General features: G+C 66.7%; 48 protein-coding genes (1 of these 48 running past the window's edge). 22 read left to right on the top strand and 26 right to left on the bottom strand.

Annotated features, from left to right (window positions below):
* Window positions 1-632: the 5' portion of a sulfatase family protein gene (locus BMW90_RS17450; RefSeq protein WP_074837680.1), read on the bottom strand. Its footprint begins 586 nt before the window's first position; the window shows 632 of its 1,218 coding nt (coding positions 1-632); the start codon lies at window positions 630-632; the stop codon falls past the left edge of the window.
* 173 nt (window positions 633-805) lie between these two features.
* Window positions 806-2,260, bottom strand: a complete 1,455-nt coding sequence (locus BMW90_RS17445; RefSeq protein ID WP_170850578.1) for an ABC transporter substrate-binding protein — start codon at window positions 2,258-2,260, stop codon at window positions 806-808.
* A 196-nt stretch (window positions 2,261-2,456) separates the two neighbouring features.
* Here BMW90_RS17445 and BMW90_RS17440 point away from each other — a divergent pair, with 196 nt between their 5' ends.
* The 13 genes from BMW90_RS17440 to BMW90_RS17385 all read left to right on the top strand — a co-directional run bounded on the left by BMW90_RS17440 (window position 2,457) and on the right by BMW90_RS17385 (window position 19,996).
* The gene (locus BMW90_RS17440) at window positions 2,457-3,398 is read left to right on the top strand and encodes a LysR family transcriptional regulator (protein WP_048535173.1); all 942 of its coding nucleotides are present in this window, start codon (window positions 2,457-2,459) and stop codon (window positions 3,396-3,398) included.
* 5 nt (window positions 3,399-3,403) lie between these two features.
* Window positions 3,404-4,348, top strand: a complete 945-nt coding sequence (locus BMW90_RS17435; protein ID WP_074837678.1) for an ABC transporter permease — start codon at window positions 3,404-3,406, stop codon at window positions 4,346-4,348.
* Complete coding sequence (locus BMW90_RS17430; RefSeq protein ID WP_048535168.1) at window positions 4,341-5,207, top strand: ABC transporter permease; 867 nt, start codon at window positions 4,341-4,343, stop codon at window positions 5,205-5,207. Before BMW90_RS17435 ends, BMW90_RS17430 begins: the two co-directional genes overlap by 8 nt.
* A gap of 3 nt (window positions 5,208-5,210) precedes the next feature.
* Window positions 5,211-6,203, top strand: coding sequence for an ABC transporter ATP-binding protein (locus BMW90_RS17425; protein ID WP_074837677.1), 993 nt, complete (start codon window positions 5,211-5,213; stop codon window positions 6,201-6,203).
* Complete coding sequence (locus tag BMW90_RS27035) at window positions 6,200-6,727, top strand: ATP-binding cassette domain-containing protein (RefSeq protein ID WP_244526541.1); 528 nt, start codon at window positions 6,200-6,202, stop codon at window positions 6,725-6,727. The genes BMW90_RS17425 and BMW90_RS27035 overlap by 4 nt, the downstream gene beginning before the upstream one ends.
* A 65-nt stretch (window positions 6,728-6,792) precedes the next feature.
* Window positions 6,793-7,185 (top strand): oligopeptide/dipeptide ABC transporter ATP-binding protein, encoded by a 393-nt coding sequence (locus BMW90_RS27030; RefSeq protein WP_244526540.1) that lies wholly within the window; start codon window positions 6,793-6,795, stop codon window positions 7,183-7,185.
* Between the two features lie 401 nt (window positions 7,186-7,586).
* Entirely contained in the window at window positions 7,587-7,826 is a 240-nt protein-coding gene (locus tag BMW90_RS17415; RefSeq protein ID WP_074837676.1) for a hypothetical protein, read from the top strand.
* A gap of 76 nt (window positions 7,827-7,902) precedes the next feature.
* Window positions 7,903-13,770, top strand: coding sequence for a DUF11 domain-containing protein (locus tag BMW90_RS17410; RefSeq protein ID WP_074837675.1), 5,868 nt, complete (start codon window positions 7,903-7,905; stop codon window positions 13,768-13,770).
* 80 nt (window positions 13,771-13,850) lie between these two features.
* Window positions 13,851-14,762: a LysR family transcriptional regulator gene (locus BMW90_RS17405; protein WP_074837674.1), complete on the top strand. Its 912-nt coding sequence runs from the start codon at window positions 13,851-13,853 to the stop codon at window positions 14,760-14,762.
* A gap of 107 nt (window positions 14,763-14,869) precedes the next feature.
* On the top strand, window positions 14,870-16,549 hold the full coding sequence (locus tag BMW90_RS17400; protein ID WP_074837673.1) for a sulfatase-like hydrolase/transferase: 1,680 nt from the start codon (window positions 14,870-14,872) through the stop codon (window positions 16,547-16,549).
* The gene (locus BMW90_RS17395) at window positions 16,533-18,641 is read left to right on the top strand and encodes a TRAP transporter permease (RefSeq protein ID WP_074837672.1); all 2,109 of its coding nucleotides are present in this window, start codon (window positions 16,533-16,535) and stop codon (window positions 18,639-18,641) included. The genes BMW90_RS17400 and BMW90_RS17395 overlap by 17 nt, the downstream gene beginning before the upstream one ends.
* Window positions 18,642-18,675: 34 nt before the next feature.
* Window positions 18,676-19,650, top strand: coding sequence for a TAXI family TRAP transporter solute-binding subunit (locus tag BMW90_RS17390; protein ID WP_048535152.1), 975 nt, complete (start codon window positions 18,676-18,678; stop codon window positions 19,648-19,650).
* A gap of 58 nt (window positions 19,651-19,708) precedes the next feature.
* Window positions 19,709-19,996: a hypothetical protein gene (locus tag BMW90_RS17385; protein WP_074837671.1), complete on the top strand. Its 288-nt coding sequence runs from the start codon at window positions 19,709-19,711 to the stop codon at window positions 19,994-19,996.
* 382 nt (window positions 19,997-20,378) lie between these two features.
* Here the strand turns inward: BMW90_RS17385 and BMW90_RS17380 are convergent, their stop codons facing one another.
* Entirely contained in the window at window positions 20,379-21,461 is a 1,083-nt protein-coding gene (locus tag BMW90_RS17380; protein ID WP_074837670.1) for a ParB/RepB/Spo0J family partition protein, read from the bottom strand.
* Window positions 21,458-22,798, bottom strand: coding sequence for an AAA family ATPase (locus tag BMW90_RS17375; protein WP_074837669.1), 1,341 nt, complete (start codon window positions 22,796-22,798; stop codon window positions 21,458-21,460). Before BMW90_RS17375 ends, BMW90_RS17380 begins: the two co-directional genes overlap by 4 nt.
* A 462-nt stretch (window positions 22,799-23,260) precedes the next feature.
* Between BMW90_RS17375 and BMW90_RS17370 the strand changes: the two genes are divergently transcribed.
* On the top strand, window positions 23,261-23,968 hold the full coding sequence (locus BMW90_RS17370; RefSeq protein ID WP_074837668.1) for a DnaA N-terminal domain-containing protein: 708 nt from the start codon (window positions 23,261-23,263) through the stop codon (window positions 23,966-23,968).
* Between the two features lie 15 nt (window positions 23,969-23,983).
* Here the strand turns inward: BMW90_RS17370 and BMW90_RS17365 are convergent, their stop codons facing one another.
* The 3 genes from BMW90_RS17365 to BMW90_RS17355 are packed head-to-tail and all read right to left on the bottom strand — an operon-like array spanning window position 23,984 to window position 26,819.
* Entirely contained in the window at window positions 23,984-24,808 is an 825-nt protein-coding gene (locus BMW90_RS17365) for an NAD-dependent epimerase/dehydratase family protein (RefSeq protein ID WP_074837667.1), read from the bottom strand.
* The gene (locus BMW90_RS17360) at window positions 24,805-25,605 is read right to left on the bottom strand and encodes a glycosyltransferase (RefSeq protein WP_074837666.1); all 801 of its coding nucleotides are present in this window, start codon (window positions 25,603-25,605) and stop codon (window positions 24,805-24,807) included. The genes BMW90_RS17365 and BMW90_RS17360 overlap by 4 nt, the downstream gene beginning before the upstream one ends.
* Window positions 25,602-26,819 carry an NAD-dependent epimerase/dehydratase family protein gene (locus BMW90_RS17355; RefSeq protein ID WP_074837665.1) on the bottom strand — a complete coding sequence of 406 codons (1,218 nt, stop codon included), beginning with the start codon at window positions 26,817-26,819 and terminating at the stop codon, window positions 25,602-25,604. Before BMW90_RS17355 ends, BMW90_RS17360 begins: the two co-directional genes overlap by 4 nt.
* Before the next feature lie 247 nt (window positions 26,820-27,066).
* Here BMW90_RS17355 and BMW90_RS17350 point away from each other — a divergent pair, with 247 nt between their 5' ends.
* Window positions 27,067-27,462 (top strand): VOC family protein, encoded by a 396-nt coding sequence (locus BMW90_RS17350; RefSeq protein ID WP_074837664.1) that lies wholly within the window; start codon window positions 27,067-27,069, stop codon window positions 27,460-27,462.
* Between the two features lie 48 nt (window positions 27,463-27,510).
* Here the strand turns inward: BMW90_RS17350 and lpdA are convergent, their stop codons facing one another.
* The 7 genes from lpdA to BMW90_RS17315 are packed head-to-tail and all read right to left on the bottom strand — an operon-like array spanning window position 27,511 to window position 35,526.
* On the bottom strand, window positions 27,511-28,893 hold the full coding sequence (lpdA, locus tag BMW90_RS17345) for a dihydrolipoyl dehydrogenase (RefSeq protein WP_074837663.1): 1,383 nt from the start codon (window positions 28,891-28,893) through the stop codon (window positions 27,511-27,513).
* Between the two features lie 3 nt (window positions 28,894-28,896).
* On the bottom strand, window positions 28,897-30,183 hold the full coding sequence (locus BMW90_RS17340; RefSeq protein ID WP_074837662.1) for a dihydrolipoamide acetyltransferase family protein: 1,287 nt from the start codon (window positions 30,181-30,183) through the stop codon (window positions 28,897-28,899).
* Complete coding sequence (locus BMW90_RS17335) at window positions 30,184-31,197, bottom strand: alpha-ketoacid dehydrogenase subunit beta (RefSeq protein WP_074837661.1); 1,014 nt, start codon at window positions 31,195-31,197, stop codon at window positions 30,184-30,186.
* 1 nt (window position 31,198) lies between these two features.
* Complete coding sequence (locus BMW90_RS17330; protein WP_074837660.1) at window positions 31,199-32,434, bottom strand: thiamine pyrophosphate-dependent dehydrogenase E1 component subunit alpha; 1,236 nt, start codon at window positions 32,432-32,434, stop codon at window positions 31,199-31,201.
* Window positions 32,431-33,198 carry an SDR family NAD(P)-dependent oxidoreductase gene (locus BMW90_RS17325; RefSeq protein WP_074837659.1) on the bottom strand — a complete coding sequence of 256 codons (768 nt, stop codon included), beginning with the start codon at window positions 33,196-33,198 and terminating at the stop codon, window positions 32,431-32,433. The genes BMW90_RS17330 and BMW90_RS17325 overlap by 4 nt, the downstream gene beginning before the upstream one ends.
* On the bottom strand, window positions 33,195-34,346 hold the full coding sequence (locus BMW90_RS17320) for an acyl-CoA dehydrogenase family protein (protein ID WP_074837658.1): 1,152 nt from the start codon (window positions 34,344-34,346) through the stop codon (window positions 33,195-33,197). Before BMW90_RS17320 ends, BMW90_RS17325 begins: the two co-directional genes overlap by 4 nt.
* Before the next feature lie 4 nt (window positions 34,347-34,350).
* Window positions 34,351-35,526 (bottom strand): thiolase family protein, encoded by a 1,176-nt coding sequence (locus tag BMW90_RS17315; protein WP_074837657.1) that lies wholly within the window; start codon window positions 35,524-35,526, stop codon window positions 34,351-34,353.
* A 132-nt stretch (window positions 35,527-35,658) separates the two neighbouring features.
* Here BMW90_RS17315 and BMW90_RS17310 point away from each other — a divergent pair, with 132 nt between their 5' ends.
* A complete protein-coding gene (locus BMW90_RS17310; protein WP_048535353.1) occupies window positions 35,659-36,120 on the top strand; it encodes an Lrp/AsnC family transcriptional regulator in 462 nt (153 codons plus the stop codon).
* A 143-nt stretch (window positions 36,121-36,263) separates the two neighbouring features.
* Here the strand turns inward: BMW90_RS17310 and manD are convergent, their stop codons facing one another.
* From manD to BMW90_RS17260, 10 genes are all read right to left on the bottom strand, one after another.
* Window positions 36,264-37,469 (bottom strand): D-mannonate dehydratase ManD, encoded by a 1,206-nt coding sequence (gene manD / locus BMW90_RS17305; RefSeq protein WP_048535351.1) that lies wholly within the window; start codon window positions 37,467-37,469, stop codon window positions 36,264-36,266.
* A complete protein-coding gene (locus BMW90_RS17300; RefSeq protein WP_170850577.1) occupies window positions 37,466-38,533 on the bottom strand; it encodes a lactonase family protein in 1,068 nt (355 codons plus the stop codon). Before BMW90_RS17300 ends, manD begins: the two co-directional genes overlap by 4 nt.
* Entirely contained in the window at window positions 38,530-39,345 is an 816-nt protein-coding gene (locus BMW90_RS17295; protein ID WP_048535349.1) for an NAD-dependent epimerase/dehydratase family protein, read from the bottom strand. Before BMW90_RS17295 ends, BMW90_RS17300 begins: the two co-directional genes overlap by 4 nt.
* Window positions 39,342-40,457, bottom strand: coding sequence for an ABC transporter ATP-binding protein (locus BMW90_RS17290; RefSeq protein ID WP_048535387.1), 1,116 nt, complete (start codon window positions 40,455-40,457; stop codon window positions 39,342-39,344). Before BMW90_RS17290 ends, BMW90_RS17295 begins: the two co-directional genes overlap by 4 nt.
* A 38-nt stretch (window positions 40,458-40,495) precedes the next feature.
* On the bottom strand, window positions 40,496-41,308 hold the full coding sequence (locus BMW90_RS17285; protein ID WP_048535347.1) for a carbohydrate ABC transporter permease: 813 nt from the start codon (window positions 41,306-41,308) through the stop codon (window positions 40,496-40,498).
* A gap of 6 nt (window positions 41,309-41,314) precedes the next feature.
* Window positions 41,315-42,205 carry a carbohydrate ABC transporter permease gene (locus BMW90_RS17280; RefSeq protein ID WP_048535345.1) on the bottom strand — a complete coding sequence of 297 codons (891 nt, stop codon included), beginning with the start codon at window positions 42,203-42,205 and terminating at the stop codon, window positions 41,315-41,317.
* A 67-nt stretch (window positions 42,206-42,272) separates the two neighbouring features.
* The gene (locus BMW90_RS17275) at window positions 42,273-43,592 is read right to left on the bottom strand and encodes an extracellular solute-binding protein (protein WP_074837655.1); all 1,320 of its coding nucleotides are present in this window, start codon (window positions 43,590-43,592) and stop codon (window positions 42,273-42,275) included.
* 82 nt (window positions 43,593-43,674) lie between these two features.
* The gene (locus BMW90_RS17270) at window positions 43,675-44,541 is read right to left on the bottom strand and encodes a fumarylacetoacetate hydrolase family protein (protein WP_074837654.1); all 867 of its coding nucleotides are present in this window, start codon (window positions 44,539-44,541) and stop codon (window positions 43,675-43,677) included.
* A gap of 31 nt (window positions 44,542-44,572) precedes the next feature.
* The gene (locus BMW90_RS17265) at window positions 44,573-46,042 is read right to left on the bottom strand and encodes an aldehyde dehydrogenase family protein (protein ID WP_074837653.1); all 1,470 of its coding nucleotides are present in this window, start codon (window positions 46,040-46,042) and stop codon (window positions 44,573-44,575) included.
* A gap of 1 nt (window position 46,043) precedes the next feature.
* Window positions 46,044-47,087 carry a mannonate dehydratase gene (locus BMW90_RS17260; protein WP_074837652.1) on the bottom strand — a complete coding sequence of 348 codons (1,044 nt, stop codon included), beginning with the start codon at window positions 47,085-47,087 and terminating at the stop codon, window positions 46,044-46,046.
* A gap of 136 nt (window positions 47,088-47,223) precedes the next feature.
* On the opposite strand from BMW90_RS17260, the gene BMW90_RS17255 reads away from it, so the two are divergent.
* The 3 genes from BMW90_RS17255 to BMW90_RS17245 all read left to right on the top strand — a co-directional run bounded on the left by BMW90_RS17255 (window position 47,224) and on the right by BMW90_RS17245 (window position 52,275).
* Complete coding sequence (locus tag BMW90_RS17255; RefSeq protein WP_083416105.1) at window positions 47,224-47,889, top strand: GntR family transcriptional regulator; 666 nt, start codon at window positions 47,224-47,226, stop codon at window positions 47,887-47,889.
* A 169-nt stretch (window positions 47,890-48,058) separates the two neighbouring features.
* Window positions 48,059-49,195: an efflux RND transporter periplasmic adaptor subunit gene (locus BMW90_RS17250; RefSeq protein ID WP_074837650.1), complete on the top strand. Its 1,137-nt coding sequence runs from the start codon at window positions 48,059-48,061 to the stop codon at window positions 49,193-49,195.
* On the top strand, window positions 49,192-52,275 hold the full coding sequence (locus tag BMW90_RS17245) for an efflux RND transporter permease subunit (protein ID WP_074837649.1): 3,084 nt from the start codon (window positions 49,192-49,194) through the stop codon (window positions 52,273-52,275). The genes BMW90_RS17250 and BMW90_RS17245 overlap by 4 nt, the downstream gene beginning before the upstream one ends.
* 10 nt (window positions 52,276-52,285) lie before the next feature.
* Here the strand turns inward: BMW90_RS17245 and BMW90_RS17240 are convergent, their stop codons facing one another.
* Complete coding sequence (locus tag BMW90_RS17240; protein WP_074837648.1) at window positions 52,286-53,275, bottom strand: LLM class flavin-dependent oxidoreductase; 990 nt, start codon at window positions 53,273-53,275, stop codon at window positions 52,286-52,288.
* 78 nt (window positions 53,276-53,353) lie between these two features.
* Window positions 53,354-54,400 carry a DUF475 domain-containing protein gene (locus BMW90_RS17235; protein ID WP_244526539.1) on the bottom strand — a complete coding sequence of 349 codons (1,047 nt, stop codon included), beginning with the start codon at window positions 54,398-54,400 and terminating at the stop codon, window positions 53,354-53,356.
* A 506-nt stretch (window positions 54,401-54,906) separates the two neighbouring features.
* On the opposite strand from BMW90_RS17235, the gene BMW90_RS17230 reads away from it, so the two are divergent.
* From BMW90_RS17230 to BMW90_RS17220, 3 genes are read left to right on the top strand one after another with little or no spacing between them, the layout of a single operon-like run.
* Entirely contained in the window at window positions 54,907-55,941 is a 1,035-nt protein-coding gene (locus BMW90_RS17230) for an ABC transporter substrate-binding protein (RefSeq protein ID WP_074837647.1), read from the top strand.
* 53 nt (window positions 55,942-55,994) lie between these two features.
* Window positions 55,995-56,723 (top strand): ABC transporter permease, encoded by a 729-nt coding sequence (locus BMW90_RS17225; protein WP_158499065.1) that lies wholly within the window; start codon window positions 55,995-55,997, stop codon window positions 56,721-56,723.
* Window positions 56,723-57,478 carry an ABC transporter ATP-binding protein gene (locus BMW90_RS17220; RefSeq protein WP_048535324.1) on the top strand — a complete coding sequence of 252 codons (756 nt, stop codon included), beginning with the start codon at window positions 56,723-56,725 and terminating at the stop codon, window positions 57,476-57,478. The genes BMW90_RS17225 and BMW90_RS17220 overlap by 1 nt, the downstream gene beginning before the upstream one ends.
* The last annotated feature ends 193 nt before the right edge of the window (window positions 57,479-57,671 follow it).

The following is a 57,671-nucleotide window of genomic DNA, read 5'->3' as shown; positions in this document are numbered from 1 at the left end:
CAATCGTCGTAACAGGTGTGGCCGCCCCGGTTGACGGCATCGCGAAACTTGAACTGATCGCCGACCACCGAACTGTAGATCACCGCCGTGGTCCCGGCCCTGCCCGTGGCCGCAAGCGCGTCGAGGATCTGCCCGACCGCGCGGTCGCAGGCGGTCACCGCCGCGTGGTGCATGGCCAGCGGAATGCCCTTGCCGCGATAGAGATCCAGAACCTCCGCCGGCAGATCGTCGGTTTCCCCGTCCAGTTCCGGAAGGGTGACCAGGGTAAAGCGCGGCCCGGTGCCGCCGGCCAACGCATCGCGGGCCCGTTCCGCAGTGCGGCGCAGCCCCTCGGGGCCCGGCGCGGGCGTGATCTCGGTCAGCGCGTATCCGGCCGCGGCCAGACAGCGGCCCAGCGGGCTTTCGGCCAGCGTCACCGGCGCGGCATCCGCGGCCGGATAGCGACCGCTGAGGATCGACATCCGCGACGGACCGGGGGCGGGAAAGATCGTGGCGGCCTTGTCGAACCAGACCCCCTCGGCCGCCAGCCGGTCGATGTGGGGCGTATGGACAAGCTGCCCCCCGCCGGCGCCGGTGTAGTCGCGCCTGTGCCTGTTGGCGAGGATGAGAAGTATGTCGGGGTGCTTGTGCATGTCCTGTCTCCGTCTGCCGGACGCAGCTGCGGCGTCGGCCTTCGCCGTGCCGGTGCCCGCCGGCACCCTGGGGGAATTTCCTTACGACTTGGGGGCCCACGCCCCGCATCCGAGGAGGCGGATGCGGGGCGAAGGTCCGGCTCAGGGAGCGAGCCAGATGTCCCAGGCGCGGATCACCCGGCGCGGATCGAGATCGCCTTGCCCAACACCCCGGCCTGATAGTCTTCGAAGGCCTTTTTGCGCTCCTCGAAGGTCAGGCCGGTTCTGACGCGATGGGCGGCGTCCTCGATTTCGGGAAAGGTCACGCCCTGAAGCGACCCGTCTCCGGAAAAGTGGCGCAGCATGCCGAACGGCCCGATCGACGGAGCCATGCCGAAACCGCCAATGATGATCGTCCAGCTCTCGCGCTCGACCCGCAGCGCCGACCAGGTGGCGGCGTTCTGCGCGTTGATGCGGGTCTTGATGCCCAGCTTGCCGAGCTGATCGGCCAGCGCGATGGCATAATCCCGCAGCGCCGCCTCGTCCGAGATCGTCAGGATCTCGATCTCTTCACCATCATAGGCGCTCTGCGCCAGCAGCTCTTTCGCCTTGTCGACATCGCCGAGGTTGTAGGTCTCGATCCCGGCATCGGAGTAATAGGGGAAACCGTCATACTGCCAGCCGTGGCCAAGCACGTAATTGCCGCCGGTGGCGAAATCGAGCAGCACCTCGAGGTCGAGCCCGACCTGCACCGCCTTGCGGAAATACTCGTCCGCGCCCAGAGGCTTGGTCAGGTTGAAGGTCTGGTGAACCATGTACCACGGCAGCACCTTGACGGCGCTGACCTCGTCCGAGGCCTCGAGCCGTGGCACATCCTGCGGCGAAACCTGGTCGGCGATATGGTAGTCGCCGGTCAGCAACCCGGCGATCTGCGCCCCCGCTTCCGGCACGGTGCGGAAGGTCACGGTATCCACATACACCGTGCGTTTGCCGCCGAATCCGTCGCGCGGCGTGGCTTCGGCCTGCTGGCTGTACGCCTCGAAACGGGCCAGCCTGATGTGGCTGTCGGGCACCCATTCGACGAATTCGAACGGCCCGGTGCCGACCGGCTTGAACTCTTCCTTGGGCAGCGCCGCGATCTCTTCGGGCATGATCCCGACGATCACCCGCGGCGAAGACAGGCTGTCGAGAAAGGTCGGATGCGGCTCGCTCATGGTGACCCGTACGGTCAGATCGTCGACCGCCTCCAGGTTCTCGACAAGCGCCATGACACCCTGGTCGACGCCGGCGTCCTTCATGCGCTGCAACGAGGCCACAACGTCGCCGGCGTCCAGCGTGCTGCCGTCGTGAAAGCGCACGCCGTCGCGCAGGGTGAAGGTATAGGTCCGGGCGTCGTCGCTCATCTCGTAGCTGGCGGCCAGTTGCGGAATGATGTCGCCGGTCTCGCCGCGCGTGACCACGCCTTCGAACATATGGGCCGACACATACCGCGTCGCCACACCGGTCGAGGCATGCGGATCGACACTTGGAAGCGTCACGGCCATCGCGACGACAAGGTCGCCGCCCTTGGCCGGATCCTGGGCCGAGGCGGGGGCCGTCAGGCCAAGCGTCGCGGCCAGCGCGGCGGCCGCCATTGCTCTGAATTTCATTTCAAGTCCTCCCGTTGTTGTAGGCTTGGGCCGATTAGCCGGCATTTTGCCTTTCCTCGCAACGCGGAGTTTCGAGCTTTACCATTCCAATCCGGAATGATGTCATCGAGGCTTAGGCGTTGCGTGCCGGCGGGCCTTGTCGCCATTCTGGACGGGCAAGCCGGCGCCTGATGCACACAGGGCCGGAGGGGAGGACATGGAAACACGCCACGCACATATCGTTCGCGAGATCGCCGAGACGGGCCGGTTCTCGAAAGCGGCAGAGCGGCTTGGCATGGGGCAATCGGCCCTGAGCAAGATCGTCATGCGCATCGAGGATGAATTCGGCTTCAAGGTCTTCGACCGGGGGCCGCAGGGCGCGGCGCTGACGCCCTTTGGCCGGCTGTTCCTGGAATATGCCACGGTGCTCGAGCGCGAGACCCGCGATCTCAAGAGCGTGGCCACCTCGATGCGCAAGGGCCAGAGCGGGCATTTCCGCATCGGCGCCGGCCAGACCTGGGTTTCCGACCAGCTGCCCGAGATCTTCGTGCGCATGCACCGGCAGCGCCCCGGGCTGCGGATCAGCGTCTTTACCGGCTCGGTCACCGATATCCTGGCCCGGCTGAAGTCCGGCCAGATCGATCTGGCCTTTACCGCCATGACCGTGCCGCTCGGCCCCGACCTGTGTTCGGAAAACCTGACCTATGGCCAGTTGCGTGTCGTGGCGCGCCCCGGCCACCCGCTGGCCCGGCTCGACCGACCCTGCCGCTTTCACGAGATGATGGGCTATGACTGGGTGGTCGGCGAATGCAGCGAAAGCGATCTCACCTGGAACTGGCTGACCAGCACCGCGCAGAACCGGGGCCTGCCCAAACCCAACGTGATCCTGGAAACCCCGCAGCGGGAACTGGCCACCCAGGCGCTGATCAACAGCGATCTTCTGGGATTCCAGCCGCGCAACGCCAAGGCGGTGCGCACCGGCCAGCTCGCCGTCATCTCCGAGGTGCGCGTCGCCCGGATGCGCGCCACCGGCATGGTCTGGCGCAAGAACCGGCAGATCCCCTCGGGGCTGCACTTCATCATGGAGACCGCCCGGGCCTTCATAGCGGACCGCGATGCCGGGATGGAGCCTTCCGATTCCCTTGAACACGAGCGCTGAAAATCATGTCCAGATACATCCTCAAACGTTTGCTCAGCGCGATCCCGGTGCTGCTGCTGGTCAGCATTGCCGCCTTCGTGCTGATCCAGCTGGTGCCGGGCGATGCCGCCGCGATCATCGCCGGACCCGATGCCTCGAATGACGAGGTCGAATTCGTGCGCCGCCAGCTCGGCCTCGACCGCCCCTGGCCGCTGCGGCTCCAGGATTGGATCTTCGGGCTGGCCCAGGGCGACCTGGGCTATTCCTACATCCTGAACCGGCCGGTGACCGAGGCGATCCTCGAACGGCTGCCGGTCACCCTGTCGCTGGCCGGCCTCTCGATCATCTTCGCCACCGTCCTCGGGGTGGCCCTGGGCGTGCTGGCGGCGGTCTTTCACCGCAGCTGGATCGACGCGCTGGCGATGACGGTCGCGCTGTTCGGCGTCTCGGTGCCGAACTTCTGGTTCGGCCTGATCGCGATCCTGATCTTTGCCGTCGGCCTCGGCTGGTTCCCCCCGGGCGGCTATGTCTCACCGACCGAGTCGTTCACCGGCTGGCTGTCGGCCATGGCGCTGCCAGCGCTGACGCTGGGCACCGCCTCGATGGGCCAGATTTCGCGGTTTTCCCGCTCGGTGATGCTGGAACAACTGGGCCAGGACTATGTGCGCACCGCGCGGGCCAAGGGGCTGGGGCAGGGAAATGTCATCGGCCGGCACGCGCTCAAGAACGCGATGATCCCGATCCTGACGGTGATCGGCATTTCCTTCTCGCTGACCATGGCCGGGGCGATCATCGTGGAATCGGTGTTTTCCCTGAACGGCCTCGGCCGGCTGATGCTGCATGGCATCCAGCGCCGCGACTACCCCGTTCTTCAGGGCGGCATGCTCGTCATCGCCTTTTCCTTCGTCATCATCAACCTGCTGGTGGATATCCTCTATTCCTGGCTCGACCCCCGGGTGCGCTATGACTGACCTGACTGCCTTCCGAAGCTTTTCGACACGGCTGACAACCCGGATGTCGGCGGCCCATCTGCCGCTGCTGATCGGCGGCGTCATCTTCGGCCTTATCGTGCTGGCCGCCGCCCTTGGCCCCTTCCTCACCCCCTACGGCCCCGAGGACACCTCGCTGATGGAGCGGTTCAAGGGCCCCTCGCTGGCGCATCCCTTCGGCACCGACAGCTTTGGCCGGGATATCCTGTCGCGTGTCCTGCACGGCGGCCATGTCTCTCTGGGCATCGGGCTGGCGGTGATCACCATCTCGGCCGGGCTGGGCATCGCGATCGGCGCCACGGCGGGGTATTTTCCCAGGCTCGACAACCCGATCATGCGGGTGATGGATGCCGGCGAGGCCTTTCCCACCCTGCTGATGGCCATCGCCCTTGCCGCCGTGCTCGGGCCGGGGATCACCAATGTCATCCTGGCGCTCGGGGTGGCCTATGCGCCGCGCACCGCGCGCATCGTACGGGCCTCGATCCTGGTGCTGTCGCAACAACAGTTCGTCGAGGCCGCCCGCGCCTCCGGCGCCGGGCCGTTGCGGATCATCGGCCTGCATCTGCTGCCCAATGCCATGGCGCCGGTGGTGGTGCAGATGACCTTCATCTTTGCCGATGCGGTCCTCGCCGAGGCGGCGCTGAGCTTTATCGGGGTCGGCCCGCCGCCGCCGGCGCCGACCTGGGGCAATATCATCGCCGACGGCAGAACCTATCTCTACTCCGCCTCCTGGATCACCCTGTTCCCCGGGCTCGCGATCTTTCTGACCGTGCTGTCCCTGAACCTCATGGGCGACGGTCTGCGCGATCTGCTCGACCCCAGACTGAAAAAGGTAACCTGACCGATGGCCGAGCCCCTTCTCGACGTCTCCGACCTGACCATCGCCCTCAAGATCGGAGCCCGCTCGATCAACATCGTCGACGGCATCTCCTTTCGCATCGACCCCGGTGGCCGGCTGGGGGTGGTGGGGGAATCCGGCTCCGGCAAGAGCATGATCGCCCTGGCGCTGACGGGGCTGCTGCCCAATGTCATGCAGCTTGTGTCGGGCTCGATCCGGTTCCAGGGCGAGGCGCTGGAACTGGCCCCCCCGGCGCGCATGCGCCAAATCCGGGGCCGCGACATCTCGCTGGTGTTCCAGGAGCCGGCGACGGCGCTGAACCCGGTCTTCACCACCGGCCGCCAGGTCTCCGAGGTGCTGCGAGAACACGAGAAGATCTCGGCGCGCGAGGCCCGCAACCGCACCATCGAGCTGTTCCGCCAGGTCGGCATTCCGGCGCCCGAGCGGCGGATCTCGGATTATCCGCACCAGATGTCAGGCGGCATGCGCCAGCGGGTGATGATCGCCATGGCGCTGGCCTGCCGCCCCCGGCTGCTGATCGCCGACGAGCCGACCACCGCGCTCGACGCCACCATTCAGGAACAGATCATCGACCTTCTGGCCGCGCTTCAGGAGGAAACCGGCGTCGCGGTCATGCTGATCAGCCACGATCTGCCGCTGGTGGCGGAATTCGCCGAGCAGGTGATGGTGATGTACGCCGGGCGGGTGGCGGAAATCGCGCCGGCCGACACGATCTTCGAGGCCGCGATGCATCCTTACACCCGGGGGCTGATCGCCTGCGCCATCGGGCTCGAAACCGGCACCTCCCGCCTGCCCACGATCGAGGGCCAGGTGCCGCCGCCGCTGCAATTTCCGCCGGGCTGCCGCTTTGCCTCGCGCTGTCCCCATGCCGCAGCGCAATGCGCACAATCGGTGCCCGGGCTTCAGCCGATCGGGCCGCAGCATGTCGCCGCCTGTCTCAGGCTCGACCAGATGACCAAACTCGAGGTGGCCTCATGAGCGACACCCTGGATGCGCCGCTGATCGAGGTCCGCGATCTTCAGAAGCTTTTCCCGATCAGGTCCGGCCTGCTCGGCCGGGCCGCGGGCCATGTCAGGGCGGTGGACGGCATCAGCTTTGACATCCGCTCGGGCGAGACCCTCGGGCTGGTTGGCGAAAGCGGATCGGGCAAGACCACGGTCAGCCGCATGCTGCTGCGGTTGCTCGACACCAGCGCCGGGCAGATCCGCTTTGACGGCCATGACGTGACGGCGCTCCGGGGGCGCGACCTGAAGGCGCTGCGCAGCCAGATGCAGATCGTGTTTCAGGATCCATTCGGTTCGCTCAACCCGCGCATGACCGCCCGGCGGATCATTTCCGAACCGATGGTCATCGCCGGCACCATGGACCGTGCCGCCCGCCATGCGCGGGTTGACGAATTGCTCGACCGGGTCGGCCTGCCCCGGTCGATGGCCGACCGCTATCCGCATCAGTTCTCGGGGGGCAGCGGCAGCGCATCGGGATCGCGCGGGCGCTGGCGCTGACGCCGCGGTTCCTGGTCTGCGACGAGGCGGTATCCGCCCTCGACCTCTCGATCCAGGCGCAGATCGTGAACCTGCTGCGCGACTTGCAGAAAGAGCTGGGCCTCACAACGCTGTTCGTGGCCCATGACCTTCAGGTGGTGCGCTATATCTCGGATCGCGTCGCGGTGATGTATCTCGGACGCATCGTCGAGCTTGCCCCGACCGAGCAGCTGTATGACCGGCCGGCGCATCCGTATACACGGATGCTCCTGGGCGCCGCCCCGCGGCTGCTGTCGCGCCGCAGCCGCAGCCGCACCGGCAAGACCTCGGTGGAGATGCCCAACCCGATCACGCCACCCGCAGGCTGTCCGTTCCATCCCAGGTGCCCGATCGCCACCGCGCTTTGCAGCCGCGACGTGCCGCCGCTCCGGCGGCGGCCGGACGGGCGTGACGTGGCCTGCCATCACCCCGACGGGTGACCGACGGATCACCGCCCAGGCGATTCCCGCGCACCGCCGCCCCCGGCCGCGCGCCGGCGGCAAAGGGCCGGGTGCCGCCCCTCGGGCGGCCTGAAATCCGGGCGACCCTCTGCCTCGGGCCAGCCCGACCTGCACCTTCGTATAGTCGTGTCGCCATCTGCGCCGGGTCGCTAGACCTTGGCGCTGCGCACCGGGACTATTTCGTCGCCTATGCTCCCTCAGGACAAGTTCATTCACCAAGGGAGCAGAGGCGCGGTGCCCAAGATCACCCGGACAACACGGCACGGCCCACGGCAAGCGGTCATGTTTCCCCGCCGCAGCCGGGCCGGGCACGCCAAACCCGGGCCGCATGCCGCGCAATCCGCGCGCCCTGCCCTTCAGAGCAAAGGAGTAACCCGGTCATGATTATAGGCCTCGCAACGCTCTCCATCCTCTTCGGCGGCGCCTGCGGCATCGCGGCGTTCTGCGCCGAGTTCGGGGCAATGCAATCGCTGATGATCTATGCGGTTGTCGGCCTGATGCCCTTTCTGCTGATGCCGCTTGTCGGTTCGCCACAGCCGGTCCGCGCGGACATCCGCACCGAAGACATGCGCGCGCCCGGGGCCGGCGTCCCGAGGTTGCACGGCAAAAGGGACATCTGACCGGCCGGGCGCCGCCTGGCCGTCGCGGCAAGGCGCCATGTGTCCGGCGCCTCCGGTAAAGGAAACGAGTTTTGTGATGTATAACGATTTCAGCTGGGTATCTCTCCTCCAGAAAAGCCGCCGGACCGGCTGGGTCATCCTGATCTGGCTGGTCACGGCGGTCGCCGCGCTCGGGCACGGGGCCTGGCTCGGGACCGGCACCATCGACGTGTCAGACGCCTCGCGCAACGAGATCCGGGCCCGCATCCAGAGCGGACAGCCGGCGCTCTCGCCGGGCGACATCGTCGAGGTCTATTCCAGCTTTCCGGCCATCGTGGCGGGCACGCAGGACGGTCCGGGCGGCTATGCCACCATGTATGTTCCTGCCGGCGCCGAAGTGGTCGGCGCCTATATCACGGATGCCAGCGGAAATCCGATTCCGGCGCGCCCGGGGCTGGCCTCGACCGGCAGCGGCGTCGCCAAGGGCTGGGGGCCGAAGGGGCAGCAGGCCTTCGACGATTCCCTGTTCGGCTGGCAGCCCGAGGACGACACGCTCTGTTCCGTCGCGGGCTATACCACCGCCGATTGCAACAACGGGCTCGCCTATATCTACGGCGACACCGGCATCTTCTATTCCACCCGCGACGACACCGCGCTCTTTGCCAACGGGTCGGACCGGGCGACGCTGGAAAACGGCTATCTGGTCGATCCGACCAACGGCACCCCCTGGACAACCGTCGGCGGCACCGGCACCGCTCGGGTGCACAACAAATGGGACGCGGTGCAGGTCAATGCCTTCGGGTCGGGCGGCTCGATCTTCGACAACGGCTTTTCAACCGCCGAACAGACCTCGATCACCGGCGGGCGCGGCGCCACGCCGTTCCGCTCGGGCAGCCCGGTGGCCGGCCCCGACAGCGGCAGCGACTGGGACCGCTACGGCACAACCGGCCCCTGGCAACGCATCCAGTACGACGGCTCCTGCCGGGCCGACGATCCGGCCATTCCCGGCGGCGAAGGCCCGGCCAACGGCGACGGCTCGGTCTATCCCGAAACCACCGATCCCGGCGTGAACTCGGTCGCGGTCTGTAGCGATGCCTCGACCACCGGCTTCGATCTCAACACCTCCGACCTCACCGCCCTGCCCGCCGGCACCAACGCCGTGCGCTTTGCCTTCGGCGGCATCGCCGAGAACGAGGTCTATTACGGCGCGCTGCGGCTGCGGATTACCGATCCCGATGCGCTGGGGCCGATCAATGCCGAAGGCCACGGCGGTGACAGCGCCCAGGGCGGCGCCGCCGGCAACGACAACCCTTGGCGCTACTGGGTGGCCGGCTCGTCCTCCTACGCGGTGCCTGGCAGCGAGGACATCGTCGTCGGAATCTCGATCGTCGAGGTCAACGGCGCGCCTTATGGCGGCGGCGACATCCCGCCCTCGGCCACGGTGCGCTACCGGGTGGCCTATGCCAATACCTCGCTTTCGCCGCTGACCGATGCGGCCTTGCAGGCGACCCTGCCGGCCCAGACCACGTCAACCGCCAATTTCGAGGTGATCTCGGGCGATGACATCCGCCCCGCCTCAAATCCGTCCGGCGGCACCTTCAGCTTCGCCAATATCCCGGTGCTCAACGGCCTGGGCTCCGGCGCGGTCGAATTCGACGTCACCACCAATGCCCCCGGCGGCGCCACCGTGCAGGCCGACACCCGGATCGTGGCCAATGAATCCGGCCCGGTCACCGACAGCGTGAGCGTCAATGTCACCGCCGCCCCGGTCGAGGCCCTGCCGGGCTGCACCGGCACCCGCTTTTCACTGGTCGACTGGGCCACCGACGCCCCGGCGCTGGTCGGGCAGAACGTCGCGATCTCGCGCTATGGCATCACCGGCTCGGTGGTGGCCTCCGACCTGTCGCAGCCGTTCCGCCCGGCGGCGATCGCCACCGCCAACACGCTTTACGCCGGCACCGGCGGCAACCCGATGCTCGACGCTCAATATGTGGATCTGCGGGTGACCCTGAGCCAGCCCACAAACGGCGTCTATTTCTACCTCGCCGATCTCAACGCCGACGAATCCGTGACGGTATACGGCGAGCTGGTGGGCCAGCGTGTCAGCCCGGCGATGACAAACGGCCCCGGCAGCTTTCCCATGGCCCGGGTCGCCAATGACGACGGCTCGGTCACCGGCGAGCGCACCACCACGCTGGCCTCGGACGCGGGCCAGGCCCTCTTGGTGGGCTTTTCCCAGCCGATCGACACGCTGATCATCCGCCACACCCCGCTGGTGTTCAGCGCGGCCGGCCTTTCGGGGGCGGATGGCATGCATCTGGCCGACATCCAGGCCTGCGCAGATTTCACCGATGCGCCCAGCGGTCTTGGCGATGCGCTGCACAATTTCATCGATGGCGACGCCTATCGGATCGGCGCGTCGATCTCCGGCGACGGCGGCCCCGGCAATGCCGCCAATGCCGACAGCGACGATGACGACGGCGTGTCGATCCCGCCGATGACCCAGGGGATCCTGACCACCATCACCGCCGATGTGACCGGCACCGGCGGCCTGCTGCAAGCCTGGGTCGACTGGAACGGCAATGGCACGCTCGAGGCAGGCACCGCCGAGCAGATCGCCACCGACCTGGCCGATGACGGCACCGGCGCCGATGTGGCGGCGGGCGACGGCCAGATCCAGTTCGATGTGGTGGTGCCCGGCGATGCGGTACTCGACCAGACATATGCGCGCTTTCGCTGGTCGAGCCAGCCGGCGCTTGGCGTGACCACGCCGGCCGGCAACGGCGAGGTCGAGGATTACGCCGTGGTTGTCGCCGCCGCCCCGGTGGTCGACCGTGGCGATGCGCCGGAAAGCTACGGCGATCCGCAGCACGTCATTGCCGAGGCCGGGGTGGCCGGCACCTACCTCGGCTCGGTGCCGCCCGACCCCGATGCCACCACGCAATACAGCGCCAATGCCACCGGCGATGATCTCGATGGCAGCGACGACGAAGACGGCGTGATCCTGCCGCAGCTCTTTCAGGGCGGAACCACCGAGATCTCGGTGGTGGTCAACGAAGTCACCGGCGGCGTCAGCGGAGTGACCGGCGCGGTCGCCTATCTTCAGGCCTGGATCGATTTCGACGGCGACGGCAGCTTCGACGCCGGCGACATGATCGCCGCGGACCTTCAGGATGGCTCGGCCGGCGACAAGGACGGCGTGCTGAACGGCATCATCGTCTTTGACGTCGACACGCCGGCCAATGCCACGCTCTTTCCCACCTTTGCGCGCTTCCGCTGGTCGACAACCGCGGGCGTGGTGCAACTGGCGATCGATGGCGAGGTCGAGGATTATCAGCTGACCATCTCGGGCGATGCCCCGCCGGTGACCTGCGATGCCGGGCTCTACCAGATCGCCACCACCAATTCGACGCTGAAGCGGCTGGCCTTCACCGCCGGGCTGACCGGCTATACCCTCAACCTCCAGGACATCGGCTCGGCCGGGCAAAACCTGAACGGCGGCTGGGGCTACAGCGTGGTCGATGGCTATCTCTATGCCGTCCGAAGCGGCAAGCGCGAGCTCTGGCGCGTCGACGGCGGCGGCACCTTCACCCGGATGCCCGATCCGCCGGGCAGCATCAAGAAAGGCACCAATGCCGGCGACATCCTCGAAAACGGGGTGATGGTCTACAAGGCCGACAACAACACCTTTCAGCTGCTCGACATTTCGAACGCCGATGCCGCAGTGGACAATGGGCTTCTGGAGCTCGACACCAACGTCAACACCGTCGATTTCGCCTATAACGCAATCGACGGAAACCTCTACGGCATCGACGGCAGCACCGACCGGATCTTCCGGGTCTCGGCCAATGGCGGCAATGCCAGCGTCGGCACCGAGGCGGTCACCCTGTTCGGCCCGGCCACCTATACCGGCACCTATGGCGCGGTCTGGTTCGACGACACCGGGCGGTTCTACATCTATGACAACAATACCAACGAGATCTTTCTGGTCGACACCACCACCGGGCTGCGTCAGCTGATCGCGGTCAGCCAGGATGACGAGGGCGGCACCAATGACGGCGCGTCCTGCCGCGGCCCCTCGGCCATTCCCTACGGCAGCATGTCCGGCAACGTCTATATCGACCAGGACGGCTCTGACGCCAAGGACGGCGCCGAAATCAACCTGGGCGGCGGCATCGCGATCAATGTCCATGACGACCGGGGCACGCCCAACGACATTACCGACGATATCTTCCTCAAGACGGTCGACACCCTGGCCGACGGCACCTTCAATGTCGGCGATCTCTCACCCGGCACGACCTATCGCGTCGAGGTCGACGTGACCGACAGCGATCTGCCTGCGGGGTCGCAGATCGGCACCTCCAACCCGATTGTCGGGGTGACGGTCACCCCCTATGGCAACACGCCCGACATCAATTTCGGTTTCGACCCGCAGGAAAGCGACCTGTCGCTTACCAAGGTGGCCTATGCCAACGGCGGCAATACCGTCATCACCCAGGCGGCACCGGGCGACCTGATCGACTTCGTGATCTCGATCAACAACGCCGGTCCCGGCTCGCCGTCGGGGGTGACGGTGATCGAGAACCTGCCCTCGGGCTTCCAATACGTCAGCGACGATGCCCCCGCGACCGGCGACTATTACGATCCCGCCAACGGCGTCTGGTTCGTCGATGAAATCCTGCCCGGCGCGATCGAGGAACTGCGCATCACCGCGCGGGTGCTGGCGACCGGCAACCACGTCAACTCGGTCGAGATCATCGCAAGCTCGCTCGACGACCGCGACAGCGATCCCGCGGTCGGCGCCGCGGTCGACGATCTCAACGATGGCCTGGCCGACGACGACGAAGACAGCTATGCGATCTCGCTTTATGCCGGCGAGCGGCGGCTCTCTGGGCGGATTTTCCTCGACAACGGCAGCGGCGGCGGCACCGCGCATGACGGGCTGGTCAATGGCGGCGAAGTCGGCGCGCCCGAGGTCCGGCTGCTGATCACCGACAGCACCGGCGGCGTGATCGCCGCGCCGCTGATCGATGACGACGGAAGCTGGAACTACGCGCTCGATGCCGCCCACAGCGGGCCGATCACCCTGAGCGTCACCGACAACCCGGATTACATGCCGGTCTCCGAAACCAAGAGGGGCCTGCCGACGCTGGTTGATCCCGATCCGCGCGACGGCAGCTTCACCTTCACCCCGGCGACCGAGACCGATTACGCCGGGCTCGACTTCGGCCTGATCGCCGCACCGCGCCTGACCGAGGACCAGACCGCCGCCATCGCCGCCGGCCAGGTCGCGCTTCTGAGCCATGAATACGCCGCGACCACCACCGGCACCGTGCTGTTCAGCTACAGCCAGGTGTCGATGACACCCGAAAACGCCTTCAGCGCCGCGATCTACGCCGACACCGATTGCGACGGCGAACCCGAGGCGCCGCTGAACGCGGCGGTGGCGGTGCAGGCGGGCGACCGGCTCTGCGTGATCTCGCGGGTCATGGCCAGCGGCGGCGTCACCCAGGGCGCGCGGCTGACCTACCGGCTCGACGCCGCGACGGCGCTGGATGCCACCCCGCTGACCCATGTTGCCAGCAACACCGACCGGGTCGAGACCGGCAGCGGCCTGGGCCAGCTCAAGCTGACCAAGACGGTGCGCAACGAAACCCAGGGCACCGCCGAGGGCACCGCCAATGCCGGCGCCGCCGGCGACGTGCTGGAATACCGTATCCGGCTCGAGAACCAGAGCAACGCGGCGGCGCTCGACGTGGTGATCTTTGACCGCACCCCGGCCTATACCAGCCTGGCCGAGCCGGTGCCCAGCCCGGTCGCCGTCGGCGGCGCGCTCAGCTGCGCGGTGGTTGTGCCCGCCAGCAATATCGCGGGCTATTCCGGCCCGTTGCGCTGGGATTGCGCCGGCAGCTATCCTCCGGCCTCCGACGGTTCGGTCTCTTTCAAGGTGCGCATCGATCCCTGAGCCCGGCCGGCCAGGCCCCCCGGCCCGGGTGGCCACCCCAAGCTTTACGGGTATAAACTCCCGGAATAGGGGGGATCGGGATGATCAAGCTTCAGCACGTCGAAATGCTGCTCGCCATCGAGCAGGCCGGCAGCATCCGCGCGGCTTCGAAACGCCTGGGCAAGACCCAGCCGGCCGTGACCAAGGCGCTGCGCCAGGCGGAAACCGAACTGGGCGCGGCGATTTTCAAACGCGCGCCCAGCGGCGTCGCCGTGACCGAGGATGGCAAGCAGATTCTGCGCCGCGCCGGCATCATCCAGGCGGAATTGCGCAAGATGCAGGAAGAGGTCGAACAGCGCCGCGGCGACGGCACCGGCCGGTTGAACGTCACGGTGTCACCGCTGGCGGCCAGCCGGATCATCGGCGGCACCATCCGGCGCTTTCGGCGGCGCTTTCCCAAGGTTCGGGTGCAGATCACCGGCGGCCACGAGCCGATGGCCTTCGGCCCGGTCCGGGACGGTCTCGTCGATTTCGTGATCGGCCCCGAACCGCGCGAGGCCGACGCCGCCGGGCTGTCTGTCGCCCATCTGGTGGAAACGCCGATTTCGGTCATCGCCAGCACCGCGTCGCGCTGGGCCGGCGAAACCCGGCTCGAGGCGATCGCCGCCGCCGACTGGCTGATGATCGGCACCTACAAGCGCCTGCCCTACCTGCAACGGCATTTCATCAGCCGCGGCCTGCCGCCGCCCGATCCGATGGTGACCTCGGATTCGATCACCAGCATTCTGGCGATGGTCGAGGATGGCGATTTTCTCTGCACCTTTCCCGGCCTGCTGATCGACCGGGTGTGCGCCAAATGGCGGATTTGCGCGCTCGATCTGGACGAGTCGCTGCAAGCCTCGCGCATCGCCCTGGTCACCGCCTCTGAACGGCCGCCAACCCCGGCGATGCAATATTTCGCGGATTGCGTGCTTCAGGTGGCCCGGAACGAGATCGGCCCCCCTATTCCCTGAAGGTATACCCATCAACTTTCGGAGCCTCCCGCCACCGCCTGCAAGCCCGTAGACTCCCGCAACCAGAAGAGCGCCGAATTGCGCGTCGTCAGGGTTGGGAGGCCAGGATGAATATCCTTTTCGTCATGTATGATCAATTGCGCTTCGATTACCTGAGTTGCGCCGGTCATGCCGCGCTGGAAACGCCGAATTTCGACCGCGTCGCCGCCAGGGGCGTCCGCTTTACCAGGGCCTATGTGCAATCGCCGATCTGTGGCGCCTCGCGGATGAGCTTTTATACCGGGCGCTACGTGTCGTCGCATGGGGCACAGTGGAACGGCTTTCCGCTGCGCGTGGGCGAGGTGACGCTGGGCGATCACCTGCGCGAGGCCGGCATGAACTGCTGGCTGCTGGGCAAGACCCACATGAAGGCCGACGCCAAGGGCATGGCGCGGCTGGGCCTCTCGCCGGACAGCGTGATCGGCGCGCGGCAGGCCGATTGCGGCTTCGACGCCTGGGCGCGTGATGACGGGCTCTGGGGCGCGGGGCCCGACGGTCTCTACGACCAGAAGCGCTCTCCTTACAACGAATACCTGAAATCTAAGGGCTATGACGGCGAGAACCCCTGGGCGGATTATGCCAATGGCGCGGTCGATGCCGGCGAAATCGCCTCGGGCTGGATGTTCCGCAACGCCGACAAGCCGGCCAATATCCGCGAAGAGGACAGCGAAACCCCCTGGCTGACCTCTGAGACGATCCGGTTCATCGAGGCCGCCGAAGGCCCGTGGTGCGCGCATGTTTCCTTCATCAAGCCGCACTGGCCCTATATCGTGCCGGCGCCCTATCACGACATGTACGGCCACAACCAGATTCAGCCCCCCGTGCGTCATCCGCTCGAACTCGATGATCCGCATCCGGTGCTGGGCGCCTATCACGAGGCCCGCGTCGCCCAGGCCTTTCAGCAGACCGAAGTTCGCAACAAGGTCATCCCCGCCTACATGGGGCTGATCAAGCAATGCGACGATCAGTTGGGGCGCCTGCTGGATCATCTCGAGGCGACCGGCCGGATGGAGGACACGATGATCGTGCTGACCTCGGACCATGGCGATTACCTCGGCGATCACTGGCTTGGCGAAAAGGATTTCTTCCACGAAGCCTCGGTCAAGATCCCGCTGATCGTCTACGACCCTCGCGCCAGCGCCGACGCCACCCGCGGCACCACCTGCGATGCGCTGGTCGAGGCCATCGATCTGGCGCCCACCTTCGTCGAGGCCGCCGGCGGACAGGTGGCCGATCATATCCTCGAAGGCCGGTCCCTGATGCCCTGGATCCGCGGCGAGGCTCCCGCCGACTGGCGCGACGTCGTGATCAGCGAATACGATTATTCGGTCACCCCCCGCGCCGATGCCCTGGGGGTGAGCCCGCGCGACGCGCGGATGTGCATGGTGTTCGACGGCCGCTGGAAGCTCATTCACTTCGAGGGCGGCTTCCGTCCGATGCTGTTCGATCTGGAGACCGACCCGGACGAATTCACCGATCTCGGGGCAGAGGCGGACCATGCCGACCAGATCGACCGGCTGTATGCACGCCTCGGGCACTGGGGCCGCCGCATGGCCCAGCGGGTGACGATGTCCGACGACGACATCCGCGCCGCCCGCGGCAGTTCGATGCGCCGCGGCATCCTGCCCTTCCTTGTCGATGGCAGCGAAGTGCCTGCGGAACTCACCGAGAAATATCGCGGACCTGCGCGGCAGGTCCATCTGGACGGCCCTGCGGCCGAGGAGGACTCCCATGACGTCCGAGGTTGAGACATCGCCGCCGCCGCGCGGCGCCCTGTTCGAAAAACACGTCGCAGACGTGATCGCGGCGCTCTTTGTCACGGTGATCGTGCTCTACGCCGCCTCCGGGCCGCTCAACGAATTCATCCGCTGGGTCATCGAGACAACAACCCCGGCCTTCGACGAGATGAGCCGCCGCGACCAGCGGGTCTTCCTGCGCGAACATTGGCTGGGCGCCGCCCATCGCGCCTTCGAACAGGGCTTCCTGCTGCCCACCGGGCTGATCATCGGCCTGCCGATCGTGCTGAGCTTTGCCATCACGCTGCTGACCCTGCACCGCAAGCCCGGGCTGCGGGCGGTCAACTGGGCGCTGACGGCGTTGGCGGTGAGCGCCTTCACCAGCTGGATCGTGGCAATCTTTGCCTCCGACGCCGGCATCTTGCCCACCGCGCGCGGCATCGATTACGTCATGTTCCCGCTGGCCACGGCGATCACGCTCTATCTGACATGGCGCCTGTTCGGCGGCTTCATCGTCGGTTTCTGCCTGTTCTGGGTGGTCTACTTCTTCGTCAAGGGCTGGCTGCCCGACTGGACCGGCATCCTGGCCGGGTCCGAGGCCACATTCAGCCAGAACCTGCGGCAGATGATCCTGCAATTCTGGGCCCAGACCGGCGGCATGTTCGGCCAGCCGATCCAGGTGGTGACCGGCAATGTGCTGATCTTCATCGTCTTCGGCGCGGTGCTGATGGCCAGCGGCGCCGGCGACCTCCTGATGAAGATCGCCAACCGGCTGACCGGCGGGCTGACCGGCGGCGCGGCGCATGCCTCCGTCGCCTCTTCCGCGCTCTTCGGCACGCTGTCGGGCGCGGCGATCTCCAATGTCGTCTCGACCGGGGTGATGACCATTCCGGTGATCCGCAAGGCCGGGTTCAAACCCGCCTTCGCCGGCGCGGTCGAGGCCGCGGCCTCCACCGGCGGCCAGATCATGCCGCCGGTAATGGGCGTCGTCGCCTTCTTCGTGGCGGGCCAGATCGGGCTGGAATACCGCTACATCGTCGTCGCCGCGATCATTCCGGCGATCTTCTACTATCTCGGCACCTTCCTCGCGGTTTATTTCGAGGCCCGCAAACGCGGCGTCGGCGCCCTTCCCGCCTCGGAACGGCCCAAGCTGACCCGCAGCGAATGGGTGCAATGCCTGGTCTTCGTGATCCCGCTCGGCACGCTGAGCTATTTCCTCTTTGCCCAGCCCTCGGTGCCCAAGGCCGGCTTCTACGGGCTGATCGCGGCGCTGGCCTCGGCCAGCCTGCTGTTTCGCGATTTCCGGTCCGGCCGCCGGCTCTGGACCGCCTTTGTCGATGCCGGCCGGATGGCCGCCACCATCGTCATCATCGTCACCGCCATCGGCCTGATCGTCGGCTTGATCCAGACTTCGGGCTTTGCCGGACGGCTGTCGCAGCTTCTGGCCGAGGTGGCCGACGGCCCGCTGCCGCTGGTCCTGCTGGTGGTGGCGCTCGGCGCCATCGTCCTGGGCATGGGCCTGCCGCCGGGGGCGACCTATTTCATCATCGTGATCGCGCTCTCCTCGGGCATCGATACGGTGGGTATCGCGCCGCTGACGCTGCATCTCTTTGTGGTGGTCTTTGCCATGATGTCGACGGTCACGCCCCCGGTCGCCCTCGCCGCCTTTGCCGCCGCCCCGATCGCCGGGGCAGATCCGATCAAGACCGGCTTCGAGGCCGCAAAGATTTCGCTGGCCGGCTTCCTGATCCCCTTTGTCTTCGTCTATCACCCGGCGGTGCTCTACAAGTTGCAGGTGATCTTCGAATGGTTCGGCGAAGACCGGGTGAACTCTCGGGCCATGATCGATATCGCCACCGTGACCTGGTTTGATTTCTTCTGGATCCTTGGCGCCTTCACCCTGGCCATGTGGCTCATCGCCTCGGCGCTGGCCGGCTTTGACCGCAGCCGCCTGTCCGTCGTCGAACGGGCGCTGCGCCTGACGCTGGGTGGCGCGGCCCTGCTGCCGCAACTTGCCATCGCGGCCCCCGCCGCCGGGCTCGGGCTGGCCCTGCTTCTGGCCAGTCCGCGGCTGGCCCGGCGCGCCGGACCGGCGGCCCCCTGACCTTCACACGACGCATTCAACTGGGAGGAACCTGATGCGACACCTGACCCTGGCAGCCCTGACTGCCGCTACCGTCACCGCCGGCAATGCCGGCGCCGAAACCCTCAAGATGGCCACCATCGAACCCAGCCTCGGCCAGGCGATCACCATGGCCACCTTTGCCAACGTGGTGAACAGCAACCAGGACGCGGTGGACATCGAGGTCGCCGGCGGCGGCGCCGCCACCGTGCATCAGCTCGAAACGGCGCGTGGCAACCTTGACATGTTCATGGTCTCGCCGACGATCTACAACTTCTTCTCCAAGGGTGTGGCCATGTACCAGAACGAGGCCGAAGCGCCCGAACTGGCCAGGAATGTCGCCCTGCTGATGTGGTTCCCCTATGGCCAATATCACTATGCCGTGCGCGGCGAGAGCGACATCGAGGTTCTTGACGACATCGAAGGAACCACCGTGTTTCTCGGCCCCGCCGGCGGCGGCGCCTTCAACGCCTCGGCCGGCTGGATCGAAGCCACCACCGGCCTGGTGGTCGGCGAAGATTACGAGGCGATCACCGCCAACTGGGCAACCGGGTTCCAGGCCTTTCAGGACGGCAAGGTCGACATGTACGTCAACGGCTGCATCGACCCCTGCCAACAGTTCATCCAGTTCACCGAAACCGAAACGATCCGCTTTATCGGACCCGAGGATCATTCCGGCGAGGCCGTCGAAAAGTTTCTCGGCACTTTCCGCTACCTCGCCGAAGTGCCCGCCGGTCTGTACGAGAACCAGGTGAACGAGGCCCCTGTCATGTCGAACGACACCGCCGTCGGCATCGGCGTGCGCGCCGATCTGGACGAGGACACCGTCTATCAGGTGACCAAGGCCTTCTGGGACAATCTCGATTCCATCACTTCGGATGCGCCCTGGGCCAAGGCACTGAATCTCGAATTCGCGGTGCAGTCCCTGGCCGGAATGCCCCTGCATCCCGGTGCCGCGCGCTATTACCGCGAGATCGGCGCCCTGAACTGAGGCCATCCCCGGGGCGCGGCACCCGCGCGCCCCGGGACCATTTGACAGGAACCCCTCCATGTTCATCCGCCGCACGACATACCGACTGAAACCCGACATCGATCAGCCCGGTTTCGAACGCGACATGCGCGCCAATATCCGCCCGGAGGCGTTCGAGGGCTTTGTCAGCGCCGCCCATGTCCCCAACGACGACGGCAGCTGGACCGTGGTCGCGCTTTGGGAAACCAAGGTCGAGGCGATGGCCGCCCTGCCCCGCATCCGCGCCGAATGGGACAAGGTTCAGCACCAGCTGACCGCGCCCCCCATCGTCGAAACGGCAGGCGTCGGGGTCTGGGAACCCGGCTGAGGCTAGTCGGCCCCCTGCCCCGCAGGCCGAACGGGCGTGCCTGTGGCGGTTCGATATGCCCATTCAGGAAATACCCTAAACATTTTCAATAACTTAATCTGTCTTTTGGCCGATCACACAAGCGCCGGCCGAGGGTAACGTTTCGGCTTGCACCGGACGGATATTTTTGCACCGGCTCAGCCGACGGCGGCGCTTTTACGGATACCTTGACCCAGTAACCGCCGCCATGTGCACCGGCCCGCTATGTCCGGTAATGACAGACCTCCCGGCGCCCCTTTTGCAGCATCCGGAACCGGGCCCGCCGCCTCCGGTGTAAAAAAGGCGCCCTGCCCCAAGGACAAGACGCCGCCAGAACCTTACCCGCGGATAAGATTGCCGGTGTTTATTCCAGCCCGTCGATCAGCGCGGTGATCGCCTGTTCCAGCCGCTTGCGTTCGATCGACGAGAAGTCGCGATCGACCTTGATCTCCAGCCGGCCCTGCGCCGCGGTGCATTTCACCTGACCGGCGTTCGACCGGATGTGAAACGTCGTCTTGGTCCGCGAGGCGCGGCCCTTCCTTTCCGCCGGCTCCCGGGCCGGCGGCGCCGGATGACCGATGCCCACCAGCTCGCGCAGCACGGCGATCTCTTCGTCGGGATCGCGCCCGGCCATCGGCTTCAGCGTCTCTGCGATCCGCCGCGCCAGATCGGGCGAGGTTTTCAGCGCCCGCCCCAGCTCGATGCCAAGCGCGCGGGGGATCTCGGTCGGATAGAACAGCACCTCGCCCAAATGCTCGAGCATCACCGCGAACAGCCGGATGTAGCTGCGCTTGGAATAAGGCGCCGACTGAAACAGCTCGGCCACCGCATCATGCGCCGTGCTCACCGAGGTCGAGGGATCCTCGGCATAGACCTGTGCCGCCCGCGCCATCTCGGCAAAGGAGAGGTCCTTGCGGATCACGTTCTCATCCACCATCCGCCGATAGAGCCCGGCAACATCCGGCGCGCCGGGCATGATCAGCGCCGGGATCTCGGCCCAGTCCTCCGCCTCGGTCTCCTGGTACAATACCCGGTAGGCGCCAAGACGGCGGTAGCCCTGCACCAGCTCGTAACCGCCGCCGTCCGGGCGCGGCAGCACGCGGATCGGGTTCGACAGCCCGGTGTCGCGGATCGAGGTCACCAGCTCGCCAAGCTCGACGTCCTCGCCCGGCATCCGGTCGCGCACCAGCATGGCGCAATGCACCTGATCGAGCGGCAGCCTCTGCACCACATGGCCGGCCTCGCGCAGCGCCACGAACTCATGCGCCAGCGCGTCGTTCTCTTCGCGGATCTGTTCGGCGGCGGTCTTGCGCGCCTGCAAGGCCTCGGCGTTCTCGGCAATCGCGCTGGCCATCGGCCCGCGCCGCGCGCTGTTGCCGGACGGCGCCGGCGGCGCCACCGCCTCTTCGGGAATGTCGATCTGGAACATGCGGCGTTTGCGGGTCATGCCTCATCTCCTTCCAGCACCTTATCCGCGGGTAAGCCCGGCGCATCGAGGCTTTGCCAATGCGGCAACATCACCTCGCGAAACTCGCCATAAGCCCGGTCGAAACTGGCCCGCGCCCGGCGCCAGGTCTCCCGCGTCATGTCGCGGTAATCCATCTCGTAGATCGAACTCAGGAAGCGGCCCGATTGCTCGACCGCGCGGGTCATCTCGACCGGGTGCTGCGCCAGCCGGTCGCCAAAGACCTTGCCGAAGGCCTCGAACATGGCGCGGTGCAGATCGTTGCCGGGCTCGTACCGGGTGAGCAGGAAGCGCACGTCGTGAAACGCCTTGGGCAGGGTGACCTTATCCGCGGATAAGGTGCCTTCGAAGCCGTAAGCCAGATCCTCGAGCGCCTCGGAAAGCTGGCCGATGAAACTGGTGGTGCTGTCATATTCCCAATAGCCGGGGCCGGAGGGGATATAGAGCATGTCGGCGGCGAACACCGCATTCATCGACTGGTAACCGATCGCCGGCGGGCAATCGAAGAAGATCAGATCCCACTGGTCATCCGGCAGCTGATCGAGAAACCGCGAGACGGCGGCAAAGAACGACCATTCGGGATTGAGATGCCGGTATTGCGCCGAGGCGAATTCGACAAAGGCGGCATTGGCGCAGGACGGGATCAGATCGATCGTCGGCCAGTTGGTGCGCTGGATGAAATCGGGCACCCGCAGGTCGTGCAGCCCAAGATCGGTGATCGCCGCGGGAATGGTCCGCCGGGGCAGGGCGGTGCCCGAGGCGGCGCCCCGGGGGGCGTTGTTCTGGGCCTCGGTCTCGCGGATCAGGTCGCGCGCCATGATGCCCCAGACGGTGTGTTCCTCGGATACGTCGGTCAGCCCCATGGAATGCGACAGCGTGGCCTGCGGGTCGAAATCGACGCAGAGCACGCGGTAGCCATCCAGAGCCGCGGCATGGGCGAAATGCAGCGCCACGGTGGATTTGCCGGCGCCGCCCTTGAAGTTGGCGATGGCGGTGCGGAAGGCGCGGCCCTTGGGGCGCGGCGGCAGCAGCGACTTGCCGCGCGGCTTGATCCGGCGGCGCAGGGTGTTGACCTCATCGAGCGTGAACCAGCGCTGCCGGCCCTCGGGTTCGACCATGCCGGCGGGCAGTGTCGGATCCGCCGCCATCTTGCCCCGAAAGGTCGACTGGTTGAGGCCGAGGATCAGCTCGGCCACCTCCCAGGAGGAAAACCGGCGCAGGGTCTTTTCGTTTTCCGGTGAGAAGGTCTGTTGCCGGATCCAGCCCTGCATCTTGAGCGACTTGGTCTGGAGTTCGCGGAGCTCTGCATGTGTCAGCATCTTTGCCTCGGACGTTAATTTCTGCTCAATGCCGATTTACGCTTAATTTGCCATTTCTGTCGAGATGGTTATTTTGCCGATATAGAGAGTGTCGCCTTTCGGCAAAGCCCAGTCAGGCAGGGCGCGGACAGCGGGCCCCCGATTCGCAAGACCCGGGCCCAGGACTGCCACCGACCGGAGCATTTGGGGGGACGTCCCACAGGCGCCCGCCACATCTTGAGGGGACATCCAGAGGATTTAGGGGGACATTCTAAACGTCCCCCATTACCAATATCATACCCATTTTCTTTCTCTCTGGTTTTTCAGTTTTGCCGAAACCCACTCGAATCCTTGACAAAGGCGGCCATTCCAACGCTAATCACTGCAAGATCGGGAAAAGCGTTTTAAACACCTCGGCACAGATCGGGGAGGCGCCGACCGGCGAGGCAGTCACCGCGCCTCTGGCGCTGACGAGGGAAGACCATGCAGAACGGGCGCAGTGGCCTGTTGGACGGGGCACGGAACATCACCGGCCCGGGATCGGCGGCACTCAAATACGACATTCTGACCGCGTTGCTGGTGACGGCGACGCAGGGCGAGGCCACCGAGGCACGGCTGGCGCTGCGACTCTCCTTGCTGATCACCGCCCGGTTCAACTGGCGCAGCGGCACTTTCTCTGTTGGTCGCCGCGAGATGGCGCGGATGTGGGGGGTGACCGAACGCACCGCGAAACGCGAGATCGCCGAGATGCGGGCGCGTGGCTGGATCGCGGTGCATGTGCCGGCGGCGCGCGGCCGGGTGGCGCAATACCGGATCGAGTTGCCGCGCGTGCTGGCAATCACCATGCCGCATTGGCAGGCTGTCGGCCCGGATTTCGCCGCCCGAATGGTGGCCGCACCGGACCCCGCGCCGGAGGCCAGCAACGTGGTGCCGCTGCGCCGCGAAGCGGCGTTGCCGGAAGAGGATGGCAGCGGCTGGGCGCGGGCGGCGACGCAGCTTCAGGCGCAGGACCCGGCGGTCTGGGGGGCCTGGTTCGCGCCGCTGGTGCCGGTCGGGGTCGAGAGCGGCATCCTGACCCTGCTGGCGCCGTCGCGGTTCCTGGCGGAATATGTGACCACGCATTACCACAGCCGGCTTTTGGCGGCGGTGAGCGGGCAGGGGGTGCGCGAGGTGCGGGTGACCTGCGAATGACGGGCCGAGGGCCTGTCAGCCGGTGGGGCCGTCGGCGACCATCGCGGGCAGCGCGGCGGCGAGGCCAGAGAAGCCGGAAGGCCGCCAGCCGAGGGCATGCAGCCGGTCGCAGCGCATCACGCTGACCACGGCATCTGACGGGGCAGGCGGCTTGTGGCGGGTGCCGGTGAGCCTGGCGACGCGGGTCAGGAGATCGTGGCGGTCGAGCAGGATGTCAGAGGCATTGAACGGCCCGGTGGCGTCGCTGGCAAGCAACAGGCGGAGGGCGCGGGCGAGATCGGCGCCATGAAGCTCGGTACTGCGGCGGGGGGCGATCTCTTGGCCGGCGTGGAACTCGGCGAAGAGCTGTTGCCACTTGTGCGCGGGGCCCGGGCCATAGACGCCGGTGGCGCGCAGCACGGCGGGGCGAAAGCTCTCGGAGGCCATGTCGGCCAGCGCCTGTTCGGCCTGCCATTTGACCTGGCCATAAAGCGTGTCGGGGCGCGGCGGAAGGGCTTCGTTCAGCTCGGTGCCGGGGGGATGGCCGCCATAGACGGCGCGGCTGCTGACAAAGATCACCCGGCGCACCGCGGCCTTTCGCGCGGCTTCGAAGAGCGCGCGGGAGCCGTCGAGATTGGCGCGGACGAACCCCTCGGGGTCGTCGCCTTCGCCGCCCCGATAGCGGCCGGGGACATGGGCAAAGGCGCAATGGACGAGGGCGTCGCAGCCGGCGAGATCGGGGCGGGCACCCAGGTGATAGCCGGGCCGGGAGAGCGGCAGCAGGCAATCGCCGGCCGAGGTGATCTCGCTGGCGATGAAGCGACCGACAAGGCCGGTGGCGCCGGTCAGGGCGATTTTCATGTCGGGGCGGGCAGGCCGGCCAGATCCGGCACCGGCCCGTCGCCGGCATAGGCCCGCCAGAGATCGATCAGCGGGTGCAGGCGGGGTGCCTTGGCGTGGTCTTGCCAGGGCTTTTCGTATTGGTAGTGCAGCACGTGGATGTGGTCCCAGCTCCAGAGCTCGGGCAGGTTGAACCAGACGTATTGCAGCATGTTCATGGTGATCGGCAGCCCGTGCCATCCGGGGAAGAAGTCTTGCAGGAAGGTCTGGTCGGTGCGGCGCCAGAAGGCCCCGGGCGTGTCGAGCCGGGCCAGCATCGCCTCGAAGGTGGCGGGATCGGGCCGGGCGGTGAAGACGCCGGAATTCAGCCGATGAAAATCGGCGAGGCCTTCGTAGACATTCGGGGCGGCGCAGAACTCGGGGTAGCGGAACAGCCGGTCGATGTTGCGCAGGACCAGCGTGTCGGCATCGAGAAACACCACCCGGTCATAAGGCAATTGCCAGAGCCGCAGCTTGGCGAAATTGTCGAGCGGGGTGTGAAAGGCCGGTTTCTCGCCCTTGGTGAACGGCGCGGCGCCGTGCAGCGCGCGGCGTCCGTGGCGCTGGTTGAAGGCCTCCGAGGTGGGCAGGAGCGCGACTTTGCAGAGCTTGGCGCCCTGCGCCTCGAGCGGGGCCAGCGCCTCGGCCGGGACGCCGCCGGTGTGCATCACCACGCGGTCGGCGGTGGTGCCGGTCAGCGCCAGCGAGCGCAGGAGCGCGCGCGCGCCGCGGGCAAAATCGGCGTTGGTGACCAGGGTCACATAGGCGCGGACGGTCATGACACGGATTTGAGGCGTTTGTGTTCCGGGTCGGTCTCGACCCGGCTGCCGATGTCGCGGGTCCAGGCGCTGATTGCGGGGATGCGGCTGCGGTCGATGCGATGGGCGTATTTCTGCGCCACCTCGACCACCTCGGCCAGAAGCCCTTCGGCCAGGGTCGTGGGCTTTAGCCCCAAGGCGAGGAATTGCTCGTTTTTCACCAAAAGGTCGTTTTCCGCCGCTTCCTTGCGCGGGTTGGGCAGATAGGCGACCTCGGCGCCGGTCTGGCGCGCCACCAGCTCGGCCAGGTCGCGCACCCGGTGGGTTTCGGTCATCTGGTTGAAGATCTTGACCCGTTGGCCGGCCTGCGGCGCATCCGACAGCGCCAGCGCGACGCAGCGCACGCTGTCTTGCAGGTGGATGAAGGCGCGGGTCTGGCCGCCGGTGCCATGCACGGTCAGCGGATAGCCGATGGCGGCCTGGATGAGAAAGCGGTTCAGCACCGTGCCGTAATCGCCATCGTAGTCGAAGCGGTTGATCAGTTGTTCATGGCGGCGGGTCTGCTCGGTATGGGTGCCCCAGACGATGCCCTGGTGCAGATCGGTGATCCTGAGGCCGTCGTTCTGGGCATAGAACTGAAACAGGATCTGATCGAGCGATTTGGTCATGTGATAGACCGAACCGGGGCGGGTGGGGTACAGGATCTCCTGCCCCTTCTTGCCCGTAGGCGTGTCGATATCGACGTCGAGATAGCCCTCGGGGATCGGTGCGCCGACCGAGGAATAGCCATAGACCCCCATGGTGCCGAGATGCACCAGATGCGCGTCGATGCCGGTTTCCACCAGCGCGGTCAGCAGGTTGTGGGTGGCATTGACGTTGTTGTTGACGGTGTAGACCTTGTGGCGGTCGGATTTCATCGAATAGGGCGCGGCGCGCTGTTCGGCGAAATGCACGATCGCCTCGGGGCGGTGTTCGGCCAGCCATTGCCGCAGCCGGTCATAGTCGCGGGCCAGGTCGAGCAGGTGAAACTGCAAGCTGCGGCCGGTTTCCTGCTTCCAGATCCGGCAGCGTTCCTGGATGCTGTCCATCGGGGTCAGCGATTGCACGCCCAGCTCGGTATCGATCCAGCGGCGCGAGAGGTTGTCGATGATATGGACCTCGTGTCCGGCGTCGGACAGGTGAAGCGCGGTCGGCCAGCCGCAGAAACCATCGCCGCCAAGAACTGCGATTTTCATCGGATCTCTCCTTTGCTGCCGGGCGCGGCGCGGCGCCCGCCCGGCTTCTGCGCCAAGGAGATAGGGCGCGGCCGGGGCAAAGTCATTTGAAGGTTTTATGTCGCGGCCCGGCCTGCGGCGGGCCGCCGTGCCCCGGGCGGGGCGCCGGCAAATTCCTGCCGGCCGGGGGCGTATGCCCCGGGCGGTTGACCCCGGTCCCGCGGCGGCGCATGTGGGGCGAAACCGACACAGATTTCCGAGGTATCCCATGGCCAGAGCCATCCACAGCATGATCCGCGTCCGCGACGAGGCGCAATCGGTCGCCTTCTATCGCACGGCCTTTGGCCTCGAGGTGGCGGACCGGCTGGATTTCGACAGTTTCACGCTAATCTATCTGTCGAACGCCGAAAGCGGCTTCGAGCTTGAGCTGACGGTGAACAAGGACCGCGACACGCCGTATGACCTGGGCGACGGCTATGGCCATTTCGCGGTTTCGGTCGAGGATCTGGCGGCCGAACACGCGCGGTTCGAGCGCGCGGGGCTGAAGCCGCGCAAGCTGGTGGAGTTCGCGCCGGGCGGCACGCTGGTGGCGCGGTTCTTCTTTGTCACCGATCCCGACGGTTACGAGATCGAGGTGCTGGAGCGCAGCGGCCGGTTTGGCTGAGGCTCGGGCGCGCGCAGACCGGGGCAGGGCCTGCGCGCGCCCGCCGGTCTAGATATGCAGGGCGCGGCCGAGGCCCTTGAGCGCGGTTTCCTGAACCGTCTCGGAGAGCGTCGGATGGGCATGGATCGTCTCGGCGATATCGGTCAGCGTGGCGCCCATCTCGATGGCCAGGGCGAATTCGCCGGCCAGTTCCGAAACCCCCGCGCCCACCGCCTGAATGCCCAGGACCAGACCGGTATCGGCGGCGTGGAGAATGCGCACGAACCCGTCACTGCGTTCGACCGTCAGGGACCGGCCATTGGCGGCGAAGGGGAAAACCGCCGTCTGGACATCAGCGGCCGCGTCGCCCGGAAGCTGGCCGACGGTGACGATTTCGGGATCGGTGAAACAGACCGCCGGAATGGCGTGCTTGTCCCAGAGCGCGGGCTGGCCGGCCAGATGCTCGGCCACGATCACGCCCTGGGCCATGGCGCGATGGGCCAGCATCGGATCGCCGGTCACGTCACCGATGGCATAGACGCCACGCATCGAGGTGGCGCATCGGTCATCAATCGCCAGGAATTCGCCGTTCATTGTCAGACCGAGATCTTGCAGCCCGAAGCCGCGGGTCACCGGCGCGCGGCCGACGGTGACTAGCACCTTGTCGGCCGCGATTTCCTGCCGGCCCTCGGCGCTCTCGACCGTCAGGGCGCGGCCCTCGTCGGTCAGGCCGCTGGCCCGGGCCGAAAGGTGCAGGGTGATCCCGAGTGCGGCGAGCCGCGCCATCACCGGCTTGGTCAGCTCGGCGTCATATTGCGGCAGGATGCGGTCGGCGGCCTCGACCACCGTGACCTCGGCGCCGAGCTTGGCCAGGGCGGTGCCGATTTCCAGCCCGATATAGCCACCGCCGACCACGGTCAGCCGCTTCGGCAGCTCTTGCAGATCCAGCGCCTCGGTCGAGGAGATCACCGGCCCGCCGAAGGGCAGGGCGGGCAGTTCCAAGGGTTTCGAGCCGGTGGCGATCACCATATGTTCGCAGCTGATGCGCCGGGGCCCGTCCCGGGTGGCGACCTCGACGGTCTTGCCGTCGAGGATGCGGGCAGTGCCCGAGACAACCCTGGTGCCGGATTTCTTCAGCAGGCTCGAGACGCCGCCGGTCAGCCGTTTGACGATGCCATCCTTCCAGGCAAGGGTTCTGGCGAGGTCGATCCGGGGCGCGGTGGTGGAAATGCCCAGCTCGTTGTCGCCGGCGAACTGGCTGACCTTGGCAAATTCATCCGCCGCGTGGATCAGCGCCTTGGAGGGGATGCAGCCGACGTTGAGGCAGGTGCCGCCGGGGCGGTCGCCTTCGACGACGATGGTATCGAGGCCCAGTTGACCGGCGCGGATGCCGCAGACATATCCGCCGGGGCCGGCGCCGATGATCAGGAGGGTGCAGCTTTCGGTTTTCATCGCTTACGCCTCCACAAAGATCAGCGCCGGGGTTTCCAGCAGGGTTTTCATGCGCTGGACAAAGACCGCGGCGTCCCAGCCGTCGATCACCCGGTGATCGAAACTGGCCGAGATGTTCATCATCTTGCGCGGCACGAACTGGCTGCCATCCCACATCGGGCGGGTGGCCATCTTGTTGATGCCCAGGATGGCGACCTCGGGGTGATTGATGATCGGCGTGGTCGCCAGGGCGCCCAGCGGGCCGAGCGAGGTGATGGTGATCGTCGATCCGGTCAGCTCGTCGCGCCCGGCCTTGCCGGCGCGGGCGGCCTCGGAGAGCCGGGCGATCTCGGCGGCGATCTCGAACAGGCCCAGCGCCTCGACATGGCGCAGCACCGGCACCACCAGCCCGGCCTCGGTCATCGTCGCCATGCCGACATGCACCCCGGCGTGGCGCAGCACATGGCCCTCGTCGTCCATGTAATGGGCGTTCATCTCGGGGTGGTCGACAACCGCCCGCGCCAGCGCCGCCGCGACAAGCGGCAGGACGGTGAGCTTGGGGCGGTCGCCACGGGTGGCGTTCATCCGGGTGCGGAGATCCTCGAGCGCGGTGACATCGACCTCTTCGACCACGGTGATATGCGGGATGCGCTGATTGGCCAGCGCCATGCGCTCGGCGATCTTGCGGCGCATGCCGATGACCTTGATCTCTTCGGTGCCGCTGCGTTTGGCGCGCCCGGCGGCGGCGCCCGGCTGTCGGCCCCGGGGCGGCTGGGCGAACAGGGTGTCGAGATCGTCATGGGTGATCCGCCCGGCCGGGCCGGTGCCGGGCACCTGCCGCAGATCGAGGCCACCTTGGCGGGCGCGGGCGCGCACCGAGGGCGAGGCCAGCGGCGCCTGGCCTTCGGCGCGTGGCGGCCCGGGCTGTGCGGGTGTCGCCGGGGCGGGTTTCCGCGGCGCCGGGGCAGGGGCCTCGGCGGTCTCTGACGGCGGTTCGGGCGCGGGGTCGGGGCCTGGGTCGGGGGCCGGCTCGGCGATGGGCTCGGGGGTGTCGCCGGCCACCGCCTCGGCCTCGGTTTCGATCCGCACCAGATCCGAGCCGACGGCCAGCACATCCCCGACCTCGCCGGCGAGCCAGGTGATCCGGCCGTCGTAGAGCGAGGGGATTTCCACCGTCGCCTTGTCGGTCATGACGGCGGCGATGACATCGTCTTCCTTGACGATATCGCCGACCTTGACGGTCCATTCGGCCAGTTCGGCCTCGGTCACGCCTTCGCCCACATCGGGCAGTTTGACGGAAAGAATATTCATTCAGTCCTCCATCGCTTTGGTCAGGGCGCGCGCCACGCGGTCGGGCCCGGGGAAGTAATCCCATTCGGTGGCATGCGGATAGGGCGCGTCCCAGCCGGTGATCCGTTGCAGCGGCGACTTGAGGTGCCAGAAACAGGCCTCCTGCACCTCGGCGATCAGTTCGCCGCCAAAGCCGCTGGTGCGGGTGGCTTCATGCACCACCACGCAGCGCCCGGTCTTTTCCACCGAGGCCCGGATGGTGTCGAGATCGAGCGGCAGCAGGCTGCGCAGGTCGATGATCTCGGCGTCGACGCCGGCGCGTTCGGCGGCGGCTTCGGCGACATAGACCATGGTGCCATAGGCCAGAACGGTAACATCCGTGCCGGCGCGGCGCACCTCGGCGGTGCCGATATCGATGCTGTAATGGCCTTCGGGCACCTCGCCGGCGGGGTGCTGCGACCAGCCGGTGGACTTGCCGGCGTGATCGCCGTGGAACGGCCCGTTGTAGAGCCGCTTGGGTTCGAGAAAGATCACCGGGTCCGGGTCTTCGATGGCGGCGATCAGCAGGCCCTTGGCGTCATAGGGCGTCGAGGGGATCACCACCTTGAGCCCGGCCACATGGGTAAACAGCGCCTCGGGGCTCTGGCTGTGGGTCTGGCCGCCAAAGATGCCGCCGCCGGTGGGCATGCGCACCACCAGCGGGCAGGTGAAGGTTTCGTTCGAGCGATACCGGAGGCGCGCGGCCTCCTGGGTGATCTGGTCGAAGGCGGGATAGACGTAATCGGCAAACTGCACCTCGACGCAGGGCCGCATGCCCTGGGCCGCCATGCCCACGGCCATGCCGACGATGGCGCTTTCGTTGATCGGCGTGTCGAACACCCGTTCCTCGCCATGTTTGGCCTGCAACCCGGCGGTGCAGCGGAAGACGCCGCCGAAATAGCCCACGTCCTCGCCAAAGATCAGCACCTTGGGGTCCTGCGCCAGCTTGACGTCCATCGCGTCGCGCAGGGCTTCGATCATGGTCATTCGCGGCATCTCAGTACCCCATTTCCTGGCGCTGGCGGCGCAGATGCGCGGGCATCTCGGCATAGACGCCCTTGAAGATCGTGGCCGGTGAGGTCGGTTGCGGGTTCACGAAGGTGCCCTGCGCCTCGACCTCCTTCTGCACCTTGGTGACCTCGTCGAGGATCTCGGCCTCGGCCTGCACATGGCGCTCCTCGGACCAGGCGCCACGGCCGATCAGATGGGTCTTCAGCCGCGCGACCGGATCCCCCAGCGGCCAGGCCGCGGCCTCGTCCTTTGCCCGATAGGCCGAGGGGTCGTCCGAGGTGGAATGGGCGGCGACGCGATAGGTGAACCATTCGATCGCCACCGGGCCATGGCCCGCCCGGGTGCGCGCCACGGCCCATTTCGATACCGCCGCCACGGCGAGGTAATCGTTGCCGTCGACCCGCAGCGCCGGAATGCCATAGCCCCGTGCCCGCGCCGCATAGGTGCGCGCGCCGCCGGTGGCGACGCCGGTATAGGTGGAAATCGCCCATTGGTTGTTGACGATGTTGAGGATCACCGGCGGGCGATAGGTCGAGGCGCAGAGCAGCGCGGCGTGGAAATCGTTCGACGCCGTGGCGCCGTCGCCGATCCAGCCGGCGGCAATCTCTCCGGTCTCGCTCAGGGCATTGGCCATGGCCCAGCCGACGGCCTGGATATACTGGGTGCCGAGGTTGCCGGAGATGCTGAAGAAGCCGTAATCGCGCGAGGAATGCATGATCGGCAATTGCCGGCCTTCGAGCGGATCGCAGCCATTGGAATAGACCTGCCCCATCAGGTCGCGCAGCGGATAATCGGCGGCGATCAGCAGGCTTTGCTGGCGATAGGTGGGAAAGTTCATGTCGCCGCCGGACAATTGCCGCTGAAAGCCGCAGCCAATCGCCTCTTCGCCGGTGCATTGCAGGTAGAACGAGGTCTTGCCCTGCCGCTGGGCGTTCAGCAGCCGCTTGTCGACGGCGCGCATCCGCAGCATGTCGCGCAGGCCTTGCAGCAGCGCATCGCTGTCGAGATCGGCGATGTACTCGGCCCAGGGGCCGACCGCCGTGCCTTCGTCATCGAGCACCCGGATCATGCCGTTGGCATAATCGCGGCTGTCGACCGATTGCAGATCCAGCGGCGGCACGTCAAGCGCCCCGGCGGCGGGGATCTCGATGGCCGAGAAATTCGGCGTCTGGTCGGGGCGCGCCGGCGGATGGGGAAAATTGAGCTTGGGCTGTCCGGTCATTTGGCTTGCATCCTCGTGGCGGCGTCGAGACGGATCACCTCGCCGTTGAGCATCGTGTTGCGGGCGATGTGCATCACCAGCTCGGCAAATTCCGCGACCCGGCCCAACCGGCGGGGAAATTCCGAGGTCTGCGCCAGGGCGTCTTGCAGCTCTTGCGGGAAGGCGGTGACCATCGGCGTGGCAAAGATGCCCGGCGCGATGGCGGCGACGCGAATGCCGCTCTTGGCCAGATCGCGCGCCATCGGCAGGGTCAGACCGACCACGCCGGCCTTGGAGGAGGCATAGGCAAGCTGGCCCATCTGGCCCTCGTAAGCGGCAATCGAGGCGGTGTTGACGATCACGCCGCGTTCGCCATCGTCGTTCAGCGGTTCGGCCTGCGACATGCCGAGCGCCGATTGCGTGGCAACATTGAAGGTGCCGATCAGATTGACGCCCACCACCTTGGCGAACAGCGCCGGATCATGCGCCGCACCGCGCGATATCGTCTTGGCGGCGGGGGCGATCCCGGCACAGTTGACGCAGAGCCGTTCCTGGCCTTGCCGGTCGCGCAGGCTGTCGAGGGCGGGTGTCACCGCTGCGGGATCGGAGATGTCGCATTGCGCGAAACTGGCGCCGATGTCGCGGGCAAACTCCGCGCCCGTGTCGGCGTTCATGTCGAGGATGCCCACCGGCACGCCCTCGGCGCGCAGGGCCGTGGCCACCGCCGCCCCGAGCCCCGAGGCGCCGCCGGTGATGATGGCCGGGGTCTGTTCGCCTAGCTTCATTGCTGGAACCTCCGTTTCAGATCGCGTGAGATATTGATGCGTTGCACGTCCGAGGTGCCTTCGTAGATCTGGCAGACCCGGACATCGCGATAGATCCGCTCGAGCGGGAATTCCGCCAGATAGCCATAGCCGCCCAGCGTCTGGATCGCGTCGGACACGACGCCTTCGGCCATCTCGCTGGCGGTCAGCTTGGCGATCGAGGCTTCGCGCAGGCAGGGCCGGCCGGCGTCCTTGAGCGCGGCGGCGTGCAGCACCAGCTGGCGGGCGGCCTCGAGCCGGGCGTCCATGTCGGCCAGCCGGAAGGCCACCGCCTGATGCTCGAAGATCGGCTTGCCGAAGGCGGTGCGCTCCAGCGCATAGGTCACCGCCAGTTCCAGTGCCGCCTGGGCCATGCCGACCGATTGCGAGGCGATGCCGATCCGGCCGGCCTCGAGCGAGGACAGCGCAATGGCGAGGCCCTGGCCCTCTTCGCCGATCAGGGCGCCGTGGTCGAGCTTCATGTCCTCGAAGCCGAGCGCGCAGGTATCGGAGGCTTTCTGGCCGAGCTTGTGCTCCGGCGCGCCGACGGTCAGGCCGGGCGTGTCCTGGGGGACATAGAAGGCCGATAAGCCCTTCTTGCCCGCCTCGGGATCGGTCACTGCAAAGACGATGGTGGCGCCGCCGATCCGGGCCGAGGTGATGAATTGCTTGGCGCCGTCGAGGACATACCCGTGGTTGGTGCGCCGGGCGCGCGACGTGATCGCCGCGGCATCGGTGCCGGTGCCGGGCTCGGTCAGGGCGAAACAGCCGATGAATTCGCCCCGGGCCGCCGGTTTCAGCCATTTCTCCTGTTGCGCGGGCGTGGCGAAGCGCTGGAGGATGGCGCAGAACGGCGCGTTGTGCACCGACATCATGGTCGAGACCGCCCCGTCGGCCGCCGCGATCTCGATCAGCGCCAGCGCGTAAGAGGTGTAATCGGCGCCGACGCCGCCGGTCTCTTCGGGCACGGTCATGCCGAGAAAGCCCAAGCCGGCCATCTCGTCGATGATCCCGGGGTCTATGACGCCCGCCGCCTCGCGCGCCGCCGCCCCGGGGGCCAGCCTGTCGCGCGCGAATTGCCGCGCCATGTCGCGGATCATGCCCTGTTCTTCGGTCAGAAGGCCGGTCATCGGATTACCCCCGTTCCAGCGCCACCGCCAGCGCCTCGCCGCCGCCGATGCAGATCGCCGCTATGCCTCGTTTCACTTTACGCTGTTCCATCGCGTTGAGAAGCGTCACGAGAATGCGCGCGCCGGAGGCGCCGATCGGGTGGCCCAGCGCGCAGGCGCCGCCATGCACGTTGAGCCGGTCGTGATCGATGTCGAGATCCTGCATGAAGGCCATGGCGACCACGGCAAAGGCTTCGTTGACCTCCCAGAGATCGACATCGGCCGTGCGCCAGCCGAGCCGGTCGAGCAGTTTTCGCGTCGCCCCGATCGGCGCGGTGGTGAACCAGCCGGGCTCTTGCGCGTGGCCGGCAAAGCCCCGAATCCGCGCCCGGACCGGCAGGCCCCGGTCTGCCGCCGCCGCGTCCGCGGCCAGGACCAGCGCCGCCGCGCCATCCGAGATCGAGGAGGCATTGGCGGCGGTGACGGTGCCGTCCCTGGCAAAGGCGGGTTTCAGCATCGGGATCTTCTCGGGGCGGGCATTGCGCGGCTGCTCGTCGGTGGCAATCGTCGCCGCGCCCTTGCGGGTGGTGACGGTCACCGGCGCGATTTCCGCCGCGAGAATGCCGGCCTCGGTGGCGGCGCGGGCGCGATCGAGCGAGGCGATGGCATAGGCGTCCTGCGCGGCGCGGGAGAAATCGTAGGCACCGGCGCAGGTCTCGGCGAAGCTGCCCATCAGCCCGCCCTCATAGGCGTCTTCCAGACCGTCGAGGAACATGTGATCGAGCATTCTGGCATGGCCCAGCCGCGCGCCCGCGCGGGTGGCGGGCGAGAGGTACGGCGCGTTCGACATGCTTTCCATGCCGCCGGCGACAACCAGGCTGGCGTGGCCGGCGAGGATCTGGGTCGCGCCCTGGATGACCGCCTGCATCCCCGAGCCGCAGACCTTGCTGATCGCCGTGGCGGGGGTGGAGAGCGGCAGCCCGGCGCCGAGGCTGGCCTGACGCGCCGGGGCCTGGCCGACGCCGGCCGGCAGCACGATGCCCATCAGGGTCTCGTCGATGGCCGCGCCATCCGCGCCGGCCTCGTCCAGCGCGCCGCGGATCGCGGTGGCGCCCAGGTCCGGCGCCGCAAGGCTGCTCAGCTCGCCCTGAAAGCCGCCCATGGGCGTGCGTTTCGCGCCACAGATCACAACATCGGTCATAGTGTCCTCCCGCCCGACTTTTCGCTGACCGCGAGACTAGCCGGGCAGGCCGGTCTGAAATTCCCAAAGCTGGACAAGATCCCCTGCTTCCGGCATGAAACAGCCATGAGGTCCGATATTTGGGGGAAGAATATGCCGGAATTGGATGAAACCGACATGCGCATACTGCGCGCGATGCAGGCCGATGGCAGCCGCACGGTGACCGAGATTGCCGAACAGGCGGGGATATCGCAATCGCCCTGTTCGCGCCGGATCATCCATCTTCAGGAGATGGGGGTCATTCGCGGCAAGAATGTCGATCTCGACCGGCGGCGGCTGGGCTTCAACATGCTGGTGGTGGCGCGGGTCAAGCTGAACAAGCATGACCGGCCCGCGCTCGAAGCCTTTCGCCGCGAAATCCGGGCGATCCCGGAAATCCAGTATGCGGTGCTGCTGCTGGGCGGGTTCGATTATCACCTGCACGTCGTGGTGCGGGATATCGATCATTATCAGGCGCTGGTGCAGGACCGGCTTGTCACCCTGCCCGGGGTGCAGGAAATGGAAAGTTCGGTCATTCTCGACGTGGTCAAGAAAACCACGGCCCTGCCGATCTGACAGGGCCGCGCCGGGCGTCTCGAGTCAGCGTCGGTATCGCGCATCGGACCTGCCGGCGGCGGAGCATGTCCCGGCACCAATGCCGGTTTGGTGGCCGGGACATGCAGGGTCGCCGCGGTTCGGGCGGCCGGATCGCAGCCGCCTCACCAGTTCCAGAGCGTGCCGTCCTCGAGCCGGCAGACCGGCAGATAGGCCGGTTCGTAGGGATGCTCCCCGGCCAGGGTTTCATCGAAGTCGACGCCGTGGCCGGGCGCGTCTCCGGGATGGATGTAGCCTTGGTGATGGGTCCAGGCATGCGGAAACATCGCGTGCATCTCGGGGCTGTAATCGGCGAATTCCTGGATCGCGGCATTGGGAGCCCAAAGGCCCAGATGCGCGTTGACCCCCGCCGAGATCGGCGAAATGTCGACCGGTCCGTGGCATCCGGTCCGCACGTGATGCAGGGCGGCGAATTCGAAGATCCGGCGCAGGCCGGTCACGCCGCCGGCATGGGTGCTGGTGGCGCGGATGTAATCGATGAGCTGGTTCGAAATCAGCTCGCGGGCGTCCCAGATGGCATTGAATACCTCGCCCACCGCCAGCGGCGTGGTGGTGTGCTGGCGGATCAGGCGAAAGCTGTCCTGGGCTTCGGCGGGCACCGCATCCTCCATCCAGAACAGCCGGTAGGGCTCGAGATCCTTGCCCAGCCGCGCCGCCTCGATCGGTGTGAGCCGGTGGTGCACGTCATGCAACAGATGCACATCCCAGCCCACGGCCGCGCGCAGCGCCTCGAAGAGCTGCGGCACATGTTGCAGGTAGCGCGAGGTCGACCAGACCTGCTCTTCGGGCAGTTTCGGCGCGTCCGCATCGCCGGAATGCAGCGGATGCACGCCGTACATGGCGCCCAGGCCGGGAATGCCGCATTGCGCGCGTACCGCCGGATACCCGGCCGAGACCTTGGCGCTGACGGCGGCGACGGTGTCTTCGATGGTGGCGCCGCTGGCGTGGGTATAGGTCATCAGATGCCGGCGCGACGCGCCGCCCAGCAGTTGATAGAGCGGCATGCCGGCGGCCTTGGCCTTGATGTCCCACAGCGCCATGTCGATGGCGGCAATCGCCGCCATGGTCACCGGTCCGCGCCGCCAATAGGCCCCGCGATAGAGATATTGCCAGATCTCCTCGATCCGGCGCGGATCCCTGCCCAGCAGGCAGGGAATGACATGATCGTCCAGATAGGAGGCGACCGCCAGTTCGCGGCCGTTCAGCGTGCCGTCGCCAACCCCGCTCAGACCGCATTCGGTGACGATCCGCACGGTCACGAAATTCTGCCCCGGCGAGGTGACGATGGTCTTGATGGCTTCGATTTTCACGGCAGGTCTCCTGATGGGGCGGTGGACCAGATCAGGCAGGCGGGGCTGCCGATTTCGGCCCGATGGGGCGTTTGGCGAAGCAGGCTGTCGGGCGCGACGGCGAATGCGGTGATCGAATGGCTGTGCTGGTTGGCCGCCAACAGCAGGCGCCCATCGGGCGACAGCAGGATGTCGCGGGGATGATGCCCACCGCTTGGCACGGTCTGGATCACCTTTGGCGCCTGGCCGGCAGGGCAGGCGATGCAGGCGATTTCATGTCCGCTGCGGCCGGAGGCATACAGCAGGCCGGTCGGCCCGGTGCGCAGGGCGGCCGCGGCGCCGTCCTGTGGGGTGGCCGGAAAGACCCGCCTGCGGGAGGCGAGGTGCCATCCGGCTTGGTCGCGGCGCAGCAGCGTCAGGTTTTCGTCAAGCTCGCAGAGCACGGCGAGATCGTCGCTGCCGGCGATCCGGGTGATGTGGCGCGGGCCGGAGCCGGGCGGGAAGGCGATCTGACGGGCGGTGTTCGCGCGCAGCTCCGGCGCGCCGGCGGCCAGGTCGAACAGGGTGACGCAATCGCGCCCCAGATCGGCGACGGCCAGAACGTCCGGGTCGGTCAGGAACAGCACGCAATGGGCATGCGGTCCGCGCTGGCGGGCTGGATTGGGGCCGTTGCCCTCGGCGTGGAAGGCGGCCAGATGCGCGCCGATCGCGCCGTCGCCGCCCAGGCTGAAAAGATCGACATGGCCGCTCTGATATTGCGCGGTCGCCAGGTAGCGGCCATCGGGCGACACCGCCAGATGGCAGGCGCCCGATCCGGTGAGCCTGCGGCGCTGAAGGACGCGGGCGCCGCTGCTTGTGAGGTGCAGGCGGACCAGGGCCGGGGCCGCGGTCTCTTCGATGGCATAGAGCGTGCCGTCCAGAGCGGGATGCGTGGCCAGATAGGTCGGGTTGCGCAGCGCGGCGATGCGGCGCGGGGCGCCGAGGGCGCCGGTGGCGGCCACGACCGGGCAGCGGTAGAGCCCGGCGCCAAGGCCCGACGGACCCTCGGTATAGGTTCCGATCAGCAGAGTCAGCGGTGCCGTCACGCCGACCACCCCAGAAGCCGGCGGGCGCGGCTGCTGTCAAAGAAGCTGGCGGTGCCGTCGAACCCGGCTTTCAACCGCACTCCGGGAAAATGCCGGCGCGCCAGGTCGCGGCTTGGCGTGGCCTCGGTGGTGGCGTGCGACACCAGGAACATGCGCTGGTGGCCGTCGAAATCCGCCTCCAGCGACCGCAGCGCCGCGCGGGCGGCCGGCACGGCCGGGGTCCAGGCCCAGAGATGCTTGCCGGGGTCGGGTTCCTGTTGCCAGGCTTGGGCGGCGCGGGCGACATCCTCGACGATCCAGTGCAGGCGCAGGCTGGCGATCTTCATGCCGTCATAGCGGCGCACGATGGCATCGGCCTGCATCTCGCCCAGCCATTTCGACAGGGAATAGGGATCCTCGGCGCGGGTCGGATGATCTTCGTCGATCGGGAAGTAGTCATATTCCGGCGCGCGGCTGTAGGAATGGCCGATGGCATTCACGCTCGACGCGTTGCAGATCCGGCGCAGGCCCAGTTCGGCACTGGCCAACAGAACGTTGTAGCTGGCGGTGACGTTGTTGTTGTGGGTCACGTCGTCCGGGGCCAGCCCGGCGGCCGGAAAGGCGGCAAGGTGAATGACCGCATCGGCGCCGGTCAGCGCGGCGGTGACCTGGGCGTAATCCGCCGCATCGGCCGCACGATATTCCACGCCATCGACCGGTTCCGCGACGGCGGCCGTGCGGTCGATGCTGATCACCGCATGACCGGCGGCGCGCGCCTCGCGCACCACCACGCGGCCAAAGCCGCCCTGGCCGCCGGTTACCGCGATCTTCATGGCGTCTCCTCCGCGATGCGGGCGCCGGTATCGGCGTCGAAGACATTGATCTTGTCGCGGTCGAAGTTCAGGCGCGCGCGCCGGCCCTCATGCACATCGGCATCGGCGGGCAGCCGGGCATAGAAGGGACCGGAGGTGAAATTGGTCACCGCGATCCGGTCGGCGCCAGTGACCTCGACATAATCGATATCGACATCGATTTCGGCGTGATCCGGCCGCGATCCGACCGGGCCGCTGCAAATCGCTTCGGGCCGCAGACCAAACACCACGCGACGGCCGACAAGCCGCTTGCGGGAGGCCGGCAGGCCGACGTGGACAGGGGGCTGGCCGGCGCGCTCCAGCACGGCCACCGCCGCGCCGCCGTCGCCGGCGATGATCTCGGCGGCGACAAGGTTCATCGGCGGCGCGCCCATGAACCCGGCGACAAAGGTGTTGGCGGGCTGATTGTAGACCCGGTCGGGCGTGTCGAATTGCTGCAACTCGCCGTCTTTCAGTACCGCGATCTTGGTGGCCAGGGTCAGCGCCTCGATCTGGTCGTGGGTGACATAGATCATCGTCGCCCCGATCTCGCGGTGCAGTCGGGCGATCTCCATCCGGGTCTGGTTGCGCAGCGCCGCATCGAGGTTCGACAGCGGTTCGTCGAAGAGAAAGACCTCCGGTTCGCGCACGATGGCGCGGCCGATGGCCACCCGCTGGCGCTGGCCGCCCGACAACGCCTTGGGCAGCCGGTCGATGTATTGTCCGAGCTGCAAGGCCTCGGCCGCCTGTCCCACGGTCTCGCGGATGCGCTCGGCCGGGGTGCGGCGGATGCGCAGGCCAAAGGCCATGTTGTCGCCCACGGTCATATGCGGATAGAGCGCATAGGACTGGAACACCATCGAGATGCCGCGATCCGGGGCGGGGACGTCATTGACCACCCGGCCGGAAATGCTGACCGTGCCGTCCGAGATCCGTTCCAGCCCGGCGATCATCCGCAGCAGGGTGGACTTGCCGCAGCCGGAGGGGCCCACGAAGACAATGAAGTCGCCCGGATCGATCGACAGGTCGATCCCGTGAATGACCTGAAGGTCTCCGTAGGATTTGCGAACGTCATTGAGAACTACGCCGGTCATGTCGGCCTCCCTTCTTTCTTTGGTTGTGTCACGCCGCATCAGCCCTTGACCCCGACGCCGGCAAAGCCGGTGCTGAGATTGCGCCGCAGCAGGAAATAGACCGCCACCGCCGGCAGCGCGTAGACCAGCGAATAGGCCGCGAGAAATCCGTAATCGACGGAGCTGTGTTCGCCGAACGAGTTGAACAGGCCCACCGACATCGGGAAATCGGCGGTCTTGCGGACAAAGATCAGCGGCAGCAGAAATTCGTTCCAGGCGTTGATGAAGGAAAAGAACCAGACCACCGAGAGCCCCGCCCGCGACATCGGCAGCACCACGTTCCACAGGATCCGGAACAGCGAGGCGCCTTCGGAATAGGCCGCTTCCTCCAGCTCGAGCGGCACCGTGTCGAAGAAGTTCTTGAGCAGCAGCAGGGTGAACGGCAGGTTGATCATGGTGATCGCCAGCGCCACCCCGGTCAGGCTGAGCAGCCCGGTCGATTGCGCCATGAAAAAGATCGGCACGATGATCCCGGTGGCCGGCAGCATGCGCAAGAGCACCAGCGCCCAGAGGATGGCGTTGCGCCCCGGAATGCGCACTCGCGACAGCGGATAGGCGGCGAGGCCGGCAAAAACCGTGGTCAGCGTGGAGGTCAGCAGGGCGACATAGACCGAGTTCAGGAACTGCCGGCCGCTTTCGCCGGCCACCGCCTTGGAGAAATTGGCCAGCCCGAAGGCCTGGGGCCAGCGCAGGGTGCCGTCGGCCAACGGATCGACCGCATTGAAGGCCACCCAGCTCAGCGGGCTGATCCAGAACAGCGCCACGAGGGCCAGCGCCAGGGCGAGGGTCGGGGATTTGCGTGTGTCAGTCATGAGAGATCACCGAGGGTCTTTGAGGAGCCGGACATAGAAGATCGACAGGAAGGCGACGATCAGCACCATTGCGACCGAGATCGCCGAGCCATAGCCGAGCTTTCCGACGGCAAAGCTTTCCTGGTAGACGAAGATCGATAGCACCTGGGTCTTGCGGCCCGGCCCGCCGCCGGTCAGCGCATAGATCAGCGGGAAGTAGACGAAGCTGGAGATCGTGATGAACAGGCAGTTGGTGGCGATATGCGGCCGCAGGATCGGCAGGGTGATATGCCAGGCCCGTTGCAGCGGCGTGGCGCCATCGACCCGGGCCGCCTCGACCACTTCCGACGGCACGGTGTCGAGCGCGGCGGAATAGAGGATGTAGGACCAGGCCGCGCCTTTCCAGACATTGGCGACGATCACCACGAACAGCGGGTGGTCGTTGATGAAATTGCGGGTTTCGATGCCGAAGGGTTGCAGGATCGCCAGATCCACCAGGCCGTTTTCCGTGAAGGTCGCCGACCAGACGTAGGCGGCCACCACATCGGGCAGGATCCAGCCCAGGATCACCGCGCCCTCGACAAAGGATTTGGTGAACCGGCCGGTGTTGCGCAGTGCCGCCGCCATGGCAAAGCCGAGGATGTTCTGGCCGATGATCGCCGAGAAGACGGTGAAGACGGTTGTCACCCAGAGCGAGTTGAGGAACCCGCGCCGCTTGAACAGCCGTTCGTAATTGTCGAACCCGACGAAGCTCCATTCCGTGGCCTTGCGGCCAAAGAGCGCGAGGTCGGTAAAGGACATCACCAGAATCCAGCCTGCCATGTAGAGCAGCAGGGCGATCACCGCGATCGCGGGGATCAGCATTGCGGCGACAAGTTTCCAGTCGCGCTGAATCCAGGGTTTGGCATCGTCGAACATGGGGGCCTCGATTTCTGTTCTAATGCCGGCCCGGGCGCGGTGGGCGCGCCCGGGCCGGGCCGGGAGGTCAGTCTTCGATGACCATCACCTGATCTTCGCCGAATTCGTCGATCAGCGTTTCGTGGTAGGTTTCCATCACCTCGTCGACGCTGATCCCGTCGAGGATATCGGCGGTCGATTGCTGCACCAGCGCCGAGACGAAGTAATAGCCCGGCACCGCGTCGCGCTTGGTCGTCTGGTCGTTCAGCGGCGTCACGTCGGAAAAGAACTTGTCCGACTGATAGGCCGGGGTTTCCGCGATGTCGGTCCGCACCGCCATGCGGCCGTTCTCGATCACCCAGGGCTCGAACGTCTCGCGGTCGAAGATCTTGGCCACCAGCGCCTTGGCCTCTTCCGGTTGGTCGGTCGCGGCCGAGACGCCAACCGTCCAGCCGGCGGAGATGTTGGAATAGGCCGGTGCGCCCGCGACACCGGAGCCGGGGAAGGGCGCCCAGTAGACCGCTTTGTCCCGCTCGGCCTGCGGCGGAATGTCGGTGCCGCCGCAATCCCAGATGCAGTTGTTTTCCCAGGACCCCGAGGCCCAGATGCCGACCTCGCCGCTGATCAGCCCCGGGCGCATGATGGCGCCCACGTCGCTGGAGTACTGGTCGCCGGGTTCGGCCAGGGCATCGGTGGTGTAGATCGTTTCATAGAACTCGAAGGTGCGGCGCAGCGCCGGGCTCTTGCCGATCCACTGGCCGGTGTCGCGGTTGCGCAGGCGGTTGCGGTCGCCTTCGGGGGTGTCGGCGCCCAGCAGCACCATGTAGAAGCCCTGCATCGTGGTGGCTTCTTCGTTCTTGGTGCCGGCCGGCACGACCAGCGCGTTTTCGGTGCCGGTCGCTTCCTTGACCTTGCGGGCGGTGTCGAGCAACTCGTCCCATGTCTGCGGTTTCCACGGGGTTTCGATCCCGGCCGCCTCAAAGGCCTTGACCGAATACCACAGCATCCGGGCGTCGGTGTCGGTCAGAAGCGCATAGACCTTGCCGTCCAGGCTGGTCGCATCCAGCGTGCGCTGCGGGTAGAATTGCCACTGATCCCATGTCTCGGCCATCCCGTTCAGCGGCAGAAGGTCACCATTGGCGGACAGGCGCTGCACCATGCCGGTGTCGATATGCAGCACGTCCGGCGCAGTGCCAGAGGCAACATCAAGGGCGATACGGTTGTCATAGCCTTCGTTGGGCAGCGGGATGCGCTCGACGGCCTCGCCGGTGGCGGCTTCGTAGGCCTCGATCCCCGGTTCGATCAGCGAGGCGAATTGCGACCGGTACATGATCGACAGATCGGCCGTGGCGGCGGTGCCCAGCAGCAGGGCCGCGGCGGCGGCGGATGACAGAAGTTTGGTGTTCATGGTTCTCCTCCCAAGGTCCGGATGAAAGACGCGCGATGCGGGGACGGACCGTTCCAGGCATGCGTTTGTATGTCCGTGCCGGTCAGGCCGGGGCGGTGACCGGCCTTGCGGTATCACGGGTGATGACCGCGCAGCCCTGCGCGCCCAGCCCGTCGATCCCGAGTTGCACCCGGTCGCCGGGGCGCAGGTATTGCGGCGGTGTCATGCCCATGCCGACGCCCGGCGGCGTGCCGGTGGTGATCAGATCGCCGGGGTGCAGGGTGAACAGTCGGCTGAGATAGCTGACAACTTCGGCCACCGAAAAGATCATCGTCGCGGTCGAGCCGGTCTGTTTGCGCACGCCATTGACCTCGAGCCACATCCCCAGCGCCTGCGGATCGGCGATCTCGTCGGCGGTCACCAGCCAGGGGCCGATCGGCCCGAAGCTGTCGGCGCTCTTGCCCTTGGTCCATTGGCCGGTGCCCTCCAGCTGCCAGCTGCGCTCGGAGACATCGTTGACGATGCAATATCCGGCGACATGGCGCAGGGCGTCCGCCGGGCGGACATTGTGTGCCACCTGTCCGATGACCACGCCCAACTCGACCTCCCAATCGGTCTTGGCCGCGCCGGCCGGCAGGCGGATGGCATCATTTGGGCCGCTCAGACAGCTGTTGGCCTTGAGAAAGACAATCGGTTCGGACGGCACCGGCAGCCCGCTTTCGGCGGCGTGATCGGCATAGTTCAGCCCGATGCCGATGAATTTTCCCACGCCGGTCACGCAGGGGCCCAGTCGGGGCTGGCCTTCGACGATGGGCAGCGCGCCGATGTCATCGAGCGCGAGCCCGTCGAGGCGGCTCAGAAAGGCACCATCGATATCGGGCACGAGGGCCGACGCATCGCGCAGGGCGCCATCGGCGTCGACAAGTCCGGGTTTCTCGGCGCCCGCAGGGCCAAATCGCACGAGTTTCATCTTGGGGTATCCTGTCTTGCAGCCGGGCGGGTCATGCCCAGGTGCTGTAGGCTGTCTGTTTGCGGAAATAGCCGTCAAAGCCGTAGGCGCCGTCTTCGCCGCCCAGGCCGGAGTGCCGCCAGCCGGTGTGAAAGCCCTGAACCTGCTCGCCATTGCTGCGGTTGAGGTACAATTCGCCGAATTTCAGCGCGGCGGGCGCGCGCATCAGGCGGTGACGGTCTTCGGTAAAGAGATAGGCGGAGAGGCCGAACCGGCTGGCATTGGCCAGCGCCACCGCCTCGTCGAAGCCATCGACCCGCAGGGCCGAGATCACCGGCCCGAAAATCTCGTCGCGCAGCAGCGGCGATTGGGCATCGCGGCTTTCCAGCACCGTGGGCGCATACCAGTGGCCCTGGGCAAAGGCGCCGTCGTGGCGCGGGCCGCCGGCCAGCAATACCTCGTCGCCGGCGGCGCGGCCGGCGGCGACCATGGCGGCGACCTTGTCGACCTCGACGGCGCTGATCTTGGGGCCGAGATCGGGATTCTGCATCGGATCGTCCATGGTCAGGGCGCGGGTCTTGGCGACGAAGCGTTCGAGGAAGCTGTCGGCAATGGCGCGGTGCAGGTACATCCGTTCGTTGCAGGTGCAGATCTGGCCGCAATTGGTAAAGCGCGCGGCCACCGCGGCATCGACCGCCGCGTCGATGTCGGCGTCTTCCATGACGATGAAGGGCGCCTTGCCGCCGAGTTCCAGCCGCAACACCTTGAGATCGGCGGCCCCGGCGGCATAGATGTCGCGCCCCGCCCGCAGGCTGCCGGTCATGGTTACCAGATCGGTCTCGGGGCTGGAGACAAGCGCCGCGCCCAGGGTCGGGCCGCGCCCGGTCACCACGTTGAAGACGCCGGCGGGAAGCCCGACCTGTTCGGCCAGACGCGCCAGGAACAGCCCCGACAGCGGCGTCAGCTCATGCGACATCAGCACAAGGGTGTTGCCGGCCACCAGCGCCGGGCCGGCCTTGCGCCCGGCCAGGGCCGCCGGATAGTTCCAGGCCGTCAGGGCGACAACGACGCCATAGGGATGGCGGCGAATATGGATTTCCTCGTTGCGGTTGTCCGAGGCCACGATATCGCCGGAAATCCGCCGCGCGCCCGAGGCCGCATGGCTGAGGAATTCGGCACAGGCGGCAACCTCGCCCCGCGCCTGGCCGATGGGCTTGCCCTGTTCGGCGGTGATGATCCGCGCATAGGTTTCGGCATTGTCGCGCACCGCCTTGGCCAGCGCCTGCACCGCGCGGCCGCGTTCGATCGCCGGGGTCATGGCCCATCCCGGCGCAGCGGCCCGGGCCGCGGCCAGCGCCGCTTCGGCCATCCCGGCGCCGCCATCCGGCGTTTCCGAGATCACCTCGCCGGTGGCCGGATTGTCGACGAGGAGGCTGCCGGTTGCGCCCTCCTGGCTCCAGCTTCCGTTGACAAAGACCTCGCGCCCCAGCGCAATCAGGTCGATATTCCGTTCGTCCAGCATCTCAGACCTCGCGTTGCGGATGGGCGTTCAGCAGCCCTTGAAGATATCCGATGGCATGGCCCCGGGCGCGGTGGCCCCAGGGGCTGTCATTCTCGATCTGCGGCACGTGATCATCCAGCAGGAAGCCGTCGAACCCGTTGTCGCGCAGCAATCCGATCATCTCGGAGGGATTGAAATTGCCCTCGCCGAGGAAGCATTCGACAAAGCGGGGCACGCTGCCCTGCACGTCGCGGAAATGGACATAGGCGATCTTGCCGCGCGGGCCGAAGTGGGAAATCATCTCGCGCACCGTCTGCGCGCCGCCGAGCATCGACGAACAGGAGCCGAGGCACAGATCCAGCGCCCAGGCGGGGCTGTCCTTGGCCAGGGCTTCGGCCCGCTTGAAGTTCTCGACGCCGGTAAAGAGCCGCGCGACGCCGCCAAGCTCGGAGGCGGGCGGATCGTCGGGGTGCAGTGCCAGCCGCACGCCGGCCTCTTCGGCGACCGGCAGCACGCGGTCAAGGAACCAGGCGTAATTGTCCCACATCTGGTCGTGGGAAATGCCGGCGTCATCGCCGAAACGCAGCGGCATGGCAGAGAGGTCGCCCAGGACACTGGGCAGGAACCGCTCGGCCTCGGCCCGCGTCGTCGCGGCCGTCGCCTCGGCCAGATCGAACCCGGTATTGCGTGCCCCGCCGCGCCCCTTGATCCGGCGGTTGGTGCGCCAGACCGAGTTGGGCATGAAATGGTAGCCGAGGATGCCGATCCCGGCAGCGCCCAGGGCGCGGATGATGGCGCAATAGTTCTCGATCTGCGCCTCGCGGCCCGGCGCGCCGGTCATGACCTTGTCATAGAAATGCACCGGCACGTTTTCGATCGCCTCGAGCTTCAGGCCCTCGGCCGCCACCGCATCGGCCAGGCGCTGAACGTCGGCGGCGTCCCAGGTGTCGGCGCCCGGCAGCAGCGGCGTGTTCATCTGCACGCTGTCGATGCCCAACTGCCGCGCAAACGCCATGGTCTCGGTGGTGATCTCGTTGAACTGGCCGATGGCAACACGCATTCCCATCTGTCCCTCCCTGCCGTTTTTTGCCTTTGTGGCTCTTTAAATATATCTGTTATCGACTTAGATATCGATAAAGGTCGTTTCCGGCGGAGTCAAGTCTGTTAGAATGACCGCAGACTGTTTTTGAAGGAACCGGACAGTGAACACTCAGACGCCAGTGCCCTCGAACGCCGCCCAGGGCGTGCAAGAATTCTTTGACGCGCTGGTTGAAGGGCGGCTTTCGCTTGGCCAGACGGTCAAGCAGAGCGCGCTCTGCGACGTGCTGGGCATTTCGCTGGCCGGGCTGCGCGAGGTCTGCCTGCTGCTCGAGGCGGAAGGGCTGATCGAGGTGCGCAAGCGGGTGGGCGTCAAGATCTTCTACCCCGATGTCGCCTTTGTGCGGGACACCTTCCAATATCGCGAGCTGCTGGAATGCGAGGGGCTGCGCCGGCTGGTGGAAGCGCCGCCGGACAATTGGGTGGCCGAGATGACGCAGCTTCATGCCGAGACCCTGGCGCATGCCGAACGGGCAAAGACCGCCGAGGGCTACCGGATCGAGGTCAAGGCGTTGGAAGATCGGTTTCATGGCAGTCTCATCGCCGCCTTTCACAACCGCCAGATTTCGGCGAACTATGACCGGACGATGCAGAAGATGTATCTGTTTCGCCTGCTGCGGCCGGAATCCGTCAACCTCGCCAATACGGCGACGGCGTTCCGCGAACATGCGCAGGTGATCGAGCGGGTGGCGGCGGGCGATGCCGACGGCGCGGTCGCGGCGCTGCGCACCCATTTCTCCGGCGTGTTGCGGCGGACTTTGGCGACCTGAGGCCGGCGCCTTTCGCGGCTTTGGTGGGCAAAACCGCCTGCGTTCCGGGCGGTTTTCGGACCGCCGCGTAAACCTAAAAAAAAACCGCGACGGAATGCGACGGCCGGATCGTACCAAGGGACGTGCGCCGCAGCAGCGGGCGCTTCGGAGCCTTGAAAGGACATCTCTCTTGCGAACCCTCATTTCCGTCCTGGCCGGCGCGGGCCTGTTGTTCGGCGCCTATGTCATCAGTTTCGGCGTGCCGGAGCGTCTGGCGTCCTATCTCGGAGCGGCGGCCGGCGCCGAGGCGGCACCATCGGCCGAGGCGCGGCCCGGCGGCGGCGCGGGCCGGCCGGGCGGGCGCGGCGGCGCGACGTCGGTGGTGCTGGCGCCGCTCGAGGCGCGGCCGCACGACCTGGTGCTGCGGACCATCGGCAGCGCCACCTCGCTGCGCAATGTCGAGGTGGTGGCCAGCGTCTCGGGCGAGGTGGCCGAGGTGCGGATGGCGGCCAATGCCTCGGTGGCCAAGGGCGATGTGCTCTTGCGGCTGGACGACCGGGCGCAGCGGCTGGCGGTGGAGATCGCCGAAACCGAGCGCGACGAGGCGCAGGCCTCGTTGAATCGCTACAATACGCTGAAGGACAACGGCAACCTGACGATCACCGATGTCGCCATGGCCGAGGCCGAGGTGGCGCTTCGGCTGGCCGAGGCAAATCTGGCGCTGGCGCAGGTGGCGCTGGAGGATCGCACGATCCGGGCGCCGATGAGTGGCCGCCTGGGGCTGAGCACGCTGGAAACGGGCACCTATGTCAGCGCCGGAACCGCCCTGGTGACGATCGACGATTCATCGGCGCTGATCGCGGAGTTCGAGGTGCCCGAGCGCTCGATCGGCCTGCTTGAGGTCGGCCGGGTGGTGCAGGTCGGCACGCCGACCTATGTGGGCCGCGTGTTCGAAGGGGTGATCACCGCCTTTGACAGCCGGCTCGACAGCGTGACCCGCAGTGCCACGGTGCGCGCGCGGATCGACAATTCCGAGGGCGAGCTGCTCTCGGGGATGACCTTTGCGGTGCGGATGATCGAAGAGACCGAGCCGCTGCCGGTGGTGCCCTCGACCGCGGTGACTTGGGACCGGTCGGGCGCCGGCATCTGGGTCTCCGACGCGGGCCGCGTCACCCGCCATCCGGTGGCGATCCGCTACCGCGAGGGCGATCAGCTCTGGGTCGAGACCGATGTGCCGCTGGGGGCGCAGATCGTGGCCGAGGGGGCCGCGAAACTGCGCGAGGGCGCACAGGTGAACGATGCCGCCGAAGCGAGGCCGAGCGCATGAGCTTGGAAAAGATGCTGCACCGCGCGGGCTTTGCCGATACCTTTGTGGCGCGGCCGATTTTCGGCATTGTCGTCAACCTGTTGATCGTGGTGGCCGGGCTGGCGGCGCTGAGCGGCGTGGACGTGCGCGAAATGCCGGATGTGGATCAGCCAGTGCTCTCGGTCCGCACCAGCTATGACGGCGCGGTGCCGGCCACGGTCGACACCGAGGTGACGCAGGTGCTGGAGGATGCGCTGAGCGCGCTGGACGGGCTGGCTTACATGGAATCCACCTCGAGCGCGGAATCGAGCCGGATCACCATCGATCTGACCGATGGCACCGATGTCGATGTGGCGGCCAATGAGGCGCGCGAGATCGTGTCGGAAACCCTGCGTTCGCTGCCGGATGACATCGACGATCCTTCGGTGAGCAAATCCGACAGCAATGCCGATGCGATCATCCGGCTGGCGCTGCTGGGCAATGCCTCGCTGGCCGAGCTGACGCAGCTGGCCGAGGGCATGGTCTATGAGCGGTTGTCGACGATCGACGGTATCGCCGAGGTCACGGTGCGCGGCGACCGGTCGAACGAGTTCCGGGTGACACTCAGCATGCCGTCGCTGCTGAGCCGGGGGCTGACGATCTTTGACGTCAGCGAAGCGCTCGGAGCGCTGCGCGACGACACGCCGCTGGGCGAGATCGAGAGCCAGAACCAGACCATGAGCCTGAGCGTGGCGAATGAAAATGTCACCGTCGAGATGATCGAGGAATTGCAGATCAACCGCACGACACAGATTGCCGATGTGGCGCTGGTGCAGCTCTTGCCGGAAGAGGCCAGCGTGTTCACACGGGTCAATGGCCAGACGGCGGTGGGGCTCGACATCACACGGCAATCGGTGGGCAACACGCTTGATATCTCGCGCGCGGTGAATGCCGCGGTCGAAGAGCTGCGCGGCGACTTGCCCGAGGGGGTGCGGCTGGTGGTGGCCTCGGATGACGGGGTGTTTGTCGAGGGTTCGCTGACCGAGGTGGTGAAGTCGATCCTGATGGCGACGGCGATCGTCGTGGCGGTGATCTTTCTGTTCCTGCGCTCGCCGCGCGCCACGCTGATCCCGGCGGTCACCATTCCGGTGGCGCTGGTCGGCACGTTGGCGGCGATCTGGCTGACCGGGTTTTCAGTCAATACCATCAGCCTTCTGGCGCTGGTGCTGGCGACAGGCATGGTGGTCGATGACGCCATCGTGGTGATCGAGAACATCGTGCGCAAGCGCAAGGCCGGCATGGGCGCCTTTGCGGCGGCAGCGGCGGGCACCAACGAGGTGTTCTTTGCGGTGATTTCGACGACCGCGACGCTGGCGGCGGTGTTCATCCCGATTTCCTTTCTGCCCGGACAGGCCGGCGGGGTGTTTTCCGAGTTCGGTTTTGTGCTGGCCTTTGCCGTCACCCTGTCATCGCTGACCGCGCTGACCCTGGCGCCGGTGCTGGCGGCCCTGCTCGATCCCGGCAGGCCCTCGGGGCAGGCGGAGCGCGCGGGCAAGGGCCGGGTGATGCTTGTGTTCGATGCGGTGATGGACCGGGCGATCCGCACGCCGGTGCTGGTGCTGTCGCTGGCCGGGGCCTTTGTGCTGCTGGCCTGGGGGGCGGCGCTGACCCTGCCGTCGGAGGTGACGCCCTCGGAGGACCGGGGTTTCTTTCTGGTGCAGGCGCGCGGCGCCTCGGATACCACGGTGAGCTATCTCGACGGCCAGGTGCAGCGGGTCGAGGCGATCCTGACCCCCTATCTCGAGAGCGGCGAAATCGAGGTGGTGCAAAGCATCGTCGGGGTCGGCGGCGGCACCAGCGCCTTTATCGTGGTGCGGCTGCCGGACTGGGCCGAGCGCGACTTTGCGCAGGATGAGCTGGTGGCGCAGATCAGCCGGCAGCTGGCGTCGGTGCCCGGCGTGCGGGTCAGCGCGCGGGCGACCAACAGTCTCAATATCCGCGGCGCCGGCGGTGGGCTGAGCTTTGCGGTCACCGGAACCAATATCGCCGCGATCACCGAGGGCACCGAGGCGCTGGTGGCGGCGATGGCGGGCGATGCCGCCTTTCTCAATCCGCAATTGTCGAACGACAGCGTCGATGCCCAGCTTCAGGTGGTGGTGGACGATGCCGCCGCCAATGACATGGGGCTGACCTCCTCCGAGGCCACGGCGCTGGTCAGCGCGCTGGTGCGGGGCACCACGGCGGTGAGCGTGTTCGAGAACGACGCCGAGGTCGATGTGACGGTGGTGCCCGGCGGCGCGCCGATCGATGATCCCTCGGACATCGCCTCGATGCCGCTCAGGCTGTCGGACGGGTCATATGTGCCGCTGTCGACGATTGCCGCGCTCGAGACGGTGGTGACCCAGGCGCAGATCGAGCGGCAGGGCGGGGCGCTGTCGGTGGCGGCACAGGCCAATCTGGGCGAGGGCACCGACATGTCCGAGGCGATGGCGCGGGTCAGCGCCCTGGCGGACGAGGTGCTGCCCGAGGGCCTGCGGCTGGTCTTTACCGGCGAGGCGGCGACGCTGGATGACAGCACCGACGCGATGCTGATGGTCTTTGGCGTGGCGCTTCTGGTGGTGTTGCTGGTGCTGGCGGCGCAGTTCGAAAGCTTTGCCAGCGCGGTGGTGATCATGCTGACGGTGCCTTTCGGGTTGGCGGCGGCGCTGATGGCGATCTCCTTGTCGGGCGGATCGCTGAACTACTACAGCCAGATCGGGCTGGTGATGCTGATCGGGGTGATGGCCAAGAACGGCATTCTGATCGTCGAATTCGCCAATCAGTTGCGCGAAGCGGGCCAGGATATCGACAGCGCCATCCGCGACGCGCTGAGCCTGCGCATCCGGCCGGTGATGATGACCATGGTCTCGACCGCGCTTGGCGGGCTGCCGCTGATCCTGACCTCGGGCGCCGGCGCCGAGGCGCGGGTGGCGGTGGGCTGGGTGATCGTCGGCGGCCTGGGCTTTGCCACGGTGTTCACCCTGTTCCTGACGCCGATCTTCTATCGCTGGATCGCGGTCTGGGGCGCCGCGCCGGGGGCGGCGGCGCGGCGGCTGGAAACCGAACGGCTGGCGGCGGGGTGAGCCCCGCCGCTCAGGCGCGCAGCTCGGAAAGCACCTCACCGGCCAGCGTGAAGGAGCGGACCCGGGCGCTGTGGTCGTGGATCATGCCGGTGACCATGAGTTCGTCGGGCTGGTGACGCGCCAGCAGGCTGGCAAGTTGGTCGCGGACCATCTCGGGCGTGCCGGTGGCCGAGACCGAAAGCGCGTGTTTCACCTGCGCCAGCACCGGCGCGGGGATCTGTTGCGCCACATCCGCGACCGGGTGCGGCAGCTTGCCAGGCCGGCCCATGCGCAGGTTCGCAAAGGCGAGATATTGCGACGAGCGCAACACCTCGGCCTGCTCGTCCGTATCGGCCACGCAGACCCCGGCGGCCATCATCACATGCGGCGCCGAGAGCGTCGCCGAGGGGCGGAATTGGGCGCGGTAGGTGGCGATCGCCTGGTCCAGCAGGTCCGGCGCGAAATGCGAGGCAAAGGCATATGGCAGGCCGAAATGCGCCGCGAGCTGCGCGCCGTAGAGGCTGGAGCCGAGGATCCAGACCGGCACCTCGGTGCCCTCGCCGGGAATGGCGCGGACCGGGCCGGCGGGGCCGCTGGCGAAATAGCCGATCAGCTCCTGCACATCCTGCGGAAAACTGTCCTCGGGCGACATGTTGCGCCGCAGGGCGCGGGCGGTGGCGCCGTCGGTGCCGGGTGCGCGGCCGAGGCCGAGATCGATCCGGCCGGGGTAAAGCGTGGCCAGGGTGCCGAATTGCTCGGCCACCATCAGCGGGGCGTGGTTGGGCAGCATGATGCCGCCGGCGCCGATGCGCATGGTGGTCGTGGCCGCGGCGACATGGCCGATCACCACGGCGGTCGCGGCGCTGGCAATGCCCGGCATGTTGTGATGCTCGGCCAGCCAGAAGCGGTGATAGCCGGCCCGTTCGGCCGCCACCGCAAGATCGGCGGTATTGGCCAGCGCGTCGCCGGCGCCGGCATCTTCGGGCACGGGCGAGAGATCAAGTAGGGAGAAATGCTGCATCGGTGATATCCTTTTGGCGCACCTATGCACGCCCCCGCGCCGCGCCAAGGCGGCGCCGGGGGTTCCGTAACGGCAGCGTCAGCCGCTGGCCGGGGCGTTGCCGCGCTCGACCCGGTTCCAGCGGATCGACGACCAGAGCGAAACGCCGATCAGCGCCGCGCCGCCAAGCCCGGTGATGACCTCGGGGATATGCACCAGCGATTGCATGAACATGATCACCGACAGCGCGATGATGGCGTAAAAGGCGCCGTGTTCGAGATAGCGGTATTCGGTCAGGGTGCCGTTTTCGACCAGCATGATCGTCATCGAACGCACGTACATCGCGCCAATGCCGAGGCCGATGGCGATGATGAAGAGGTTCTGGGTCAGGGCGAAGGCGCCGATCACCCCGTCAAAGCTGAACGAGGCGTCGAGCACCTCGAGATAGAGAAAGGCGCCGAGCCCGCCCTGGGCCGCGCCCTTGACCGCCTTTTGCGTGCTGTCGAGCAATCCGCCCAGAACTTCGACCAGCAGGAAGGTCAGCAGGCCCCAGATCGCCGAGCTGAAAAACACCTGGGTGTCGGCGCCGTCCAGCAAGCGCGAGAAGATCAGCACCGTGACCAGCACGATGGCCACCTCGATGCCGCGAATGGTGGCGTGGCGCGCCATGCGCCTTTCCAGCCATTGCACCCAATGCACGTCCTTTTCGTGATCGAAGAAAAAGCTGAGGCCGACCATCATCAGGAAGGTGCCGCCGAAGGCCGCGATCGGCAGATGCGCCTCTTCCATGATATGGGCGTATTCCTCGGGGCGGGCGGCGGCCAGGGTGATCGCCTCCCAGGGGCCGATGCGGGCCGAGATCACCACGATCAGCAGCGGAAAGACGATGCGCATGCCGAAGACGGCGATCAGGATGCCCCAGGTCAGGAACCGGCGCTGCCAGATCGGGGTCATCGATTTCAGCTTGTTGGCGTTGACGATGGCATTGTCGAAGGACAGCGAGATCTCCAGCACGGCAAGCACCGCGCAGATAAAGAGGATGGTCAGCATGCCGGCGAGGGTGCCGGTTGTCGTCCAGCCCAGCCAGCCGCCGAGCGCAAGGCCCAGGCCGGTGACGATGAAGGCCCATTTGAGATAGGAAAGCATGGATCTGGCCGGGGCGCCGCTGTGCGGCGCGCCTCCGGTCGGGGAGGGGTGTTGTGTCATGATGTGAACACGTCCAGGCGGCTGGAAAAGATCTGGTGCCGACATCACGAAAGCGCCGCCACTTCCGCCAGAGGGGCCCGGTCACCCGATTATAGCGCCGATGCGCCGTCATCCTATTGGCCTGTCACATCGCTTTTGTAAACGGATTCGTGATCGGCGCGGCGGGCTGGGCCGTTATGTGCCGATGGCCGCAGGGCGCGAAAAGCCCCGGTGCGGGAGGCGCCCGGCCCGTTTGCCTGCCGGCGCGGCCCGGCCCTGCGTGCGGGTTCCTCGCGGCCAAAGCCCGCGTTTTCAGGCCCCTGCGCAGGGTTGCAGGCGGATTTCGGGAGATCCGGAAAAATTGTCATATGAGAAAAAAATTGACAAAAGTAAAAACAGCGGGAATAGTGGCCGGGGATTGAGTACCTGTTCCGCAGGCTCTGTGATCTGCCACGAGGGAGGACAAGATGGCAAACTCGAAAACCAGCTATGTGTCACGCCGCGCATTCCTGAGAGCGGGGGCCGCGACCGGGGTCGCGCTGGCCGCTCCGACGTTCTTTGTCGGCAAGGCGCATGCCGCCACCGAAAAGCTGAACATCGGCATCATTCCGGCCTATTCTTTCGGCATCTACTGGCTGGTCCAGGATCAGGGCTTTGCCCCCGGCGTCGAGATGGATTTCAGCGTCTTCCCCTCGGGCCCCCCCGCCATCGAGGCGATGGTCGGCGGCTCGGTCGATGCGATCACCGTGGGCTCGGTGCCGCCGCTGGCGGCGATGGCGCGCAATGTCGCCGATTTCCGCGAGATCTCGGTCTGTGGCGATGCCTCGGGGCTCTTCACCATCGTCGGCCGTCCGGGGATGACCAGCCTGGCCGATCTCGAAGGCAAGCGGATCGCGGTGACCTCGGGGTCGAACTTCGATTTCTTCCTCGGCGTCGCGCTCGAGCAGGCCGGGCTGTCGGACATGAAGCTGACCCGGATCAACATGGAGCCGATCGACGCCCAGGCGGCGCTGATCGCCGGGGCGGTGGATGCCACCGTGCCGCTGGCCACCTCGCGCCAGCTGATCTTCGACAAGCTGCCGGGCGCCAGCATGCTGGCCGACGGCTCGGCGATGCCGATCGGCAAGCGGCCCTCGATCATGGATGTCTTCATGACCACCCAGCAGACCATGGACGCCAAGGAAGAGGCGCTGACCGAAGTGGTGCGCGCCTTCCACGAGAACGGCGTCAAGATGCTGCGCGAAGACAATGCCGAGGTCGTGCAGCGCATGATCAAATGGCAAAGCGGCATCGGCCGGGCCGGCGTGACCGCGGCGGAAGTCGAGCCGCTGCTGAACAACTACTTCTATTTCGACGTGCCCGAGATCAAATCGGTCTATGCCGATGACATCCTGAAAAACGCGCTGCGGGTGCAATCGGAGTTCCTGGTCGAGAATGACCGCATCCGCAACATGCCCGACCTCGATGCGCTGGTGTCGGATCAGATCGTGACCCGGCTCTGAGACCGATGGCTCTGTTGCATTCTCTCCGGTCAAGGCGCCTGTGGTTGGGCGCCTTGTCGATCGCCACGGTCTTCGGGGTCTATATCTGGATCACGAACCAGCCCGACAACAATCCGGCGCTGTTGCCGCCGATCCTGGATATCCTGGCCTCGTTCAAGACCAACCTGACCAGCGGCAGCCTGCTGACCGCGCTGGGGGCGAGCCTGTTCCGCATTGCCATGGGCTTTTTCATCGGCACCACGCTGGCGCTGATCGTCGGTTGCCTGGTGGGCTGGTACAAGACGGTGGAATATCTGCTCGACCCGCTAATCGAGGCGCTGCGGCCGATCCCGCCGCTGGCCTATATTCCGATCATCATCATCTGGTTCGGGATCGGCGAATTCAGCCGGGTGCTGATCATCACCATCGCCTGTTTCATGGTCTGCGTGGTCAACGTGATCGCCGGCATGAAGAACGTGCCGCAGGTCTATGTCGATGCCGCATCGACCATGGGCGCTAGCCGGTTCCAGGTGTTCCGCACCGTCGCCGTGCCCGCCGCCACGCCGTTCATCATCACCGGCTACCGGATTGCGCTGGCTGCCGCCTGGACGACGCTGGTCGCCTCGGAACTGCTGGCGGCGCAGAACGGCCTCGGCTTTCTGTTGCAGGAAGGACGGCGCTATTTCCTGACCGATCAGGTGATGATGATCATCGTGATCATCGGCGGCTGCGCCTTCATCATGGATCGCATCTTCCGCAAGATTCAGGCTCATCTCATGCAATGGTCGGAGGCCCGCGAATAATGCCAGAGATCCTCGTCGACAATCTCACCCATACCTTCGGCAAGGGCGAGCCCGGTGCGCTCACCGTGCTGGACAAGATCAACCTGACCTTCGAATCCGGGTCGTTCAATTCGATCATCGGCACCTCGGGCTGTGGCAAGTCCACGCTGCTCAAGATGATGGCCGGGCTGTTTACCCCCTCGGACGGGCAGATGACGCTCGATGGCGAGGTGATCGAGGGCACCGACCGGCGCCGGGGCATGGTGTTCCAGCAGGATGCGGTGTTTCCCTGGATGACCGTGGCCAAGAACATCTCTTACGGCCCGCGCCTGCGCGGCGCCTCGAAGGCCGAGCAATCCGAGATCGAGGCGAAATGGACCGAGATGGTGGGGCTCAGGGGCTTTGAAGACCGCTGGCCGCGTGAGTTGTCGGGCGGGATGCGCAAGCGGGTCGATATCGGCCGGGTCTATGCCAATGATCCCGATGTGCTGTTGATGGACGAGCCGTTCGGGGCGCTGGACGCCCAGACCAAGGAGCGGATGCAATCCGACCTGCTGACCACCTGGCAGAAGTCGAAAAAGACCGTGGTCTTTGTCACCCATGACATCGAAGAGGCGATCTTTCTGTCGGACAAGATCATCGTTCTGTCGTCGCGCCCCGGCCGGGTGCACCATATCGAAGAGGTCAGCCTGCCACGGCCGCGCAATGACGAGATGCGGCTGACCGAAGAGTTCCTCGCCATCAAGCGCCGTTTGTGGGGGATGCTGGATCACTGACACTCACGGGAACCTCCCTGGCCCTTCGGGGCGACTTCACCCGCGTCGGTCCTCTGGGCTGACGCGGTTTTTTGTTGGGCGGGGGCCCGGGGGTTGGCGCTGCTGGTCTGGATGCCGGTCACGTCGCGCCCCGGACCTGATCCGGGCCTCGTGGCGGCTTGCGGTGCGGGGTGGGGGAAGGGGTCCCGGCGCG

Origin of the sequence: Marinovum algicola (assembly GCF_900109145.1) — a bacterium.
Lineage (GTDB): Bacteria > Pseudomonadota > Alphaproteobacteria > Rhodobacterales > Rhodobacteraceae > Marinovum > Marinovum algicola.
The sequence above is the reverse complement of the archived record's forward strand: the minus strand, read 5'-3'. Positions and strand labels throughout refer to the sequence as shown.

Bases quoted from the DNA above. Each gene is read 5' to 3' on its own strand.
- BMW90_RS17245 (WP_074837649.1), top strand. From the start codon at position 49,192: ATGAGCTTGGAAAAGATGCTGCACCGCGCGGGCTTTGCCGATACCTTT.
- BMW90_RS17375 (WP_074837669.1), bottom strand. From the start codon at position 22,798: ATGCTGACACATGCAGAGCTCCGCGAACTCCAGACCAAGTCGCTCAAG.
- BMW90_RS17280 (WP_048535345.1), bottom strand. From the start codon at position 42,205: ATGTTCGACGATGCCAAACCCTGGATTCAGCGCGACTGGAAACTTGTC.
- BMW90_RS17230 (WP_074837647.1), top strand. From the start codon at position 54,907: ATGGCAAACTCGAAAACCAGCTATGTGTCACGCCGCGCATTCCTGAGA.
- BMW90_RS17350 (WP_074837664.1), top strand. From the start codon at position 27,067: ATGGCCAGAGCCATCCACAGCATGATCCGCGTCCGCGACGAGGCGCAA.
- BMW90_RS17315 (WP_074837657.1), bottom strand. From the start codon at position 35,526: ATGACCGATGTTGTGATCTGTGGCGCGAAACGCACGCCCATGGGCGGC.
- BMW90_RS17435 (WP_074837678.1), top strand. From the start codon at position 3,404: ATGTCCAGATACATCCTCAAACGTTTGCTCAGCGCGATCCCGGTGCTG.
- BMW90_RS17365 (WP_074837667.1), bottom strand. From the start codon at position 24,808: ATGAAAATCGCCCTGACCGGCGCCACCGGCCTTGTCGGTCGCTTCATC.
- BMW90_RS17380 (WP_074837670.1), bottom strand. From the start codon at position 21,461: ATGACCCGCAAACGCCGCATGTTCCAGATCGACATTCCCGAAGAGGCG.
- BMW90_RS17415 (WP_074837676.1), top strand. From the start codon at position 7,587: ATGATTATAGGCCTCGCAACGCTCTCCATCCTCTTCGGCGGCGCCTGC.
- BMW90_RS17385 (WP_074837671.1), top strand. From the start codon at position 19,709: ATGTTCATCCGCCGCACGACATACCGACTGAAACCCGACATCGATCAG.
- BMW90_RS17410 (WP_074837675.1), top strand. From the start codon at position 7,903: ATGTATAACGATTTCAGCTGGGTATCTCTCCTCCAGAAAAGCCGCCGG.
- BMW90_RS17355 (WP_074837665.1), bottom strand. From the start codon at position 26,819: ATGAAAATCGCAGTTCTTGGCGGCGATGGTTTCTGCGGCTGGCCGACC.
- BMW90_RS17335 (WP_074837661.1), bottom strand. From the start codon at position 31,197: ATGCCGCGAATGACCATGATCGAAGCCCTGCGCGACGCGATGGACGTC.
- BMW90_RS17275 (WP_074837655.1), bottom strand. From the start codon at position 43,592: ATGAACACCAAACTTCTGTCATCCGCCGCCGCCGCGGCCCTGCTGCTG.
- lpdA (WP_074837663.1), bottom strand. From the start codon at position 28,893: ATGAAAACCGAAAGCTGCACCCTCCTGATCATCGGCGCCGGCCCCGGC.
- BMW90_RS17285 (WP_048535347.1), bottom strand. From the start codon at position 41,308: ATGACTGACACACGCAAATCCCCGACCCTCGCCCTGGCGCTGGCCCTC.
- BMW90_RS17440 (WP_048535173.1), top strand. From the start codon at position 2,457: ATGGAAACACGCCACGCACATATCGTTCGCGAGATCGCCGAGACGGGC.
- BMW90_RS17400 (WP_074837673.1), top strand. From the start codon at position 14,870: ATGAATATCCTTTTCGTCATGTATGATCAATTGCGCTTCGATTACCTG.
- BMW90_RS17425 (WP_074837677.1), top strand. From the start codon at position 5,211: ATGGCCGAGCCCCTTCTCGACGTCTCCGACCTGACCATCGCCCTCAAG.
- BMW90_RS17320 (WP_074837658.1), bottom strand. From the start codon at position 34,346: ATGACCGGCCTTCTGACCGAAGAACAGGGCATGATCCGCGACATGGCG.
- BMW90_RS17220 (WP_048535324.1), top strand. From the start codon at position 56,723: ATGCCAGAGATCCTCGTCGACAATCTCACCCATACCTTCGGCAAGGGC.
- BMW90_RS17290 (WP_048535387.1), bottom strand. From the start codon at position 40,457: ATGACCGGCGTAGTTCTCAATGACGTTCGCAAATCCTACGGAGACCTT.
- BMW90_RS17265 (WP_074837653.1), bottom strand. From the start codon at position 46,042: ATGCTGGACGAACGGAATATCGACCTGATTGCGCTGGGGCGCGAGGTC.
- BMW90_RS17240 (WP_074837648.1), bottom strand. From the start codon at position 53,275: ATGCAGCATTTCTCCCTACTTGATCTCTCGCCCGTGCCCGAAGATGCC.
- BMW90_RS17295 (WP_048535349.1), bottom strand. From the start codon at position 39,345: ATGAAGATCGCGGTAACCGGCGGCCAGGGCGGCTTTGGCCGCGTGGTG.
- BMW90_RS17235 (WP_244526539.1), bottom strand. From the start codon at position 54,400: ATGCTTTCCTATCTCAAATGGGCCTTCATCGTCACCGGCCTGGGCCTT.
- BMW90_RS17325 (WP_074837659.1), bottom strand. From the start codon at position 33,198: ATGAAGCTAGGCGAACAGACCCCGGCCATCATCACCGGCGGCGCCTCG.
- BMW90_RS17310 (WP_048535353.1), top strand. From the start codon at position 35,659: ATGCCGGAATTGGATGAAACCGACATGCGCATACTGCGCGCGATGCAG.
- BMW90_RS17405 (WP_074837674.1), top strand. From the start codon at position 13,851: ATGATCAAGCTTCAGCACGTCGAAATGCTGCTCGCCATCGAGCAGGCC.
- BMW90_RS17370 (WP_074837668.1), top strand. From the start codon at position 23,261: ATGCAGAACGGGCGCAGTGGCCTGTTGGACGGGGCACGGAACATCACC.
- BMW90_RS27035 (WP_244526541.1), top strand. From the start codon at position 6,200: ATGAGCGACACCCTGGATGCGCCGCTGATCGAGGTCCGCGATCTTCAG.
- BMW90_RS17260 (WP_074837652.1), bottom strand. From the start codon at position 47,087: ATGGGAATGCGTGTTGCCATCGGCCAGTTCAACGAGATCACCACCGAG.
- BMW90_RS17270 (WP_074837654.1), bottom strand. From the start codon at position 44,541: ATGAAACTCGTGCGATTTGGCCCTGCGGGCGCCGAGAAACCCGGACTT.
- BMW90_RS17340 (WP_074837662.1), bottom strand. From the start codon at position 30,183: ATGAATATTCTTTCCGTCAAACTGCCCGATGTGGGCGAAGGCGTGACC.
- BMW90_RS17395 (WP_074837672.1), top strand. From the start codon at position 16,533: ATGACGTCCGAGGTTGAGACATCGCCGCCGCCGCGCGGCGCCCTGTTC.
- BMW90_RS17430 (WP_048535168.1), top strand. From the start codon at position 4,341: ATGACTGACCTGACTGCCTTCCGAAGCTTTTCGACACGGCTGACAACC.
- BMW90_RS17330 (WP_074837660.1), bottom strand. From the start codon at position 32,434: ATGACCGGACAGCCCAAGCTCAATTTTCCCCATCCGCCGGCGCGCCCC.
- BMW90_RS17445 (WP_170850578.1), bottom strand. From the start codon at position 2,260: ATGAAATTCAGAGCAATGGCGGCCGCCGCGCTGGCCGCGACGCTTGGC.
- BMW90_RS17360 (WP_074837666.1), bottom strand. From the start codon at position 25,605: ATGACCGTCCGCGCCTATGTGACCCTGGTCACCAACGCCGATTTTGCC.
- BMW90_RS17390 (WP_048535152.1), top strand. From the start codon at position 18,676: ATGCGACACCTGACCCTGGCAGCCCTGACTGCCGCTACCGTCACCGCC.